The sequence below is a fragment of the Microcoleus sp. FACHB-68 genome (genome assembly GCF_014695715.1).
In the GTDB taxonomy this organism is placed as follows: domain Bacteria; phylum Cyanobacteriota; class Cyanobacteriia; order Cyanobacteriales; family Oscillatoriaceae; genus FACHB-68.
In genome coordinates this window covers 57,672-115,342 of the sequence record NZ_JACJOT010000017.1, presented here as the reverse complement: position 1 = coordinate 115,342, position 57,671 = coordinate 57,672, and the positions used below count along the sequence as shown (strand labels likewise).

Here is a 57,671-nt window from a genome sequence, read left to right as displayed (position 1 = left end):
CTTGATTGGCTTAGGTGTGTTTATTGTCCTCGACAGTGCTTCGCTCACTCCGATAGCGTTGGCAGCTAGTAGCTTGTGTTTGGCTGGACTGGTCAAACTGTATGCCATGAGTGGGCTGTTGCTGGAAGCAAAAGAAAATTGAGTCGGGCGGCAATATTTTTCTAAAAAGACGTTGTAATCGTGAAAAGGAGAAACATCATGAAACTCTTCAAAATGGCTTTGGTAGCCCTAGTCCTTCTAGTCAATCTGGTGATTGTCCAACCTTCCTGGGCTAACCCGAACTTGACCAAAACTCCTGACTACGCTGAGGTTAATCAAGCGATTGATAACCTTTTGCAGGCAAAGGACAACCCGAATCAATCTGAGTATGCTCCAGAGGAAATTGAGCGACAACTGGGCGGATTGAAACTGCAAAAGTACATCTTGGAGACAGCAAACGATTGGGGGCAGTGCAGCAATGAGACAGGAAAAACCTTGGCTGTCTACGCTCATAAACCTAAGAAAGCCACCCAGGAAAGCAGCCTTTACTTCCTTGGAAATGGTCAAATCACAGATGATGATTGGAACTGTGATGGCGTTTACCTGCCAAGTGGAGCCAAAGTTGCTGGTTTAACTTCTGTGGACGAACCAGAACTTTCGGAACCGCTAGCGCTCAAAGTCGTGAGTGGAACTCAGCTAGTGGCTAAGACGAATCCAGACACGGGCGCTGTTGAGTTCAATATTGAGCCGGCCAAAGTTTTCAAAGCCGGTGAGGGAAACTGGTCAATTCCAACTTTGTCACAAGCTGATATTGATGCGAAGCTTCCTAACGCACCAATTGATGACTAAACCCACACTTGTTTAGCTGTTGAGTGCCAAGTTGCTTCTCTACTTGTCAAATGACTGACAGTTTAGATTAACAAGACTTTCAAAAAACTCTCTTTGGGATTCGAGATACTCCCGAAGAGAGTTTTTTTAAGTAGTTGCTAAGTTCAAAAAGAGTAAGGTTCTGTTATGTTCAAGGATATTAGAACTGTTACTTTTTTCCTATCTCTACTGAAGATGCTGAGGATAACAGTATGTATGCGGGACAAATAGTTTGGCACTCGACCACAGCGCCCATTATTCAGGTATAACAGGACTCATTGGGCTAAGAGGGGCTGCGAATGCAAAATAGATCACCCCAGCTCCCAGAAGGATTACAGCAAGACTGAGCAGGATCACCCAGCGGTCTGCCGGCTCATAAGTATCTTCCTCGATGTCGCGGCGAACGGCAAAATAGTGGCCGGTTGAGAGCAACACCGTCATTAGACCGACTAAAGAAAACACTAAACCCAACTTCCAGCCATTGCCGGGACCAGGCACAGGGGGCGGATCGAAAGTGCGAAGGCGCACAATGACGACGCCAAAACCCATCAGGGCAATTGCAGTCCGCATCCATGCCAGGTAAGTGCGCTCGTTTGCCTGATGTTCCCGCACCCGCGACGGATTCAGTCGCCTTGGCTTATCTGCATCTACTTTGGTGGATTTAAACAGTAAATGCATCGATTACATCCTTATTTCTAACTTTAAATGTAAAAATTAAATAAGCTAGAAAGCCTTTATAAGCAATTCAATCTATTGGCTTATGATGGCTAATTTTACTAAAAAAACCATCCTAAAAATAACTTTTAATATTTTTATAACTTTTTTTTGTAATGTAGCTAGTTGTTTCTAATAATTTTTTATTATTTCACTCTAAAATTTAGAGACAACTAGCTATTTGGAAATATTAAAAATTAGAATGAGTCGAGAGCGAACTCTCGACTTAAGCTACTCAGATCTTGCCGGCAACCTGAATTTGGTCAAAAATTGCCCCCTCGGCAAAGAACTTATTTTGCACATCATCCCAACCACCCAAATCTTGTACAGTGAAGAGAGTTTCAAGTTGGGGATAGTTTTGAGCCACTTCTGCAACCACGCTGGGGTTGACGGGACGATATCCTAACTTCGCAAATTCTTGTTGAGCTTCACTTGTGTAAAGATAATCGATAAATGCTTGTGCAACTTTTCTGGTGCCGTGCTTGTCAACATTTTTGTCTACAAGGGCGACAGGGTTATCAATGGAAATGTTAATATCGGGGACTACATAAGGTAGTTTTTGACCGTTTTGCTCCGCATAAATTACCTCGTCTTCGTAGTTGAGTAAAACGTCTCCCTTACCTTGCTTGAAAAATAGTTCGCTAGCCTGACGCGCATTGTTGGCTAGTACGGGGACGTTTTTATACACGTTGGTCGTAAACTCTAATGCTTGAGCCTCGTCACCCCCTTTTTGGGTTACTGAACCCCATAAAGCTAAGAAATTCCAAATAGCAATGCCCGATGTTTTGGGGTTAGCTGTAATGATACTCAGGCCCTCTTGTGCCAAGTCTTCCCAACTGTTAATGCCTTTAGGATTATCAGGACGGGTGACAATCGCGACGACAGAACGGGTAACAATGCCACTTCTAGGAGATTTTCTTTCCCAACCCGGTTCAATTAAACCGGCTTGCTGTATTTTATGGGTGTCAAGAGCGAGTGAGAGATGTACAATATCTGCTTCTTTGGAGCCATCAATCACTGCATTAGATTGAGAACCAGATCCCCCATAACTCTGCTCGATTGTGACATTTTGGTTATGTTCTTTCTGCCACTTTTCTACAAATTTTGGTACGATTTGCTCGTAAGCTGCTTGAGTGACTGAGTAGGAAACCAGGGATAGCTTTATATCCTTTTGGGGTGCTGAGGTTGCATTGCTTCCAGAGCAGGCAGCAACAGCGACGCTCAAGCTAGCTCCTAGCAAAAATAAGGAGACAAAACCCCACACAGAACGTTTGTTTGACCATCTTGTTATTAATCGCAGGCACGAGTGCTTAATCGTCTGCAAAGCTTTTTGAATTTTGAATTTTGTATTTTGAATTTCCATAACTTCACCCCAAAACTTTTAGAACCAGAATTAGCCATTCTTAATCCGGAACCACAATATTTTGTAAGCCTATTTCGGCTGGAGGATACTGCGGATTCATCGCCTCTAACGTGTCCGCAATCACACGAGCAACGACTAAATTGCGATACCACTTATTATTAGCCGGCACTATGTACCAAGGGGCATAGGCAGTCGAGCAATTATTAATCATGTCCTGGAAAGCCGCTTCATAGTGATCCCAGAACTGTCGCTCTTTCAAATCGTTGCTTGAAAACTTCCAATGCTTATCTGGATCTTTTATTCGGCTTTCTAAGCGTCGTTTTTGCTCATCTTTGGAAATATGAAGAAAAAACTTGATGACTGCAATATTGTTAAGAGTGAGCATATGCTCAAACTCATTAATCAAGTGATAGCGCTCTCGCCAAACGTTCTCGGCTACCAACTGCTTGACTCGTACAACCAGCACGTCTTCGTAATGCGAGCGGTTGAAGATTGAGATCATCCCGCGCTGTGGTGCCCGCTGGTGGTAGCGCCACAAAAAGTCGTGATTTACTTCCTCGTCACTAGGCTTTTTGAATGACCACACTTGGCAACCTTGCGGATTAAGTCCGCCAAATACGTGTTTGATGGTGCCATCTTTGCCGCCGGTGTCCATCGCTTGTAGGACAATCAGCAAGCTGCGCTTGTGTTCGGCATATAACCGTTCTTGTAAATTCTGCAAGCGCTGCCGCTGGGTTTCGAGTTGCTTTTCAACGTGCTTCTTTTTCTTGTACTGTTCGGTAGCATTTGGATCGAGATTAGCCAAGCTGATGGGTTGTCCGGGGTAAACCCGGTAGCGAGGATAATCTGGTTCAGGCGGTGGTTCGTCTACAACAATTTTTTCAGGTGCCATCTCCTCGGCAAATTCACTCGTCGCTTTTTCTGCCGCTTGTTCAGTTTTAGAAGATTCTGCTTGTTTTATACTGCCGGTGGCAGCAGAACTCTTATCGTTTGAATTACTTGACTGGCTCATTTTGGCTCCAGATTTGAAGAAATTGGTTGATTTTAAGACCTGTTGGTGAGGAATCCAACATAGGTCTTGCAAGACTTAACCAAATTTACCGCTGATGTAGGCTTTAGCTTCTTTAGTATTAGGAGAAGCGAAAATTTGCTCGGTAGGACTGAACTCAACTAATTTTCCCCGGCGCTTGCCGGTATCATCAGTTACTGTGTTGAAAAATGCAGTTAAGTCTGATATCCGTGAGGCTTGCTGCATATTGTGAGTCACCATAATCATGGTGTATTGTTCTTTTAGCTCTCGGCACAGTTCTTCAACCTGCTGAGTAGAAATTGGATCGAGCGCAGAACAGGGTTCATCCATCAACAACACATCTGGCTTCATGGCGATTGCACGGGCGATGCAAAGCCGCTGCTGCTGTCCTCCAGATAAAGCTGTACCCTTTTCTTTCAACTTGTCCTTCACCTCATCCCAAAGTGCAGCTCGCCGGAGCGATTGCTCCACCAGTTCGTCCATATTGCCCTTATAACCATTAGCACGCGGCCCAAAGGAAATGTTTTCGTAGATTGACTTTGGAAAAGGATTTGGTCTCTGAAATACCATCCCAACTTGACGCCGGATTTTCACCGGATTAATCTTGTCATCATAAATGTTTTTACCCTGGTAATTAATCTTGCCTTCTACTCTGGCTCCAGGTATTAAATCATTCATCCGATTGAAGCATCGCAAGAAGGTGCTTTTACCACATCCTGAAGGGCCAATAAAAGCTACAATTTGTCTTTCAGGAATTTCCATGTTGACCGCCTGTAAGGCCAAAAAATCCCCGTAATAAACTTGAACACCTTGAGCCTTAAAAACTGAATTAGTTGGCTTATTTTGAGTAGTGTGAGTGGAGGGCATATCGCGGATTTCCTAATGTCGGTTACAGTGAAGTTACAGAAGTGAAATTTAAGTTTTTTGAAAAACTTAAAAACTCTCTAGTCTCGGTTTAGAAAAAGTTTGAACTCAGAGGTTCATTTAAATCTTGAGAAACGTTGTCGTAGGTAAATTGCTCCGCCATTCAAAACCAAAATCAAGAGCAGTAGAACAATGATTGACGCCGCTGCTGCGTTAGAAAAACCAGGCTCTGGGCGAGTAATATAGGTGTAAATTTGGATGGGCAAGGCCATAAAGCGCTGAAACAAACCAGGATTAAAAGTGAGAAAACTCACAGCTCCAACGACAATTAGAGAAGCCGCATCGCCAATGGCGCGGGAAACTGAAATAATTACCCCTGTCAAAATCCCTGGGACGGCATAAGGTAAAACATGATTCCACACAGTCTGCCACTTCGTTGTGCCTAAACCGTAGGAAGCTTGCCGTAAAGAATCGGGAACCGCTCGAATTGCCTCTCTGGCGGTCACAATAATTACTGGTAAAGACAGCAGAGACAGCGTGAACGCTCCAGAAAGCAAAGCCGGCCCAAAATTCAAAAGATAATTGAAAACGCCTAACCCTAGCAGGCCATAGACAATTGAAGGGACTCCAGCTAAATTGCTAACGTTAATCTCAATTACATCAGTCCACCAAGCTTTGGGTGCATATTCTTCGAGATACAAAGCTGCTCCTACGCCGATAGGTACAGCAATTAACATAACTAATCCCCCTAGAAGAATGCTGCCAAAAATAGCAGGGCGTATGCCACCTTGATCCGCAAATCGAGAGGGAGTTCCCGTGAGAAATCCAGGCGTTAACAGCCGGCCTAACCCATCTTTGAGGACATCAAAAACTAGGACGGCAAGAACCACTAATCCGATAGATAAACCTATCAAAAATATGATTTCAAAAATTTTGCCGACCCTTTCTCTTTGTTCTACATTGGGACTGAACTCTTCAGAAGGTCTTTGGGAGTTGTTACGAGAAATAGAACTTGCCATCTTTATTAGTCGTATTTTTCTTTGTAGCGATTAGAAATCCAATGACTGACAACATTTAAAAATAGAGTCAGCAAAAACAGAACAGCTCCAACAGCATATAAGGTGTTGTAATTAGCACTGCCACGAGGGCTATCTCCCCCGGAAATTTGAGCCATATAAGCAGTCATTGTTTCTACTGATTGAAAGGGATTAAGGCTTATTCGTGGCTCTTGTCCGGCGGCAATTAAGACAGTCATCGTTTCACCCACAGCTCTAGAAATGCCCAGAATAATCGAAGCAGCAATTCCAGAAAGGGCAGCAGGAAGGACAACTTTGATGATAGTTTCCAATTTAGTTACGCCGATGGCGTAAGCTCCTTCCCGCAAAGAGCGAGGCACCGATTGTATGGCATCTAAGCTGATAGAGCCAACTGTAGGGCTAATCATAATTCCCATCATCAGCCCAGCGCTCAATGCGTTAAAAATTTCTAAGGGAAGAAACAGCCGCAGAACCGGCGTCACGAATAAAAGCGCAAAGTAGCCGTAGACAACAGTAGGAACTCCCGCCAGCAGTTCAACTGCTGGGCGTAAAATAGCTGCCGCCTTGGGTGAAGCATATTCAGCTAAATAGATAGCGGAACATAAACCCAGAGGAATGGCAACAAGCATGGCAATCGCTGTAGTCAGGAACGTTCCATTGATTAAAGGCCAAATTCCAAAATGCTTCTGTGCAAATAAAGGTGTCCACTTGGTATCTAAAAAGAATTGAGCCAATGAAACTTCTTTAAAAAAATCAAAGGTCACTCTAAAGATAATAAAAACAATTCCAAACGTAGTGAATACCGAAATTAAGGCGCAACCGAATAAAAGCGCTTCAATGATTTTTTCCTGAATATCATCAGAAGCATGTTTTTCCAGGGAACCTATCGATTCCCGATTGAACTGATCACTAAAATTCGTATTTTGCATAGTAAGTAGAAGACGCGATTGATGTCTGTGTGCGTGATTGAGAGCGCAATCAAGTTTAAAAAGGTATTTGAAAATGAACACTCTACTCAACGCTTACCTAGTTCATGCTTGTTTTGAAACAAGCGGGGCAACAGTGGAATTTTTTTCTTGACTGTTCCTCTTAAAGAAGATTTGCGATGGGTTCACCAGGTTTTGCATCTTTGAATTTAGAACCTGTTTCACCAGAGGCAAGTTTTTCTTTGAGCTTGGGATAAGCCTCATCGGGAAGCGATACATAACCAACTTGCTCGATCCATTTCCAAGAATTCTCAATATAAAACTCAACAAACGCTCTAACTTGTGGTTTGGTATCTAGAGACACCTTGCTGACATAGATAAAGAGGGGACGAGATAAAGGTAGATAAGTATTTCTCACAACATTATCTAGAGGAACTGGCTTTTCACAGTTTCCTTTTGGACTTTCCACTCCAACCAAGTTCAGCTTGTCTTGGTTTTCCATGTAGTAAGATATACCAACGTATCCTAAAGCGTTCCCATCTCCCCCAATTCCTTGCACAAGGACGTTTTGATTGTGACTGGGAGTGTAGTCTGTGCGGCTATTTTTGGCTTTGCCGGTGACAGCTTGTGTGAAATAGTCAAATGTTCCAGTATCAGAAGCGGGGGCATAAAGCTTTAGCTTCTGGTCGGGAAAATTTGGATTAACTTGATTCCAATTCGTTACTTTGCTATCTGATTTGGAGTTCCAAATTTTGTTAAGTTCTTCAATAGTCAAGCATTTTGCAAAATTATTCTGACGATTAACGATAACCGCAATTCCGTCTAAAGCAATAGGCAGCTCTACAAAATCGATTCCCTTTTTTTTGCATCTTTCGATTTCTTCATCTTTAATAGAACGTGAAGCTCCAACAATATCAATTTCTCCAGCACAAAACTTGCTCACGCCCCCGCCAGTACCACTTGAAGCCACACTAACCTGAGCGTCAGGTTTAAATTTTTGAAATTCTTCAGCGACTGATTGATGGATCGGAAAACCTACTGCTCCACCATCAATACTCACTTGATTTAGCTTCTGTTCAGCTCTACTGCAAGCAGTGAGTCCATAGCTAAAAATGAGCGGGAATACTAGCAAAGCCCGAGAATTTAATAAGGCTTTGGAAAGGGAGCTAATAGAAAAAGGGATGCGGTCAAACATAGACAATACCCTGAACTTTCAAAGTTTGTTGTTTGGTATATTTTTATGAAGTTTTTTCAGCATCTATTAAAACCCTAAACATCGAGAGCCAGAGTTTTAACTGTTTGCAAACTCTTGAAATAGCGATAGTTGACTAACTATTTACCAAGAATTTAGGAAGCTTGAGCTTTTATACTCCGGTTTATCCATCAATTTACCGGAGTTTATATAATATACACCTAAAATAAGTGGGGTAATCCCCCTGAAGGTATATTTTTGTTGAGTTAATTAAAGTCTGTTAAAAATCTGAGTTTTAAGTCGATCTACTTAGTGCAGTTCTCAATTAGAGGAGGTACGGCAGCAAGGGTTAGTCAACCAAAATGCAGTAACCATTGACCAACCGGCAAAGCAAATTACCGGCACCGAGCTATTTTTGCAATTAGCTGAAAGTCTCATCGGCGGCAGGGTGCCGGCATAACTGCGCCCTGTGCCCAATTGTGAACAAATGTAAACTCAAAAGAGGAATTCTTGAATGGTAAGCTGAACAGTGGCATTCAAGAAAAAATTAAGGTGAAGTTTAGATGACTGGGTCAACCCAGATTCCCTATCTGCTAAGGGCCGCTCGTGGAGAAGTGTTAGACCGTCCGCCCGTGTGGATGATGCGGCAAGCCGGTCGCTATATGAAAGTCTATCGCGATTTGCGGGAGAAGTACCCCTCTTTTCGGGAACGTTCCGAAAATCCCGAACTAGCGATTGAAATTTCAATGCAACCGTTCCGGGCATTTCAGCCAGATGGTGTGATTCTGTTTTCCGATATCCTCACACCCCTGCCGGGAATGGGCATTCCCTTCGACATCATCGAAAGCAAAGGGCCGATCATTGATCCGCCCATCCGCAGCTTAGAGCAAATCGAGAAAGTCCACCCCCTCGACCCGGCAGAATCTCTCCCTTTTATCCGGGAAATTTTGCAGACATTGCGGCAAGAAGTCGGTGACAAAGCAACCGTACTCGGCTTTGTGGGTGCGCCGTGGACATTGGCAGCTTATGCGATCGAGGGTAAGTCATCAAAAGACTACACGATCATTAAAAGCATGGCTTTTTCTGAGCCGGCAATGCTGCATCAATTGCTTGGAAAAATCGCCGATTCTATTGCCGCCTACGTCCGCTACCAGATTGACTGCGGGGCGCAAGTTGTGCAAATGTTCGACTCTTGGGCCGGCCAACTTAGCCCCCAAGATTACGAAACCTTTGCCATGCCTTACCAGCAACGAGTGGTGCAACAGGTTAAAGCCACTCACCCCGATACGCCAATGATCCTTTACATTAATGGCAGTGCCGGCTTACTAGAGAGGATGGCACAATCGGGTGTGGATATTGTCAGCGTAGACTGGACAGTTGATATGGCAGAAGCGCGGCAGCGTCTCGGTTCCAATATTGGAGTGCAAGGAAATATCGATCCCTGCGTTCTCTTTGGTTCCCAAGACTTTATCCGCGAACGCATTCTCGACACCATTCGCAAAGCCGGCAATCGTGGCCATATTTTAAATCTTGGTCACGGCATCTTACCAGGCACTCCCGAAGAAAACGCCGCCTTCTTCTTTGAAACAGCTAAACAGGCGGACAAATTACTGGCTGTCCATGCCTGATATCAGGCATTGATGTAGAAGAAAGTGAAGAGAGGGAACTAGGAACTAGGGGTTAGTTAAAGGTGAAGAGTTAAACTCCTCCATCATTGGCTAGCCACTCCCACTTTTCACTTTTCGCTTAATAAAACCTTTTTAGTGATTGCTTTTTATTAATTGATTCTATGGCTCCCAAGCGGATTTTAGTCACTGGCGCGAGTGGCTGTATTGGTCACTACATTAGTGAAGCACTGATTCAGCAGACAAATCACGAGCTTTATCTGCTCGTCAGAAACCCAGAAAAACTTCAAATTAATTACGAAACCCGTGCCGGTGTCACCGTGATCAAAGCGGATATGCTGGACATTGACCACTACGCCAACCTGCTCAAAACCATAGATTGTGCCATTCTAGCCGCCACCGCTTGGGGCGGTTCTCAGGCAGTATTTGATGTCAATGTTGGCAAAACGCTTCGGTTAATGAACTTGCTCGATCCCGATGTTTGCGAGCAAATTATCTACTTTTCCACCGCCAGTGTTTTAGATCGTAATAACGAATTACTCAAAGAAGCCAACGAACTGGGAACCGACTACATCCGTTCCAAGTATGAATGCCTACGCCAGTTGTCTCGCTTGCCCATCAATAAGCGCATTACAGCGCTATTTCCCACCTTAGTTTTAGGAGGAGATAGCAACAAACCCTACTCTCACCTTTCCGCCGGCTTGCCAGATGTGGTGAAATGGATTAATTTGATTCGCTTTTTCAAAGCAGATGCCAGTTTCCACTTCATTCATGGTCAAGACATCGCTCAGGTTGTCCTGCACCTGATCCACCATCCCCCTAAACCCGATGAACCGCGATATTTAGTCTTGGGAAATGAGCGAGTCACTGTTAATCAAGCGATTGAAGATGCTTGTGCCTATCTCAATACAAAAATTCCATTCCGCGTCACCCTTTCTCCTTGGCTTGCGGATCTGTTAATTGCCATATTTCGCATTCAGATGGCTGCCTGGGATCGCTTCTGCGTAAACTACCGGCATTTCACTTATCTAAATCCAGTGAGTCCAGATACCTTTGGCTTACCCACTTATTGCCGCACCTTCACCGATGTTCTCAAAATCAGTCGAGTTGGTGAGCCACCCCGAATCGTTAATGAAGAAACGTTTAATACAGAACAAAGTGCTGAGGAGCGCGAAAGTAAACGAGCCTGAACGGCTGCTCAACATTAAAGTTGCATAACCGTCCAAGAAAAGTATTTGCCGGGATAAGGATAGAGAACTTTTGTCGCTTGGAGAAAGTTGCATTCAACCATCCTCAAATCCCCTGATCCCGGCTACTATCAAAACTGAGAGTTGCTAAGCATTTAAGTTGCCAATAATCAAGCAAATTAAATGTATTTTAGCTTACCCCTCTTTCGCTGCCATTGCCAGAATTAAGTCAATCATGCGGTTAGAATAACCCCACTCATTGTCGTACCAAGCAACGACCTTGAAGAAATTGGAGTTTAACTCAATCCCAGCGCCGGCATCGAAAATACTGGAACGCGGATCAGTAGTAAAGTCAGAGGAAACAACATCATCTTCGGTGTAACCCAAGATTCCCTTCAGTTCCCCTTCCGAAGCTTTCTTCATCGCCTCACAGATTTCTTTGTAACTGGTAGCTTTTTCAGTTTTAAAGGTGAGATCGACCACCGAGACATCGGGAGTCGGAACGCGAAGTGCCATGCCGGTTAACTTACCTTTGAGTTCAGGTAACACCAGCGTCACAGCTTTCGCGGCACCTGTTGAAGCCGGGATGATATTCTGAACTGCGCCGCGTCCGCCTCGGAAATCTTTCTTACTTGGCCCATCCACCGTTGGCTGGGTGGCCGTCATGGCGTGAACGGTAGTCATCAAACCTTCAACCAAACCAAAGTTATCATTAATGACCTTGGCAATCGGTGCGAGACAGTTGGTGGTGCAGCTGGCATTGGAAACGACCGTATGCTTGCTGGGGTCATATTTGTCGTGGTTGACACCAACTAACAAAGTGGGGACTTGTTCTGCGGTTTCCTTTTCTTTGGCTTTAACCGGCGCAGAAATCACCACCCGTTTTGCACCGGCTTTCAAATGCTTTGATGCCCCTTCATAATCGGTAAATAAGCCGGTGGACTCAACCACATAATCTGCACCATATTTACCCCAAGGCAACTCCTCTGGATTTCTCACCGACACACACGGGATAAACTTGCCGTTAACCACAATGCCATCTTCTTTCGCTTCAACCGTTCCCTTATAAGGGCCGTGGGTCGAGTCGTACTTTAGCAAATAAGCCAGACAGTCTGGTGGGACAAGGTCATTAATACAGCAAAACTCAATTTCTGGATGGTCGAGACCGGCACGAAAAACCAGCCGGCCAATTCGACCAAATCCATTGATGCCTACTTTTACGGTTGCCATGAAAAAAGCTCCTTTTGGTATTTTCTTAGAAAGTCTATCTATCAACGACTGCCGCTAACCCCGTTCCAAAGTATGAATGATGTGTACTTTTTCCCATTGCTAGTGCCGGCAAACTCTTGGCGACTATCGTTGAAACTCAGCATTCCCCCAATGTGGCGACGCACAACCGGCTTTTCTTGGCACGGCTTGGGGCTTACTGCTCGATCTGATACTTGAGGAATCATACCGTCCCTGATTTGGCTAAAACAAAGCCCTGGTGCTGGGAAAGCCAGCCAGGGCAAAGCTTGTATGAAGTTTGGCGGGTGGAGAAAACTTTAGAAAAGCTTTAGAAGGAGAAATCTAAAATTTTTCACACTTCCATCAGCGCACACGCCTCGGCGGAGGCAGCCGACTCGACAATATCCAGGCAAGCTTTCTTATATTGTTTAAAGTTTTCCACAAACAACTCTGCTAAGGCAGTTGCTTGCCGGTCATAAGTTGCCCCATCACTCCAGGTATTTCTGGGATCTAAAATCTCGCTGGGAACCCCTGGAACCGTTGCCGGCACCCATATCTTAAAGATTGGGTGGGGGTGGAACTGGACGCGATCCAGATGTCCGTTCAGCGCTGCGGACACCATTGCGCGTGTGTATTTAATCGGGATACGCTTGCCCACGCCGTAAGGCCCACCTGACCAGCCGGTGTTGATTAAATATACCGCTGCACCGTGTTTATCCAGTCTTTCGCCAAGCATTTGAGCGTAAACTGCCGCCGACAGTGGTAAAAATGGTTTGCCAAAACACGCTGAGAACGTTGCTTGAGGTTCTGTGACTCCGCGTTCAGTACCGGCTAGTTTGCTGGTATAACCGGACATGAAATGGTACATCGCCTGTTCTTTCGTCAGCTTGGCAATCGGCGGCAACACCCCAAACGCATCTGCTGTCAAGAAAATCACGGTTTTGGGATGACCGCCCATGCCGGGGATCAGACAGTTGGGAATATACTCGACCGGATAAGCAACTCTGGTATTTTCCGTTAAGCTGCCGTCATCATAGTCCGGTGTGCGCGTGTGGGGATCGATGACGACGTTTTCCATGATCGCCCCAAATCGAATCGCATCCCAAATCTGAGGCTCATTTTCTTGGGAAAGTTTAATGGTTTTGGCATAGCAGCCGCCTTCAAAGTTGAAAACGCCGTCATTTGACCAGCCATGCTCATCGTCTCCAATCAGATGCAGGTTGGGATCGGCTGAGAGGGTGGTTTTGCCGGTGCCTGAAAGGCCGAAGAATAACGCTGTGTGACCCTCTGAATCCATATTGGCAGAACAGTGCATGGGCAGCACGTCGCGCTTTGTCATGAAGTAGTTCATCAAGGAGAATACCGACTTTTTGATCTCACCGGCATACTTGGAACCCCCGATCAGGACTAGCTTTTTGGCAAAGTGAATGACGATGAAGGCTTCTGAGTTAATGCCATCCTCTTCGGGATCTCCATGCAAGCCGGGAACTGCAATCACGGTGAAGTCAGCGTGATGCTGTTCGAGTTCTTCAGGAGTCGGTCTGAGGAACATCTGGTGAGCGAATAAATTTTGCGAGGCTAGCTCGTTAATAATTCTGACACCGACGCGGTATTTCGGATCTGCACCCACGTAGCCATCGAAAACATAGAGATCGCGTCCTTGGACGTAGGACAGCACACGCCGGTATAGCCGGCCAAAATTATCTTCGGAGATGGGAACGTTGAGCTTGTTCCAGTGAATTTCATCCCGGCTGCTTGGCTCAACGACGATAAATTTATCGTTGGGGGAACGACCTGTATATTTGCCGGTGTTGACGCAAAACGCCCCATTGCCGGCTAAAACGCCTTCCCCACGCGCCAATGCGTGTTCTACCAACTTCGACACCGGCAGGTTTCGATACACATGGCCGAGGTTTTTTATTCCTAAAGCTTCTAAACCCCACATCCCGCTATCTTTTTCAGCGTTAGAATTCAAACCGGCCTGATATCCGTTGTTGCCGGCATTACTATGATTGTTCATATTTAGATACTCCAGTTTGTAGATTTGATTGCCTCGCTCAGTAAGATCACTGAAAAACACAGCGATCAAAACCAAGATCGAGACGGTCATTTAAGCGATATATAAAGCAATTTTGAACGTTGCAAATTGCTCTAAATGCAGTCTGCACCTTCAGCACTAAGCTTGCTCCGGACTGGGTGAATGATGACACAAATTAGTCGCCAATCTAAGCATCTTTACTTCTAGGCTTGCTCAAGATCAGGATGGGGATCAAACCTTTCTATAAGCAAATGGCTTATAAAAACAACTACTTTTTCCTTTCAGTTAAAAAAAGCAGATTCGAGATTGGCGTAATTGTGTAAACTTTATTCCCTCTGTTTTGGGGCTTTGCCTATTAAGTTCTTATTAATATTGTATTGAATGTCACAAAGAAAAGTGGGTAATATTAAGTTTTATGAAGTCAATTTTTTCTTTCAAAAAAGTCTTTACATTTATCTCAAAGGTTTTATATAAACTTCACAGTTATATCGCTCAAATTGATCGGTTGCAGAGAACGGGTGACAGGTTAGGGGAACTCAACTTGGCGCACCCTATTGAACGCTCAAAACAATCACCACCCTTGGGTAGATGCGAGGGGGAGGCGGATGGATGAGAAAGTGGGGGCAATCTCTAGGGGTTAGCAAAGCTTTTAGAACAGGTGGGCAATATAGATATAGATAAAGATGTCTTGAAAAAAACAGCCTCAAGCCGAAACTAAAAGGTAGGCTGGTTGCAGGTACGGAATGAACACCCTTCGCATGAAGAACCGACCCGTAAGCTTGAGGTAGTAAAACAGGAGTGAGCGATGCAAACGCCTATCAAGCCAACCACCGATTTTGCCCATGACGTTCTCCGCTACGAACGTCAACCCCTTGATGCCATCTTCGCACCGCAAACCGTTGCGGTAATCGGTGCAACTGAAAAACCGGGAAGTGTTGGGCGCACTATCCTGTGGAACTTGATCGGCAACCCGTTTGGGGGGACTGTTTTCCCCGTCAATCCCAAACGTCATAGTGTCCTGGGAATTAAAGCTTATCCAACGATTGCAGAAGTGCCGGAAGCCGTCGATCTGGCGGTTGTCGTTACACCAGCATCCACTGTACCGGGCGTGATTAAAGAGTGTGTGGATGCCGGCGTTAAAGGCGCAATTATTGTTTCTGCCGGCTTCCGAGAAATTGGCCCTAAAGGCATCGAACTCGAACAGCAAATCCTCAAAGAAGCACGGCGGGGACGGATGCGGATTATTGGCCCAAATTGTCTGGGCGTCATGAGTCCGCTAACCGGCTTAAACGCCACCTTCGCCAGTGTGATGGCGCGTCCCGGCAATGTTGGGTTTATCTCTCAAAGTGGCGCACTCTGCACCGCGATCCTCGACTGGAGTTTCCGCGAGAATGTGGGGTTCAGTGCTTTTATGTCCATTGGTTCCATGCTGGATGTCGGTTGGGGGGATTTAATTTATTACCTCGGCGACGATCTGCGGACGCAAAGCATTGTTATATATATGGAGTCTATCGGGGATGCGCGAGCATTTCTCTCGGCAGCGCGGGAAGTGGCGCTGACTAAACCGATTATTGTGATTAAATCTGGGCGCACAGATGCGGCGGCAAAGGCAGCAGCGTCTCATACAGGTGCGCTTGCCGGCAGTGATGAGGTACTTGATGCCGCCTTCCGGCGCAGTGGCGTTTTGCGAGTCAACACCATTGACGATCTTTTCAATATGGCAGAAGTGCTGGCAAAGCAACCGCGTCCCAAAGGCAAGCGTTTAACCATTCTCACCAATGCCGGTGGGCCGGGAGTCCTGGCAACCGATGCTTTAATTGGGGAAGGTGGGGAACTGGCACAATTATCCCCAGAAACCATAACTGCGCTGAATGAGTTTCTGCCGACGCATTGGAGTCACGGCAACCCGATTGATATTTTGGGGGATGCGGAACCAGAACGATACGCCAAAGCGATTGCAATTGCAGCACAAGATCCTAACAGCGACGGCTTGCTAACCATTCTCACACCGCAAGCCATGAGCGATCCGACTCAGACGGCTGAACAGCTCAAGCTGGTTACACCGGAACTCAACGGGAAGCCAATTTTAGCAAGTTGGATGGGAGGTGCTGACGTGGCTGCCGGCGAAGCAATTCTCAACCGCGCCAATATTTTTACATTGCCTTATCCCGATTCAGCGGCTCATATCTTTAACTATATGTGGCGCTACACCTACAATTTGCGGGGTTTGTACGAGACGCCGGAGATGTCAAGAGATTGTGGGGAAAAGGGTTGCGATCTTCAGACGGCGGATAATATCATCCACAGCGCACGCAAAGCCGGCAGAACGATTCTCACCGAGTATGAATCGAAGCAACTACTCGCTACCTACGGAATTCCCACAGTAGACACGCGCATTGCCAAGAGTGAAGACGAAGCCGTGCAACTGGCGGAAGAAATTGGCTATCCAGTGGTTCTGAAGCTCTATTCGGAAACAATAACCCATAAAACGGATGTCGGCGGCGTGCGGCTGCTGTTGCAAGACGAGGAAACCGTTAGAGGCGCATATCGGGGAATTCAATCTTCGGTAACTGAGAAAGTGGGTGCTGAGCATTTCCACGGCGTTACGGTTCAGCCGATGCTCAAACTCGAAGGCTACGAAATCATTATCGGCAGCAGTCTTGATCCCCAATTTGGGCCGGTTTTGTTATTTGGCACCGGCGGACAATTGGTGGAAGTGTTTAAAGATCGTGCACTAGCGCTACCGCCACTTAACACCACCCTGGCGCGGCGGATGATGGAACAAACGAAAATTTACACAGCTTTAAAAGGAGTGCGGGGACGCCAGCCGGTTGATTTGGCGGCGCTGGAACAGTTAATGGTGCGATTCAGCCAGCTTGTGGTTGAACAGCCTTGGATTAAGGAAATTGATATTAATCCGCTGCTGGCAACTCCCCACGATCCACACACGAAGGGATCAGGATTGATCGCCTTGGATGCGCGGGTTGTGCTGCACGATCCAGAGTTAACGGAAGACCAACTTCCGATGCCGGCAATTCGCCCCTATCCGACGCAATATGTGGCACCCTGGACAATGAAAGATGGGATGCCGGTGATCATTCGTCCGATTCGTCCGGAAGATGAGCCACTGGTGGTTAAATTCCATGAAACCCTCAGTGATCGCAGTGTTTATTTCCGGTATTTCCACCTTTTGAAGTTGAGCCGGCGCGTCTCCCACGAACGACTGACACGCATTTGCTTTATCGACTACGACCGGGAAATGGCACTGGTTGCTGAGTATACTAACCCGCAGACGGGCGAAAGCGAGATTCTTGGTTTTGGACGCTTAAGCAAATTGCACGGCGCGAATGAGGCTGAGTTTGGTTTACTGGTTAGTGACAAGTACCAACATCGGGGTTTAGGTACTGAATTACTGAGCCGGTTGCTACAGGTGGGACGTGATGAGAAACTTAGCCGCATCTGTGCTGATATCTTGCCAGAAAATCTGGAAATGCAGCGCGTCAGTGAAAAACTTGGTTTCCGCCTCAATCGTGCCGCAGATGTGGTGCAGGCGGAGATCGATCTCTAAGTTACTTCTAAGATATCCGGGGAAGAGCACACAAATAAGGGATGAGGGCAATCAATACTTTTCTCCCCTCTCCCACTTTTCCCTCAAAGCTTCCCGAAAAAGTTTAGGGCCTAGTCAACAATGACTAGACCCTTGGGATTGCGAAAGTTTGATTGTTCAACGAGCTAGTTTTCCGAAAAGAACAGTCTACTTACTAGGGTTTACACTTCGCAGCTTCAACTTCAACAGTTCCGCACAGTCACATCTTTCCAGACATTAGGTTTGGCTTATTCCCTTTATCAAAAGGGTTCCGCCACTTCTTTTGCTATGCTCGCTGGGCTTCTGCTGCATCAAGGCTTTCGACAGGAGATACCGCGTCGTTCGCCACACACTTGTTTTTGATTTGTTTCATCTACCTGTTTGGTATCTATCCTTAAGTTATCACCGCATTTCCTAACTGCCAAGGGCTATTTACTTAAGTTTAGGAGTGTTTACAAAAGGCAACTTTTAGTCAACCTAACTTAAATCTTTACCGGCAGAATTTCCGCTCAATTCCCCACAGGGCAAGGAAATTTAAACCGGCCTCTAGCCTACCAAGGCGATCTCAACGTGGTTGACAATCAGTTAACGGGCAAGTACAGGTTGAACCCAAATTTATCGCCTCAACCCGCCCAACTAGGAAACTATCATCGAACATCCCATGCCCCATGCCCCTACCTTTAGGTTGGCGAAGCCTTGACCCATGCCCAATTCCCAATGCCCCATCCCCCATGCCCAATTCCCCAACTCAAAACTAGCTGTGTTCAACAGTGAATGTAACAATAGATAAAACGTTGACCCCTTATTTGTTGCGTTTGAACTTTTATGCCTTCCTCTCCCCAGAACCTCACCGGCAGCGAAATAAGACAGAAATTCCTCGACTTCTTTGCCGAACGGGGGCACCAAGTGCTGCCAAGTGCCTCCCTGGTGCCGGAAGATCCGACTGTACTGCTGACGATCGCCGGAATGCTGCCGTTTAAGCCGATTTTTCTGGGGCAGCGAACGCCGGAATTTCCCCGCGCGACGACTTCGCAAAAGTGTATCCGCACGAATGATATTGAGAATGTGGGACGCACGGCAAGACACCACACTTTCTTTGAGATGTTGGGCAATTTCAGCTTTGGGGATTACTTCAAAGAGCAAGCAATCTCTTGGGGTTGGGAACTGTCTACAAAAGTGTTTGGGTTGCCGGCAGAACGTCTTGTCGTCAGCGTGTTTCGGGAAGATGACGAAGCGTTTGCTCTGTGGCGCGATAAAATTGGCGTCCCAGAAGCTCGAATTAAACGGATGGGAGAGGAGGATAATTTCTGGACATCTGGCCCAACCGGCCCTTGTGGCCCTTGTTCGGAAATATATTACGACTTCCACCCAGAACGCGGTGATGACGGTATTGATTTAGAAGACGATAGCCGGTTTATCGAGTTTTATAACTTGGTGTTCATGCAATATAACCGCGATGTAGAAGGCAATCTGACGCCGCTGCAAAGCCAGAATATTGACACCGGCATGGGACTGGAACGGATGGCGCAAATCCTCCAGAAAGTCCCGAATAATTACGAAACCGACCTGATTTTTCCGATTATTCAAACGGCTGCTGAAATTGCCGGTATTGACTACAGCACAGCAGACGAGAAAACCAAAGTTTCTTTAAAAGTGATTGGGGATCACGTCCGTTCAGTGGTTCACATGATTGCCGATGAAATTCGCGCCTCTAATATTGGGCGGGGTTATGTGCTGCGCCGGCTCATTCGTCGCGTCGTGCGTCATGGGCGGTTGATTGGCATTGAAGGTGAATTTACCCCAAAAATTGCAGAAACAGCTATTCAGCTTTCTGAAACTGCTTATCCTAATGTTCGCAAACGGGCAGATGCAATCAAAGCAGAATTGCAACGGGAAGAAACTCGCTTCCTCAAAACTTTGGAACGCGGCGAAAAATTGCTGGCAGATATTCTGGCAAAACAGCCTAAACAAATTTCTGGGGTCGATGCCTTTACCCTTTATGACACCTATGGGTTCCCCTTAGAACTGACGCAAGAAATTGCTGAAGAACAAGGCATTACCGTTGATGCTGCCGGCTTTGAAGTGGAAATGAAGAAGCAGGTAGAACGGGCAAAAGAAGCCCACGAAACCATCGATTTAACGGTGCAAGGTTCCTTAGATAAGCTGGCAGAACACATACAAGCGACGGAGTTTGTCGGTTACGCACAGCCGGTTGCTGAGGCGGATGTGACTGCAATTTTAGTCAGCGGTAAATCTGTTGATGAAGCAGAAGCCGGCACCTTGGTACAAGTCGTTTTAGATCAGACGCCATTCTATGCCGAATCCGGCGGACAAATTGGCGATCTCGGCTACCTTAGCGGCGATGAAGTGCTGGTTCGCATTGAAGATGTTAAAAAAGAATCCGATTTCTTTGTGCATTTTGGACGCGTTGAACGGGGTGTATTACGAGTTGGCGATCCCGTGACAGCACAAATTGATCGGGCTTGCCGGCGTCGGGTTCAGGCAAATCATACAGCAACGCATTTGTTGCAAGCGGCGCTGAAAAAGATTGTTGATGAATCGATTTCTCAAGCCGGCTCTTTGGTAGACTTTGACCGGCTACGATTTGATTTCAATTGTCCGCGTTCCTTAACAGCAGATGAACTGCAACAAATCGAGGAGCAAATTAACACTTGGATCGCCGAAGCTCACCGCGCTCAAGTAACAGTTATGCCACTCGCTGAAGCCAAAGCCAAAGGAGCAACCGCCATGTTTGGCGAAAAGTATGGCGATGAGGTGCGCGTGGTTGATTATTCAGGCGTTTCGATGGAACTTTGCGGCGGCACTCATGTGAGCAATACGGCTGAAATTGGGGTGTTTAAAATTATCTCAGAAGCCGGTGTTGCATCCGGTGTGCGACGAATTGAAGCGGTTGCCGGCCCTGCTATTTTAGAATATCTAAATGTGCGGGATAAGGTTGTTAAGGATTTGAGTGATCGCTTCAAGGTTAAACCTGAAGAAATCCCGGATCGGATTACCGGCTTGCAAACGGAACTGAAAAACACCCAGAAGCAATTGGAAGCCGCTAAAGGAGAATTAGCGATTGCAAAATCTGATCAATTGTTAGCCAAAGCTGAGTCGGTTGGTGAGTTTAAATTTATTGTCGCTCAGCTAGATGATGTTGACGCCGAAGCGCTGAAAACAGCGGCAGAAAGGTTGCAGCAAAAACTCGGTGCCGGTGGCGCTGTCGTGTTAGGTTCCGTCCCCGAATCTGACAAAGTCAGTTTAGTCTCAGCCTTTGGTGCCGATGTCAATAAAAAAGGCTTACAAGCCGGCAAATTTATCGGCACAATTGCCAAAATTTGCGGTGGCGGCGGTGGAGGACGTCCGAATTTGGCACAAGCCGGTGGACGCGATCCGAGCCAATTAAAGGCAGCCTTAGAAAGCGCTCGTACTCAATTGCTTGAAGGTTTGCAATAGTCTTATAGGGTGGGCAATTTCTCTCAGTGATGATCTACCACAGATTGCCCACCCTATAAGAATTAAAATATTAATTTTTCTATTTTAACAAAATCAACCCCTTGCAAAAATTTTAAAAGTAAATTATAACTGCATTCAACCGTCAAACTCATCTGCCTTTATCTGCGTTAAAAACAACTAAATATTGCCAAAAGCTCAAAATTCAGTTTAACCAAAACATCAGGAGTTAAAAATATGAAATGCCCAGCTTGCGGTAAAAGTTTAAGCCAAAAAGTAGCAGGAAATATTACAGTGGATGCCTGCGAAGGCGGGTGCGGCGGAATTTGGTTCGATAACTTTGAACTAAAAAAAGTTGATGAGCCAGATGAGAACGCCGGCGAAATTCTTTTAGCGATTGATAGAACGAAAGCGATTGAAGTTGATCAAAATAAGAAGCGACACTGCCCTCGCTGTGAAACTATTATAATGATGCGACATTTTTTCAGTGTAAAACGGCAAGTATTAGTTGATGAATGTCCAAAATGCGGGGGATTTTGGTTAGATGCCGGTGAATTGGCGGCTATCCGACAACAATTTAGTTCAGAAGAAGTCAAAGAAGCTGTTGCGGAGGAATATTTATCCGATATCTTTGATAGCTATTTGGCAACAAGGCTAATGCGACGCCAAAGTTAATGTCTTAGCTGATTTTTCGTTACAAAACAACGCTTGGTCATTAAAATTAATTAAAAGGAGTAGATTATGCCGAGATTTGAACGCTTTACTATCCATATGCAGATTAACCGGATGTTTGCCGAAGGGCAGTCATTTTTTGCCACGATGAAGGTGCAAGATTGGCTGCGGGAACGGAATCATGAACCGGCAGACTACGAGATTATTTTTCATCAAAAGCCGGCACCTCCGGGTTCAAAGGAAGTGATAGCAGTTGATATCGAATTGCGGCGTAAAGATGGGCAGCCGGTGGATGAATGGTTGCAAAAAGAATTAAATAGTCATGCCTAAACCGGCTACAGGTTTAGATTGTTTTTCCCTATTGTGAGCCGGCTAAGCACTTATGAAAGTTCGCGGAATCAAAAAATCAAATCTTGGCTGGATTATTGCCTTTTTTGGCTTTTTCGCCATCCTGCTTTTAATCATGCTGCTTGCGGACTTAGGAAGGCTACCTCTGCCACTATTTCAGCAGGAGCCTTTTGACAAGGTTGGGCATTTTTGCTTGTACGGGATTGCTTCTTTTCTCAGCCATCGTGCGATAAACCGGCGCATGATGGCGATTTTTAATTATCCAATTCCGCTAGGGCCATTTATCTTTAGTTTGTTTACAGCTTTTGAAGAGACGCTGCAAGCAACTTTACCCAATCGCAGTGCGAGTTTTTTAGATTTCGCTGCCAGCATGGCCGGCATTATTGTTTTTTATTGGGTTGGAGAAGTTTGGGATCGGAAAAGGCAGAAATAGAGGGGAATGGGGCATTGGGAATGGGGCATGGGGCATTGGGCATGGGGCAAGGCTTCGCCAACCTAAAGGTAGGGGCATGGGGTATTGGGCATTGGATGACGAGACTGTTCTTGCGCTCAAAACTCCCCTAGCCCCTAGCCCCATGCCTCTAGTTTTTTTTATCGTATGGAGACGACAACTGCCTGACTTTCGTTGGCGGTATCATCAACGGCGGATAGGGCATAAGTGCCGCGCTCAACTTTAAAAGCTGTGATGTTCGAGGGTATGACTCGCAGCAGTTTCCAAGTATTACCGGCCTTGGTATAAAGTGTCCAAGAACGAATATCATTGGCAGCCGGCTTGTCCCATGTCACGTAGTTAGAAGTCACCGTTATTCCACTTGGAGGTGCCGGCGGTTCGTTATCTAACCAAGACATAGCGGGAGGCAATGCCGGCGAAGGATAAAGCGCAGATCGGAAAGCTTCATTGACACCGAACCGATTTTCTTTGAATACCTTCATGCTGAAAAAGATATTCCCTAAAGAAAGTTGCGGTGCCATCTTGCGGGTAATTTCAACTTGTCGTTTAAACTCAGAAATTGTCCAGCTACCGCCATTCAATTGGCTGAGATAATTACCGGCATAAATGTGGCGGCGTTTGGGGTTATGTTGCGTCCACCATGTCAGCAATGCTGGATAACTTTGCTGGGGTGGATCGATGCGCCAGTAAAGTTGTGGGGCTAAATAATCCACCCAACCTTCTTCTAACCATTTCTTAGCGTCGGCATACAGTTCATTGTACTGGTCGAGTCCAACAATACCGGCAGGCTGTCCGGGCCGGTAAATTCCAAAGGGACTGATGCCAAATTTAACGTGCGGTTTCTCGGCGCGAATTCCCGTAGAAAGACGCTGCATCAATTGATTGACATTGTCTCTGCGCCAGTCAGCAAGAGAAAAGGTGCCACCGGCTGCTTTGTAAGCGCCGTAAGTTCTAGAGTCGGGGAAGGAAATGCCGTCTTTCGGATAGGGATAGAAATAATCATCGAGGTGAATGCCATCCACGTCATAGCGACGCACAACGTCCATGATTACGTCATAAGTCCGATCCTGAACCGGCTTCGCACCTGGGTCCATCCACAGCAAATCCCCATACTGGTAAGCGTATTGTGGGTAAACTCTTGCCATGTGATTACCGGCAAGCGAGAATTTGTCGGGTGTCTTGGCGCGGTAGGGGTTAAACCAGGCGTGAAGTTCGATATTGCGCTTGTGGCTTTCTGCAATCGCAAACTCTAGCGGGTCATAATAGGGTGCCGGCGCTTTCCCTTGGGTGCCGGTTAGCCAATAACTCCAAGGTTCTATTTGAGAGGCGTATAAAGCATCTCCTGCCGGCCTGACTTGCAAAACTAAAGCATTCAGGTTTAACGCCTGCATCCGGTTCAGGATCGACAGCAATTCTGCTTTCTGCTGTTCCACCGGCATTCCGGGTTTTGAAGGCCAATCAATATTGGCCACCGTTGCTGCCCACACGCCGCGAAACTCTCGCGTATGGCCAACCGTAACCATCTCAGAAGGTGTTTCAGATTGTTGGACAACGCGCCTGGGTGGGTAAGCGGCGTAAACCTGAGTCACACTCAGTCCGAACAGTAGGGACAAAACAAATATTAATAACTTGCTTTTTTGCCGGATTGCTTTACCGGCAGATGGAGGGGACTCGGCAGCGCGTGAGCTTTTCTGCTCTTTCGCCCTGAAATTACTAACCGCAAGCCGTAGCCGGCTTAGCACTCGAACAATAATAGCCATCAAATTCATGTTATTTTTGCGCCTGGATTTATATACCCCTAAACAGCAATGCTAATGATAGCAAGGCAATCGATATCTGGAAAGTTCCTGTACATCGGTTGATTATTCCTTACGACTCCCTAACAGGCTGTCTCTTAATACTGTTTGTCATTTTCTAAGCTTGCTCCAGACCAACCGGAAAAATAACAGCGTTCTTGCTTCTTTTAAATTACCCTTCATTCGGTTAAAAATCGCCTCTCGCTGATCATGAATATTTTTGACAATCCCTCATCATGTCCTGGCCGGCATCCAGCGGATTTACTCAAAAGTTTCTCTCAGTTTATCTTCAATCTGTTCTACTAGGCGCTGAGTTACCTCGCGCACACCCAATACAGAATTCTCGCCTTGGATTTGCGGGATTTCGCAACAGTCCTGATCTTTTCTGCCTAAGAGAAAATAAGTATTCATTTCTCCTTTGCCTTTCACTGAGATTGTTCCCCGTTCTTCAAATAAATAGCACTCATGCAAGAGTTGGTAGGTGGAATCAGACACTTGAATTCGCCCCGCTAAACCGTGTGATTCCATACGGCTAGCGATATTCACCGTGTCCCCCCACAGATCATAAATAAATTTTTTGATGCCAATAACTCCTGCCACCACAGGCCCGCTATGAATTCCGATCCGGATGCTGAATGCTTGATTGTTTTCCTGATTAAATTGGGCCAGTGCCGCTTGCATCTCAAGGGCCATTGCTGCGATTGCTTGAGCATGATCCCCCCGCCGGTTTGGCAGTCCGCCCACCACCATATAAGCATTCCCAATCGTCTTAATTTTCTCCAAACCATGCTGTTCGCTCAGCCGGTCAAAAGCTGAGAAAATTTGATTCAGCAAGTCTACCAATTCAATCGGTGACAGATAAGAAGCGATTTGTGTGAAGCCTACGATATCTGCAAACAGAACTGTCACTTCGGCAAAGTTTTCCGCAATGGTACTTGGCCCCTGTTTCAGGCGCTCGGCAATGGGTGCTGGTAATATATTGAGCAATAGGCGTTCAGTTTGTTCCCTTTCTTGGCGCAGTTCCGATTCCGCCTGCAATCGCTCGGTGATGTCTCGGAAAATTGCACGAGTGGCCACCGGCTTTCCTTCTACAAATGTACAGTTGACGTTTCCTTCTACTGAAATTTTTTTTCCCTTTTTGCTAAGAAATGCAGCTTGAACTCGTTCTATTTTTTCTCCAGACATCACTCTTTGAAATATCTGTAAACATTGGTTCTTACAATCGGGATGAATAATGTCAAATACGGTTAATTCTGAAATTTCTGCTTGGCTATATCCCAAGGTTTCTTGCCAAGCTCGATTGACATAAATAAAATGACCGCCGGCAGTAACGGATTGAATTAAGTCGTTGGCATTTTCAAACAATTCTCGATATCGTTCTTCACTTTCAGAAAGCGCAGCTTCTGCTCGTTTGCGCTTGATAAACTGACCCATTTGACTGCCAATCGCAGCCATTGTCTGTAATAAGTCTTCATCGGGTTGTTGCACTTCGCGGCTAAAGAATGCCATCACGCCTAGGACTTCAGCGTTGCTGAGGATGGGGAAACCAAACCCTCCATGCAATCCAGATCGGGCGGCAAGTTGTGATCGCAAGAAGTTAACATCCTTAGCGACATCGCTCATCCAGTGTGGGGAACGATTTGCCCACACACAACCGGGTAAACCAACGCCAAAGGCAAATGTCGTTTGTTTGGATACTTCGATAAATTCTGCGCTGACGGCTGCCGGTCTTGACCAAATTCCGACACATCGCAATAATTGTGAACGCACACCATTCAAATGAGAAGTGAGAATTTTTTCTTCAGGCTTCATTCTCATTTCTTCATTTTCTACCATCCAAAGTTCCCCAACTGTCCATCCTACGCTTTCACAAATTGCTAGCAAAATTTTTGGGGTAGCCTGCTCTAATGTCGCGGATTCCGATAAAATTCGGGCTGTGGCATACTGCGCCCCCCAGCGTTGTTGGGTGCGTTGACGTTCCGTAATATCACGACCGATATAAAGGAAATCTTTTAAATTTTCGATATCGGTTTGGAGGCCCGAACAAGAAAATTCCACAAAAATTTTTTGACCGGCTTTGGTATGACAAACAACTTCTATATCTTTCAGAAGTTCACCATTTGATAAAAGCTGCTCCTGAAAAACTAAGTTTAAGAAATTTCGATCAGCAATTAATCTTGAAATTTGTTGACCTATTAATTCTTCTTCACTATATTTGAATAAATTTTGAGCAGCTTTATTAACGGTTTTTATCGTGCCAGAAAATGTGGTCACTATCAAGGCATCGGCCATTGATGTAATAATTTGTTTATTATATATTTTTGAATGAGAGAGGGCGCTGAGTAAAAGATTTGATTCATTTGTACTTTGTACTAAGCTTTGCTCTAAAAGCATTTTATCTGTGACATCTTCAAAAAAAATAATTAACTTCTTTTCAAGACTTTCTTCATCGGCTGTATATTCATTGACATAAAAATCGAGATAAAAAGGGGAAGTAAATTCGGAAAATCGTCCAATACCTTTTAGCTCGAAGCTTTCTTGCTGTGCTTCCAAGACGGCATTTAAAATATCTTCAGTTCCTATCAATTCAGGAAAGCCGGTGCGGACATCCTTTCCCGGTTTCACTTCATCAGGGCGATCCGCAAATCTTTCGACACCCGAAGATATATCTAGAATAATCCAGTCCGGGCTTATAATTAGATACTCCAGGTGACGCGGGACTAAGAGTTTTTTGAAATGCTTATTCATATCAACTCTCTTAAGTTAAATTTATTGGGTTGATTTTTCGCATTATGTTAGTCTAAAAAATGACAGTTATTCCAGGGAATCATGACTCTAAACGTCGTGCCGGCTCCAACTTCACTCGCTACCATAATTCTGCCCCCGTGTAATTCTACAGACTTGTGGACAATTGCCAATCCCAAGCCGGTGCCGGAAATATTGCGAGCATTTTTGGCCCGATGAAATAATTCAAACAATCGTTTTTGATCTTCTAAAGGAATACCGATTCCTTGATCTTGAATCTCAAAAATTACCTCTTGATCTTGACATCTGACGTGCAAAACAACTGGCTTTCCCGGCGGTGAAAACTTGAGTGCGTTAGAAAGCAAGTTAGTGAGAATATGGCGCAGGAGTTTTTCATCCATGCAAGCATTAATACTTTCGCACTCATTCACGAAGGTAAGGGAGTGCTTGTTGCCGGTACTGAGCTGCATCTCTTCCACCAGATCGCCACAAAATTTTCCTAAGTCAATGAAGTTGGGATCGAATTCTAGTTTGCCGGCTTCCGATTTACCAATAATCAGCACATCATCTAACAAATTTGTCATTTGTTTGACGGCTTTTTGAATCATCTGAAAATATTGCTGAGTCTTCTTTTCACATTTTTTAGGACTGTAATAGTAATCTTCTAGTAATTCTACAGAAGTTAGGATAATCGTGAGGGGAGTCCGAAACTCATGGGATGCCATTGAGACAAAATTAGATTTTATTTCATTGAGTTCTTTTTCTTTTTCTAGAGCGTGAAGAGTTTCCGCTTCAGCACGCTTACGTTCGGTGATATCCCGACCGATATAAACAAAATCTCGCACGCCTTGTATATCTGTCTGAATGACTGAACAGGAAAAAGCAACGGAAATTTTTTCGCCGGCTTTCGTATAACAATCGACTTCTACATTTTGCAACAATTCAGATTGAGAGCGTAACTCTGAGTGTTCGATGACTGGAGAGAGAAGTTTTTTCTCAGGTATAATCAACGAAATTGGCTTGCCAATTAATTCTTCTTCGCTGTATTGAAATAACTGTTGGGTTGATTGATTGATCGTTTTGATTTGGCCGGAAGAAGTTGTCACTAATAAAGCATCGGCCATTGATTTAAGGATTTTATCTATATAATCTTTTGAACTCACCAGCGCACTGAGTAACAAACTAGCTTCATTTGCTCTTTGAACTAATGTTTGTTTCAGAACCATCATTTCTGTAACATCTTCAAAGAACACAACTAATTGATTTTCTAGCGTTTCATCATTTTGAAACTCGCTCACAAAAAGATCGATATATAAAGGAGATTCCCGCTCTGAAGACCGAGCAATGCCCTTGAATTCTAAGCCGGCCTGTTTGCCTTGTAAGACTTCTGCTAAAATATGTTCAACTCCGATCAGTTCGGGAAAGCCGGCGCGGACATCATTGCCAACAATCACTTCATTGGGGCGATCAGCAAATCGTTTCACGCTGGCCGAAGTTTCTAAAATAATCAAATCTTGATTCATTGTTAGATACTCCATACGGCGCGGGCCTAATAATTTTTTTAAAAGTGTATTCATATCGGCGCTTATTTGTAAAAATTATTGTTGTTTGCTCAAAAATGGAAGGTTTGCTAAAAAACGATTTTTTATGAAATGTGATTGTTTCAGAGATATCTCTAATTCAAAATTACCCTAAAAAAGATGTTTGGTGAAAAAGGTAACAACAATTCATGTTCTCAGATCTTCACTTAAAAACTCCCTGACAGTAGCCGGCATTAAGCAACCACAACGCAAATTTTAAGGATGCTGCTGTCACGACTTTCCAGTTTCTTTCTGCCTAGTAACCGCAATAGCAAACGATAAAATCAGCTCATTCAAAATATATAACTTAATTGATTAATAGCTTTACAAGAATAAGATGCCGACTTTTGGTGAATACTGATGACCAAACTTGCCGCTTCCCAAGCAACTAAACAGATTGGATTTGCCCAAAGGTATAAGCCGGCATAATTTGTGTAAGATGGCAGACATGATTTTGCCTTTTGCATCCTGTATAATTGGCTTAAATTCCAGATATTTATTTAATCATAAGAGAAAAATGTATTAATGTATGGTAATATCAAATTTTAAATTATTTAGATTTAATGTGCCTGGGAAATAGAAGTTTAAGCAAGGTGCCACTCAATCGTGAGACTACCAGAGGTCAGGTAGCAAGAGCAGCAGAGTGAGAACGAGATCGATGGTAGCGTAGCTCACAGAACCGTTTAAACTTAACATAATTAAACATCATAGACCCTTCTCAATCCTTCCCGTTAAAATTTTGCAGATTAACGTTAAGAAATCTCGTCGATTCAACAGCTTTCGGCGCATTTCGCTACGATGAAGCCATGAGATTGGGGTGGCAAACTGTTAGGCACGGCTGTAAATAGTGATGAAAAAAATTTTAGTTATAGAAGATGAGCGTTCCATACGCAAGAATCTGCTGGCACTCTTGACGGCTGAAGAGTTCCAGGTCATAGGAGCTGAAAATGGCAGTATCGGTGTGCAGTTGGCCGGCGCAGAATGCCCCGATTTAATTTTGTGCGACATTATGATGCCAGAACTCGACGGCTATGGCGTGCTGGCTGCATTGCAACAAAATCCTGCCACTGCCATGATTCCGGTTATTTGCCTGACGGCTAGAGGAGATCGCGCTGCACAGCGCCGGACAATGGAACTAGGAGCCAATGATTTTCTGACAAAGCCCTTCACCAGAAGCGAACTTCTCGGTGCCATTAAAACGCAGTTGAGCAAGCAAGAAATGCTCAAGCAGCAGCAGAATACCGCCCTTCAGCAAGCGATCTCCCAGCTCAATGACTTAGTTTATTACGATAGCCTGACAAATCTTCCTAATCGACTTTTATTACGTGAGCGATTTCATCACACTCTTAATCTTCAACTTTACCCCAATCAAATCATTGCGGTTGCAGTGCTCAGTCTGGATCAGCTCGACCGTTTTAGCCACAGTTTGGGAACCGACTATACAGACTTATTACTACAAGAAATTAGCGAACGGGTTGTTCCTTATGTGAGCGAAATTGGTACAGTGGCACGATTAAACAGCCAGCAACTCGCTTTAATTTTGCCGCCAGTGGAAGATCAACAAAAAGCAACACAGATGGTTCAAACAATTATTGATGAATTATCTCAACCCTTTACGTTGCTCGGATATAAAATTTTTATCACCAGCAGTATTGGCATGGCACTGTATCCAAATGATGGTGAAGACCTCGATAGTCTGTTAAAAAATGCCAAAGCTGCCATGCATGAGGCGCAAGAACAAAGTGGTAATTGCTATCAGCTTTACACAGCAGCAATGCAGGAGAAATCTTATGATCGCTTGATGCTAGAACTCGACGTGCACCATGCTTTAGAACGATCTGAGTTTCAAATGCATTATCAGCCCCAAGTTGACCTCCAAAGCGGAAAAATTGTCGCTGCCGAAGCATTGATCCGGTGGCACCACCCAAAACGAGGTTCAATCCCGCCGGCAGAATTTATTCCCCTAGCCGAAGCAACCGGCTTAATTGTCCCCATTGATGAATGGGTGCTACAGACGGTTTGCCGGCAAGCAAAAGACTGGCAAGACGCGGGATTTTCCTTATCCGTTGCAGCCAACTTGTCGGGCGTTCAATTCAATCAACCAGGTTTAAGTGATCGGGTTGCTCAAATCTTAGAGGCGTCAGGGCTAGATCCTCGCTTTTTAGAGTTAGAACTAACAGAAAGTGCGGTGGTGCAGAACCCAAAAAAAGCGATTGCTACATTAAAAGAACTTAAAGCTTTAGGCATTCATTTGTCCTTAGATGATTTTGGCACCGGCTACTCTTCTTTAAGTTATTTACAACAATTTCCGTTTGATACTTTAAAAATTGACCGTTTCTTTGTGCGCGAACTCAGTCACGAAGACAAAAATTCCGCCATTATCGTCGGCATTATTAAACTAGCGCATAGCTTGAATTTGAAAGTGGTTGCCGAGGGAGTTGAGACCAAAGCTCAACAGGAATTACTGCGCCACTATCGCTGTGATTTCATGCAAGGCTATGGATTTAGCCCGCCGGTGCCGGCCACAGCCTTAGAAAAAATGCTGGAAGAACAAGCCCGCAATCTGCAATCAACAGACATTGGTTAATTGCCGGCTCGTTCGTCGGTTGAGTTGAGTCACCTACCAAACTTGTCACTCTCAAATCCTTCGGTTAACCAGAGGAAACCTCAACTAAATCACGGGTTAACTTAACCAATAACACTTTATATTTTAAATCTAGACTTTCTTTCGGCTAAGCTAAGGCGCATCTCATTCGCTATTTTAAGCGAAAGCTCAAAATCTTAAATTCATTTCCTTCTATCGCCCTGAATTGCATTAGAAAAATTAAATGCCTAGCAGCTTAAATACCTTGACTAGGGCGCAGCCGTGCTACATCAGATGTATTATCCCGATGGGAAGGCAGTAATGATTTGGATTGCTGCAGCGGAATTTCAATAATAAACTCTGCACCCTCCCTGGGTTGAGAAATGCAAGTTAAAGTACCGCCATGCTTTTCCACCACAATCTGATAGCTGATGGATAAACCCATTCCAGTGCCTTTCCCAACTGGTTTAGTTGTGAAAAAAGGGTCAAACAATTTCCGCTGAACTTCCTTTGTCATCCCTAATCCATTATCCGCAATTCGGATCACCACCGAGCTATGATTCTTCACTTCTGTATGAATTCGGATCACCGGCAAGAGGCACTCAGCCGCGTCTATCGCTTCTAACGGATGGGTTTTCGCTTCTTCTAGCGCATCAATTGCATTGCTAATAATATTTAAAAATACCTGGTTTAGCTGGCCGGCATAACACTCAACCAAGGGCAAATCTCCATACTGTTTGGTAACTTGAATACCCGAATAACTATCACTCGTTTGCAAACGATGCTGCAAAATTAATAAAGTATTATCAAGTCCCTCGTGCAGGTCAACTTTCTTCTTTTCAGCTTCGTCTAGGCGGGAGAAATTACGCAGTGACAGCACAATTTTGCGAATTCGTTCCGCACCCATTTTCATCGAAGACAAAATTTTGGGCACATCCTTTGCCAGAAATTGAAAATCAATCGCTTCAATTTCCTCCTGAAGCTCTGTAACCGGGTTGGGGTAGTGTTTTTGATAGAGCTGGACTAACTTTAGTAAATCTTGGAGATAGTGGCCGGCATGGGCGAGATTACCATCAATAAATGTAACCGGGTTATTAATTTCATGAGCAATGCCGGCCACCATTTGCCCCAAACCAGACATTTTTTCACTTTGAATCAGTTGCATCTGGGTGTGTTGCAACTCTTGCATCGCGTGATTAAGTTGTTGGTTTGCCCGACTCAATTCTTGAGTTAATTGATACTGGCGCAAACCGGCTCTTACCCGTGCCAACAATTCATTCGGATCGATCGGTTTAGAAAGAAACTCATCCGCCCCAGCATCGAGTCCCTCGACTCGGTGAGCCACAGACTCACGGGAGGTGAGTAAGATAAAAAAAGTAGTAGCCAAAATGGGATCTGCCTTAATCTGCCGGCACACCTCCACCCCATCCATCAACGGCATGATCCAATCGCAAATAATTAGAGCCGGTTGTAACTGCTTTGCTTGTAGCAGTCCTTCGGCACCATCCTTCGCCACCGTGACATCATACCCCTCTAGGTGAAGGTCTCTCTTGAGAAATAACCGAGTTGCCGCATCGTCTTCGATGACAAGAATTTTTGACATAAAAAGTTAATCACCAGACACAGCAAAGGATAGCAAGAAATGGTATTTTGCACCCAGGCAGTTATAATCTGCTGTTTTTAGCCTTACACAATCGCCGCACCCCAGTCGCTCTCAACTCGCATCGAACACTTCAAAAATGGGAAAGTTTCAGACAGAAAAAATTCACGTTCCTAGATAAAGTTAATCACGCCATTTTTAACAAGCTGGCCAGTTAGCGATCAAAGCTTTTACCTGCTGTAGAATCGCTTCTAACTGAGCAACTAACTCCGCCAATCCTTCCAGGTGATTTTCTTGAGCCTGACTCTCTAGTTGAGCTGCTAGAGCCGGCATCTTGCGGATCGCAACCATCCCGCTTGCACCTTTGAGCTGGTGAGCACGCCGGCAAAGGGTGGCGATATCACGAGTTTCAGCAGCTTGCTTAATTTCTTCCACATAAGTGGGAGCATCTTCCATAAAGGTTTCTAGCAATTCCAACTCAAATGACGCATCTCCCCTGCTAAGTTCGTGCAGTCGCTCTAGATCCACCGGCACTTCAAGAGGAGGTGCAGACACAGGGTTGTCAGAAGAGAGAACCGACGTTATTTCCTCCTCATGCTGTTCTTTTATGGGTTTATAGCGATTGAGAATAGCCGCCAAGGATTTGAGATCGATGGGTTTGCTGATGTAGTCATCCATGCCGGCTGCCAAACACTTTTCTCGATCTCCTTTTAAGGCATTAGCTGTCAGGGCAATCACAATCGTGTGGCGAGATTCACCTTCCCGGAGGCGAAGCGCTTGTGTCGTTTTATAGCCATCAAGAACCGGCATCTGACAATCCATTAACACAATGTCGTAATCTGTTTGGGCCAGCCGATCAAGGGCTTGCTGCCCATCGCTGACACAATCAGCCTGATAACCCAGTACCTTGAGTTGACTCAGGGCAACCTTTTGGTTAATCGGGGTATCTTCCACCAGCAGAATTTTCAGGGTTGCCGGGGGTTGTGCTGGCGTTTCTGGTGGCTCTAGATCGTGGGCATGATTGGTGGGTGCTGGCGGCTTGACAGAAGCGCCGGTGGACGTGATTGCCGGCTGTGGATTGTCCTGTGTTGGTTGTTTAAGCGCCAATGGCGGAACACGTGCCGGCTGGTGCCTGCCGGCAGCAATCGCCCCATCTGTTGAGGGATAGACTTTAGTATTCATCACTTGCCTCAAGCAATTTAACAGCTTGGACGCTTTCACCGGCTTGATTAAATAGCAAGAGAACCCCAGATCCAGCAGGCGAATGGCTTGCTCTCGCTGGTGCATTGAAGCGATCGAAATCCACTTGGTTTGAACGAGGGCAGGATCGAAGCGGATCAGTTGTCCGAACACTTCCCCATTGATCCCCAGGATATCCAAGCTAATCAAAGCCACATCATAGGGTTGACCACTGGCTACAGCTTGGCGTAGGCTCGTCAGAGCAGTGATGCCGGTTTCGGCTTCACTCACCTCAATGCCAAAAGAGTTGGCATAAGAGCGCAATATTTGGCGATTGGTGGAGTTATTATCCACGATTAACATCCGGCAATTTTGGATTTTAATTTCTGGATGCTGCCGTGGCTGTGAAATTCCGCCGACGGCTTGTTTTTCTAAGGTGGTGGTGAACCAGAAAGTTGAACCTCGCCCCTCTACACTTTCAACGCCAATCTCACCTCCCATCAGCTCTACCAGCTGCTTGCAGATAACCAACCCTAAGCCGGTGCCGCCATATTTGCGCGTGGTGGAGGCGTCCACTTGGGAAAACGATTGGAAGAGTTTGTCTAAGTCTGCCGGTGCGATACCGATGCCGGTGTCCCTGACGGTAAATCGCAGTTTTACGGCTTCTGGAGAGGAAGTCAAGGTTTCTTCATTTCCCGGTTCTTTGCCGCACGTCTGGACATGAATCACCACTTCTCCTTGTGAGGTGAATTTAATCGCGTTGCCGGCCAAATTGATCAACACCTGACGCAGCCGGCTGGCATCTCCTGATAAGGCTGCCGGCACATCACTTTCCACTAAAGTAAACAGTTCCAATCCTTTGGCGTTAGCCTGTGCTGCTAGTAAATCTGTGACTTCTTCCACACAGGTATTCAAGTCAAAGTCCAGGGTTTCCAGCCGCATTTCACCGGCTTCGAGCTTGGAGAAGTCGAGAATATCATTAATCAGGGTCAGCAAATTTTGGCCGCTGACGCGCAGGGTTCGCACAAAGTCTTGCTGTTCCGCATTGAGTGGCGTTGACAAAAGCAAATCGGTCATCCCCAGCACACCATTCATCGGTGTGCGGATTTCGTGACTCATGTTGGCCAGGAATTGCGATTTCATCCGCGAGGCTTCCAGGGCGGCTTCTCGCGCTTCGACCAATTCATTAATCACTTGAGTGACGATGACAACTCCCCCAACTTTTCCCTCTGAGCTATACCAAGGTTGAACAGCCCAGCGCAGATACATTTTAGAGCCGTCTAACTGCTCAAACATTTCCTCTGGTTTGGAAATGACCTCCCCTTGCAGCGCCCGCTGGTGGATATGTTTTCGAGGCAATGATAGATAGGGCAAAACTTCATAGGCGGAACGCCCGATCAAAGCTTGCTCCTGTAGCTGGTAATCTGTCACCCACTGATTGCTGTGAGCGAGATAGCGCATCTCGGTATCAAACATTGCCATTGCCACCGGCGCATTGGTAATAATTTGCCGCAGCTGCTGACGCTCTTGCTCTAGGGCTTGTTCTATTAGCTTGCGGTCGGTAATGTCGTTGAGGGTGCCTGAAACGCCGAGCACTGTGCCGTCTGATGCCAAATTCAAGCGTTTTTGAACCTCAATCCAGCGGTAGCCACCCTTTTTTGTTAAGTAACGAATTTCGTGCCGGATGACTTCTTTTTTATGGTTAATTAGGCTTTCAAAATGCCCTAAATTTACTTGGCGGTCATCGGGATAAATGAATTCTAGAAAGTTTTTGCCTAGGCTTTCTTCAACAGTGAAGCCGGTGATTTCTGTCCAGGCTGGGTTGAGAAATGTCCACAAGCCATTTGCGTCTTTTTTGAAAATGACTTCATGTAAGCTGTTAACAACAGAACGATATTTGTTCTCGCTTTCTAAAAGTGCAGCTTCTGCTAGCTTGCGGTCAGTAATATCGCGCTGAACGGTGGCAAAACACATGGGTTCGCCGGTTTCTAAGTGCTTGACAATAAACACGGTCATTTGGGTGTCGATGAGCTGGCCGGTTTTAAAGTGGCGCAGTTTGCCTTCTCCCTCCCAGTGACCATTTTTTTCAATGGTGGGGAACAACGTCTGTTGATATTGCACCCAAGTGTCTTGAGAAACATAGTCGGATATTTTAGGAACCAAGGTTTGTTGGTCACTGTCGAGTCCTACCAGCTGACGCCCCGCTTCATTGAGATAAAAGACTTCGCTTTCTAATGTGGCCATGCCAATGAAGTCGCTGCTATTTTCGACAAGGGCAACAAATTTTTGCCGTTCCTCTTCTGCTCGTTTGCGCTCACCGGCTTCCATCGCCAGAGATGCCATGTAGGCCAAGTAATTCGCGAAGTTTTGCTCTTCTAGCGCCCAACGGCGGGCGGTTCCGATGTGTTCGTGACAAAGCACTCCGACTGTTCGCCCACCCATGCGAATGGGTACATCTAACATGGATGCAATTCCCAAGGGTTTGAGATAGCACTCTGAAAACTCCTGAGTCCGGGGATCGGTGTGAGCGTCATCCGCAGCAATTGTGCGGTCTGCTTTAATCGCTTGGAAATAATTGGGAAAGTCTGTGGCAGCGAGTTCTAGGCCACTGGAATGCTGATTTTGGGTCAGTTCATACAGATCAGCGCAGTTAATTTTGGAGTGGTCATCGTTGTAGAACCAGACACTGACCCGCTCTAACTCAAGCGTCTGAGCTGCGATTTGGGTAATCTCTTGCAAGGCTGCTTCCAGATCGCCGGTGTACAGGGGTTGGCACTTGGCGAGCGCCATCAGTCCTGCTTGCTGGCTTCTGAGCCGAATTTCGCTTTCTCGCAGTGCTTGTTCTGCCTGCTTGCGAGCGGTGATATCAAAAACGGAGGACCGGCACATTAAATAGTTGCCGGCGCTATCTCTAACTGCTGTTGAACTCAAGAGGATGGGCAGTATTGTGCCATCTTTACGAATGATGTCGAACTCAAGATCGCTGAGCCAGCCTTGCGCGTGGTAGCAGGGAAGATTTTCCTTTAAAGTTTGCACACTCTCTGCTGTCAGGATATCAGCAAATTTCATTTTTCCGATCAGTTCATCTCGCGTATAGCCAAACCAATTAAGTTCGGTATCGTTGATTCGGATGAATATCCCATCTAGGTCGAGAGAGTGATAACCGCAGGGGGCGTAGTTATACAAATCCTGAAGTTCATCTGCGTATCTTTGCAGTTCCGCCTCTGCTTGTTTGCGCTCAGTAATTTCATACTGAAGAAATTCATTGGTTTCGATTAACTCGGCGGTACGTTCTTGGACTCGAATTTCTAATTGATCGTGGGATTTCCGTAGTGCTTCTTGGGCTTGCTGGCGTTCGAGTTCTGCTGCGGCGCGGGCGGCAAAAACCGTGATCAGCAATGTGGCCTGCGGATCTTCCTTGAGTGGCCGGTCATGGATAATGCACAGGTTGCCAATCACTTTTTGCGATCTGTCTAATAGGGGAACTCCCAAGTAACCGGCTGCACCCATTGGAACGAGTGCCGGCGCTTGTGGGAAACGTTCCTGCAAATAATCGGGAAAGTGACAGAGCTGTTCCTGTTTGATCACGACTTCACAGGGAGTGCCGGCTAGGTTGTACTCGAAGTTGTTTCCCAGTTGATCGCCGGCCCAAAAGGCGAGGGATTGCAATTTTTCAATCGGGTCTCCTTTGGCTTCTGAGACGAGGGCATAGCGAACGTCGAGTGCGGCTGCCAGATGGCGCACCAGTGCGGGAAAAAATTCTTCTCCGGTGACGGAGGCTGTGCCGGCAACGATGTTTTGTAGGACTTCTTCGGCTCGCTGGCGTTCGCTAATTTCTGCTTGTAATGCTGCGTTGGTTGTCGCGAGTTCTGCGGTGCGTTCTTGCACTCGAATTTCTAATTCATCGTGAGCTTGGCGCAGTGCTTCTTCTGTTTGCTGCCGTGCCCAAACTTCGCTAAGTAATTGTTCGTTGGTTGCTTTTAATTCGGCGGTGCGTTCATCGACTCGGCGTTCTAATTCTTCATTGGTTTGTTGCAGGATGGCTTCGGCTTGCTTGCGTTCGGTAATGTCGGTGATGATGCCTTCAATTCGGATGCCGTTGCCTTTGGCATCTTTAATTAACTGACCTCGATCGTAAACCCAACGCACTTCTGAGTCGCGACGAATGATGCGGTATTCTATTTCGGCGCTGCCGGTTTTTACAATTGTGGAAACATAGTTAGAAACTCGCTCACGGTCTTCTGGGTGAATCACTTCAAGCCAGAGTCGGCGATTGTTATAAAATTCCCCAACAGGCCGGTTGTAAAGTGTCTCTGTAGCTGGGTTTAGGTAAAGCAGTTCAAAGGTTGTTGCTGAAATTGACCACACCACATCTTGAAGCGAGTTCATTAGGCTGCTGAAGCGCAATTTACTCTCTCGCAAGGCTGTTTCTATCTTCTGGCGCTCGGCAATTTGGGTTTCTAGTTGCTGGATGGTTTGCCTTAATTCGAGGGTTCGTTCGCTAACTCGCTGGGCGAGTGCTGCGTTCATTTTGGCTATGGCGGCTTCGGTGCGCTTGCGCTCGGTGATATCTCGACCGATATAGACAAAATCTTCTAGGTTATCTAAGCCGGTTTGGATGGCTGAGCCAGAAAAGGCGATGAAAATTTCTTCTCCGGTTTTGGTTTGGCAAATGACTTCGACATTTTGCAAAAATTCCCCTCTAGATAGGGCTGTTGCCGGCTGTAAAAAATCTCTGACTGATGTTATTTTATTCTCGCTTTGCCCTTCAGCCATAATCATCGCAAGCGGCTGATCTATTAAGTCTTTTTCTTGATAGCCAAACAAATCTAAAGTCGCTTTATTAACTGTTTTTATAATTGCGTTTTTATTTACAACAAATAAAGCATCAGACGTGGCTAATAAAATTTTTTCAAGATAAGATTTGGCGGCTGATAGTTGGCTTAATAAAAGATAAGATTCGTTTTCTCGCTGAACTAAGGTTTGTTTTAAAACCATCCTTTCAGTCGAGTTTTCCATGAGGACGAGCAATCGATTTTTTAAAAGTTTTTCGTCTTCATCTCTAATGACGTAAACATCTATATATAAGGGAGAACTCGCTTCAACAGAGCGATCAATGCCTTTGAGTTCAAAAAGCTCCTGTTGCCCTTGAAGGAGGGCAATTAGATAATCTTCGATGCCAATGAGTTCGGGAAAGCCGGCGCGAACATCGTTTCCGAGGATGGCTTCATAGGGACGATCAGAAAAGTGTCTGGCTCCATCAGATATTTCTATGATGTTGAAGTGTTCATCTACTACCATGTATTCCATCTGGTTGATGGACGAGGGTTTATGGAAAATCTGATTTAAAACTTGGTATTTCATGAAGGCTTGGAGATTTAGCGCTAGTTAAAAATCAAAGTTTAGTTACACCGGCTCTACCATTTTGTAAGCTAATTTCTGAAAGATTTCATCTACGTCTTTGCCGATTTTTGCCGAAGTTGTATGGATGCTTAGTATTTGCTCGTGAGAGAGATCCTCGACAAGCTCAAAAAGCTTTGCCAGTTTTTCTTCATCAATGAGGTCGGATTTATTTAAAGCGATAATGATAGAGCTTTTGGGGTTAACAGATGTAAAGAGCTGAAGATGCTCTGGAATTCGCTCAATGGTTTCTTGCCGGCTCACATCTGCAACGATCACCGCACCACTGGCTCCTTGTAAGTAACTTGGGGCAATCGCCTTAAATTTAGTATGCCCTTCTAAGTCCCATATTAACAGCTGTAAATCTAGCTTTTCCTGCTCCTTCGCCCCAATCAGTTCAATATTTTTTCGAGAAATTTTAACACCAACTGTTGAAAGGTACTGATCGCTAAACTGGCGATCAACAAATCGGCGAATTAAGCTAGTTTTTCCAACGCCAAAATCGCCGACCAGGCACATTTTTTTTGATATCATTGACATATTTAGTTAACTGACGGATTATAGGTTGACATAATTGCTCAGCCTGCCAGAATTACTGAGTGTTGGTTCTTGCCGGTGTTGCCGGTTCAAATACCACACATCTGCTTAACAGTAACGGTTGATTGGACTCCACACCCGCAGGAGGTTTTGCTTTCCCAATCGCTTGTAGTCGCTTGGGATCGACACCTTGACTCACAAGCGCGTCTCGCACAGCTATCGCCCGTTGTCGCGCTAACTGCTGATTTGTGGTTTGATTGCCCAGGGCATCGCTATGACCTATTATCCTAAGGTTTTTCTCAGGGTATTGCTGTAAAAAACTTTTAATCTGGATAATAGTTTTGAGATAGGCAGGGCTGAGTGCGGCAGATCCAGGCTCAAAGTAGATTCGGCTGGTAATCTGGAGCGGATTGAACTGTATCGTGCTGATAACAGATTGAACCCCCGGAATTTGTTTGAGGGCTTGGACGATTTTCTGGGTGTCTGTTTTTTCCCTAACCGTTCCCTCTACGGTGACTTTACGTTCGGCATATTTTGTTGAAATAGACACGCCCTTTATCTGATTTAAAACATCGGTTGCCCGTTTTACTTCCGCTGCGACTAATACGGGATCAGGAGGTACATCAACGGCAATAATTTGATTATCTAAACTCAGGGTTGGGACTGCGGCTTTGGCAATTTTAGCAGCTTTTTCTCGGAGTTCTTGATTAGGCAAGTTTCCGGTCAATTTCAAAGTTTTTCCCTCAGCATCAACGCTCAAACGATAAACAGCTAATTCGGGCGCGGAGGCTAAGGCAGAACCGGCTTTGGCTTCAATGCCCCGTTCAATTTTATTGCGGTAGGAATAAAATCCCCAAGGCACTAAAATTAGGCTTAAAGCAAGTAAACCAATTCCTAAAAGGGCGCGGGGTTGTTTCGCCGGCAGCTTCTCTGCTGCAGAGTTCATTAATGTTTCTAATAACGCCGGTACTGGCTCTGGTATGGTTGCCGGATCGCCATTAAAAAATTCGATAGGCTGACCGTATTCTAAAATGATAACGCTCAAGGTTTTTCGGATGCTTTCAATAAACTTTTTGGAGGGATCTCCTTTAACGACTACCGCTAAATAGCAGTATCCTGCCACTTCCAAAATAATTTTAGAATCCCCATATTCAATTTCATTGAGTTCCGAAATTTCTCCCGACTGAACAATACATTCATTCACAAAGCTGCGGATAGCCGTTAACATCCCCGCCACCATTTCAGATTCTAATCTTTGATTTCCAGAATGCTGAACATCTGAAATAATTAGTCCTGATGTTTTGTGAATCAAGAAAATGGCCGGCACGCTAAACGGCATGGCTTCCCGGAGGATTAATTCTGCCTCAGAGACTCCCTGAACTTTGGCGCGGATTTTGCGCTGAACTCCTTCTACACTCAAGGCGCTTGAGGCTTTTTCATTGATAGAGCGAATCGCTTCTCCCAGATATCGCGTAATGGTATTACCAATAACGGGATAAAGCGCATCTACCATGACATCTCGTTCAAGCCGAATTTGTTCTTTAATCGCTCTCCCCATTTCCGGTGCTAACGCTTCGGCAATTGCGTCTCGATCTAGCCGAATTTGCTCTTTAATTGCAAAGGCGATTTCTGGAGCAATCGCATTCGCCATTTCTTGGGGAGAGTTCTTAATTTGTTGAGAAATTGCTCCCGGTAACAAATCAGCAATTGCCGCACTCATTGCAAGCTTATTTTGTTGGGTTCTATTTTTAATAACTTCATCAATAATTGGGACGATTGCCTGAATGACTTCTTCTTTAGAGTCAGAAATTTTGAGGCTGAGAATGTGAGCGATCCAAGGCAGCAAAAGCTTCATTAACTGTTCAGGATCGTAAAGCTGATGTTCGATATTTTCTAGCTTATATTGAATGTTTGAAAGCTGGCTATGAACTCCAGGCAATTCTGATTCAGTCAGCAGCTTTTTAAAATCTTCTATTTCTGTGAGTTGAGAGCCAAATAGAAGATTTTGCAAACTTTCAACAGGATTAACCGGCTCTTTTGATTCTTGTCCCGTTGACAGGGATTCTTCAGCATTATTTTCAAGCTGCTGGCGCTGATTTATCCGATTTTGCCATTTCTCAAGTGTCGCGTCTAAAGCGGCAAAATTCGGTGACACCGGCGCTGAAGATTCGGCAGCATTTTCATCCTCTCGGTTAGCATCTAAATCTCCAACGTCTGGTTGTGCCGGCGCTGCGGATTTTGTTGGTTCTTCTTGCCTCTGTGCCGGCAGCAGCCATTTTTTTAAGTCGGCTATGGTGGTACTTAAATCTGCGATATCTGCCGGTGCCGGCGCTGAGAATCTTGTGGGATTTAAATCGGCAATCTCTGTCTGTGCCGGCGCTGAGAATTCGGCAAGATTTTTGTCTTCTGGGTTGCTATCTAAATTCTCTTGCTCTGCCTGTGCCGGCGTTTCTTGTTTTGATGCCGGTAGCAGCAACCAACTTTTTAATTCTTCGATACTGCCATTTAAATCTGCTACATCTGACTGATGCGAACCTGATATTTCTGGTGAATTATCTAGCAGTGGAGGCTGAGAGGTGACATTTGTCAAGCGCTCAGCTTCCGCAACTTTACCGTTGGAATCATTTTGGGATGAAAGGGTTTCAGCAACGGGTTTTTCATCTGAATCAATGATGTTCAGTTCCATCAAAAGATCCAGCAAAACTTCAAGCTGAGCTGCTGAATCCTCTTGTAACTGAACAGATTCAGAAACAAACCCCTCTGGCTGTTCCCTGCTTCCTGGATTTTCTTCCGATAAAGCCATGATCTGCTAATCTATAAAATCAAGCTACTTTTAGCAATGACTTAGAATAAGTATCTGGATTTTCTATTGGTTATGGGTGGGTTCAATCAACCGCACATCCGTATACATATTCGTATCGGCAGCTTCCTTAAGCTCAGGAACAAACTCTGTTCCTTTTAGCCGCATCCCCAGCTCAAACAAAACTTCAGCCATGTCGTCTCTAGAAACCTTGACATCTCGCAGCAAAGATAGACGTTTGTCTAGCTCATCGAAAACCTGATTTCTCAGATTGCGAACTTCGTCTTGAAGCCTATCTCTGGTTTGTGAAAGATCGTCACGCATAGAACTTGTTTGTTTGTCAACCGATTCATCAAGCGCTTCCAAGTGATTTGAAAACTTGCGATTAATCCGGTCGATTTGCTGGCGAAGATCGGCGCTTTCTTCTTGGGTGCTTAAATTAACCGATTTGAGTTTTTTCTCGAAAGAATCAACAGCCGCTCGAACTTCTGTAGAAAGAACACTTTTTACCTGCTCAGCATAATCGTGCATTTCTTGCTGGAGCAGAGATAATTCAGTCTCTATCTTTTCAAAGCGATTGTTATATTCCCGCAGTTGAGCGCCGAAGATGATATCGCGAATTTGATCGATATTTCCCAGCCTTTCACGCATTTCCTCTTTTGTGATTTCTGCCATGTTTACCTCTGTTAATTGCAAAAAATCTCGCTCAATTCTATTGTGTCACGTTTCTGTTTGGTTGTTAAAGCTCGGTTTGGGAAGCGGAGAGAGGGATACGGCATCAGCAGGTTACTTTTGTTAACGAGCACTAGAAACTTGACATTGACTCGCCTTTTGGGTGGGTAAGGCGGTGCCGGCAATCGTGATTTAAGCGCTGAGGGGACTGAGACAGGGCTACAATAGGAGCAAATCGTTGCGAGAGAAGCAATCTGTAACGCCCATGACCACAGCTGCATCGGTTAAAACTCAGTACGAAGCGATTATCGGGCTGGAAACCCATTGTCAGCTTAGTACCAAAACTAAGATTTTTTCCAGTTCCTCGACGGAATTTGGAGCACCTCCCAACACGAATATTGATCCGATTTGCATGGGAATGCCAGGGGTGTTGCCTGTACTGAATCAGAAGGTGCTGGAATATGCCGTGAAAACCGGCTTGGCGCTTAACTGCGAAATTGCTAAGTACAGCAAATTTGACCGCAAGCAGTATTTTTACCCAGATTTGCCGAAGAACTATCAGATATCTCAGTATGACTTGCCGATTGCAGAGCATGGCTGGTTGGAGATTGAGCTGGTGGATGAGGAAGGCAATGGCAGACGCAAGCGCATTGGCATTACGCGCCTGCACATGGAGGAGGATGCCGGCAAGTTGGTGCACGCCGGCAGTGATCGTCTGTCGGGTTCGACTTACTCGCTGGTAGATTACAATCGTGCCGGTATTCCTTTAGTTGAAATTGTCTCAGAACCGGATATTCGTTCTGGGCAAGAGGCGGCTGAATACGCTCAAGAATTGCAGCGGATTGTGCGCTATCTTGGCGTCAGCGATGGCAATATGCAAGAAGGTTCGCTGCGCTGTGATGTCAATATCTCTGTTCGTCCGGTTGGACAAGAGAAGTTTGGCACGAAGGTGGAGATTAAAAATATGAACTCCTTCAGTGCAATTGCGCGGGCGATTGATTATGAAATTGAGCGGCAAATTGCTGCCGTGGAAGCCGGTGAGCGAATTTATCAAGAAACGCGGCTTTGGGAAGAAGGCAGTCAGCGCACGATCAGTATGCGCTTGAAGGAAGGTTCTAGCGATTATCGCTATTTCCCAGAACCGGATTTATCTCCGATTGAAGTGTCGGCGAAACAGTTAGAGCAGTGGAAATCTGAGTTGCCTCAGTTGCCGGCGCACAAACGCCACCACTACGAAACTGAATTAGGGCTTTCTGCTTATGATGCGCGGGTGCTGACGGAGGACCGGCAAGTGGCAGAATATTTTGAGCAGGCGGTGGATGCCGGTGCGAATGCCAAGCAAGCGGCTAACTGGATTATGGGGGATATTGCGGCTTACCTGAAAACGGAAAAGCTCAGCATTACAGAAATTCCCCTCAAGCCGGCAAGTTTAGGCGAACTGATTTCCCTGATCGAAGCCGGCACGATTAGCGGCAAGATGGCGAAGGATCTGCTGCCAGAGTTGCTAACAAACGGTGGATCTGCCAAGGAATTGGTAGAAAGCAAGGGAATGAGCCAAATTTCCGACACCGGCGCTTTGGAAACCATGATTGATGAAGTGCTGGCGGCGAATCCCAAGGAACTGGAACAATATCGTGCCGGTAAAACGAAGCTGCTGGGCTTTTTTGTCGGACAGGTGATGAAACAAACCGGGGGACGCGCCGATCCCAAGCTCACCAACCAACTGCTAGCTCGTAAGTTGAACGCTTAGCAACTGAAAAACTTAGTCCCCAGATCGGAAAAGGTGGTTCATGACCACCTTTTTTTGTAGTTTCTTTACAAATTTGTTTGAGGGGTTTGACCCCTCATCCCTAAGATGCTATCTTGTGATAAGTAGATGCACCCTGATGGCAGGGAGAGTCCCCCAAGGCTCTCCCTTTTTTTTGTTTTTGGGCATGGGGCATGGGGCATGGGGGAAGGGGAGTGCTCAGTGCTGAGTCCTGAGTGCTGAGTGGGGGAGTGGGGGAGAGTTTTGCTAAGCCGGCAAAAGGATTTTTTTAGTCGCCTAATTTATTGAAACTTGAAATTTTATATCTGGCGAAGAGTTTTTTGTGGATGGCTGCATATTTTTTTTGAGGACGCGCTGCCGGTAAGATAGTTCCACTCACACATTCAATTCCCACTCGCCTGATATAATCGCCTCTCAGTCGGGCTAATAGGGTTGGGAGGAAATATGGCACAGTGGCAGGAAATTAGCGGTGGGGTAACGGCACCAAGAGGGTATCGGGCAGCAGGAATTGCAGCCGGCTTAAAGCCTTCGGGTGCGCCGGATTTGGCGTTAATTGTGTCTGAGGGAGATGCGATTGCGGCTGGGGTGTTTACGACTTCTCAAGTGCGGGCGGCGTGTGTGGATTACTGCCGGCAACGTTTGCAAGCCAAAGCCAGTGCTAGAGCGATTTTATGTAATGCCGGTCAAGCCAATGCTGCCACCGGCGAACAAGGTTGGCTGGATGCGATAGAAAGTGCAATGCTGTTGGCACAAGAACTGAATATTGCCTCCGACACGATTTTGCTGGCATCCACCGGCGTTATCGGGCAACGAATTAAAATGGACGGCTTGCGGGCGGGAATTCCCAACTTAGTAGCGGCAGCTTCGGCAGATGGGGGCGATGCTGCGGCGAAGGCGATCTGCACCACCGATTTAGTGCCGAAATCAATCGCCTTCGAGATGCAGTTTGGAGATCGCACAGTCCGGATGGGTGGAATGTGCAAAGGATCGGGCATGATTCATCCCAACATGGCAACAATGTTGGCGTTTATTACTTGCGATGCCGCTGTTTCGTCTCATCTTTGGCACGATATGTTAAGCCGCGCCGCAGATAAAAGTTTTAATCAAATTACCGTTGATGGTGATACGAGTACCAATGACACGTTAATCGCTTTCGCAAACGGACAATCTCGGACGCCGGCGATTACAGAACCTGGTGCGGAGGCGGACAAATTAGAGGCAATGCTGACTGCAATTTGTCAGTATTTAGCTAAGGCAATTGCACGGGATGGAGAGGGGGCAACCTGCTTAGTTGAAGTGCAAGTTTCCGGAGCAAAAGATGAAGCGGCAGCGCGTCAAATTGCTAAAACCATTGTCGGTTCCTCTTTGGTGAAGTCGGCAATTTTTGGACGTGATCCAAATTGGGGACGAATTGCAGCGGCGGCAGGACGTGCCGGCGTGCCATTTGAGCAAGAAAATCTCCGCATTCAGTTAGGAGATTTCTTATTAATGGAAAACGGTCAACCTCTGCCATTTGATCGGGCTGCCGCGAGTAATTATATGAAACAGGCGGCTGCGGGAGCGTATTTGAAAGAAGATACGGTTTTAATTTCCGTGAGTGTGGGAAATGGAGCCGGTTCTGGGACAGCTTGGGGATGTGATTTAAGTTATGACTATGTGAAGATTAACGCCGAATATACGACTTAAGAGGAAATCGAATAGCAATTTTCAATTGCTGGCACAACGCTACGCTATCGCGGCTACACAAACCTAGTCTGCCGGCGCGGACTAAGTCAATCTCTTAAGCCGGCAGACTTGGTTTTGTCAGCCTAGCCGCGATTTCAAATAACTCGATTATGATTTTCCTTACGCTGCGATCTAGACGTTTGTTAGACAAACAAAATTGCGTTGTCGGCTTGGTGTAGTGAGCAAGCCTGAAGTGCAAACTATCTGACGCTAATCAGTTGGATAACTGCTCATTGAAATTAAATAAATGGGCCGAAGAGAGAGCCGGCAATAGTCTTGCTCTGCCGGTGCAACCTATTGAAGAACAGTTATAAAACTGGGGAATCTATTAGAAAACGGCTGAAAAGTCCGAAATAACCGGCTTAAAAAGTTTTCTCTTCAACCGGCTTTATCGGATATTCATGATCTTTAAAGATCCTTTTTGCACTCGCAAACTTCTTTCTAGGAATTCGACTTTGCCGGCGCGGTTAAGCCGGAGGGACGGGAAGAAAAGTTCTTTCTCTTTAACAACCAGCCGGCACCTAAAAGACCAAGCGCAAAAACCGTATTCGGTTCCGGTACGGAACGCATTGCGTACTTCACGGTTCCCGATCCCCCTAGTCCGGGATCACCTAACAACTCGTCCCAACCGAACCTGTAGCCAAAGCTTGAAGAACCGTTAAAGGATTTTGTCCCAGCCGTCAGTGTCCACCAACCAGCCTCAGCATCGTTGCCGAACGACTCGAAAGTGGAGAATCCCAAACCAACCAGCTCACCCCCTCGCGGAATCAGCTGCAAGTCTCCAGACTCATCCTCAACGATTTCACCGCCGTCGAATACTAAAGGAAAGTAGTGAGGAAACACCCGCCTGTCGTAGCGAAGGTCACGCTCTGTATAGGTTCTATTCTGCCCTTGTTGTTGTAACGCTGTATTTACAAAGTCAAAATTGAATTCGGTAACATCAAAAAAAGGCTCTTGTAGTTCGCCGGCTTCGGAAGTTGCTGTGTCATCGTAGCTGAAAAAGCCATTGTACTCGTTGCCACTTAACGGGCCACTTGTTATATCTACGGTGAAATCATAGGTGATGGTGGCAGCACCGGCAGGAGTAACTTCGAGAGCAAATAAACTTAAAGCGGTGCCGACAGTTGCAATTGCTAATTTTTCGTAGAGGTTCGTAAACATTTTTTTACTTTAGGGTGTAGGTTGATTGTCTTGGGATCTATTGACGGCTCAGGGTTTTTACGCTAGCGAGAGAGTTTAACTTAATTTTCTCAGTGGCTGCCCGTATATTTACGGAAGTTTCATTAAAACTTCACAAACTTTGGGGCTAAATGTAAAGTTTGTGCAAACAAGCTCTGCTATTTGAGCGGGTGCAGCGGAAAATTTCAATGGAAATAGGGATTGCCGGCTAGAAAAACCCGTTTTGTTGCAAATTGTTATTTGGACGATTCAAGAAGTGCCGGTGAAAGCAAATTTCTAACGGGTCATGTGGAAAAATGAGGCGAAGTTATAGCCGGTGCCATAGCTGAACAGTTTTTTAGAATTTTATTGAATCAATGTATTTAAAAGTCTTCCAATCAACCGTATTGGCGCTGACTTACCTGGGGTTAGGATTAGGATACATCCCCAGCCTACGCCTGAACCGCACCGGCATTGCTTTAATCGGAGCCGGCTTTACAGTTGCTTTGGGTGCTTTAAACCTCAAAGAAGCGTGGGTTGCCATCGATCCCGGCATCATCATCTTCTTATTAAGCATGATGATTGTGAATGCCGGTCTGGCTGCATCGGGTTTTTTTCAACTAGCTTTAGTCTTCCTGACGCGGCACACCGGCAGTCCTTTTGCGCTATTAGTCGCACTTACTTTCTCCAGCGGTTTCCTGTCTGCTTTATTCCTCAATGACACGATTGCGATTCTCCTAACGCCGCTCACTTTGACACTGACGAGATCGCTCGGACTTAACCCAATTCCCTATCTTCTCGCATTAGCCGGCGCAACAAACCTGGGTTCCGTGGCAACCATCAGTGGAAACCCGCAAAACCTGGTAATCGGTTCTTTTTCTGGCATCAGTTATTTAGCTTTTGCCAAAGCGCTCACGCCTGTAGCGCTGCTCAGTTTGCTTGTTCAAATCGGTTGGTTATGGTGGCTTTATCCGGAAGTGCGTTCACTTAAACCTTACCAGCACCCTTTGCCGGCAAGAAACCGACTCTTTAAACCTTTATTGCTGAAAAGCTTATTAGTGACTGTAGGACTTTTGGCAGCATTCCTTGCCGGCTTCCCCTTAGCTGAATCTGCCTGGGTTGCCGCCAGTTTGTTACTGCTTAGCCGGCGGGTAAAGACGCAGCGGCTTTTAAGTACGGTAGACTGGAACCTCTTAGTGATGTTTGCCGGTTTATTTATCATCACAGAGGCAACACAGCGACTCGGTTTATTAGATGGCTTTACGGGTTTTGTTGATACACCGGCAGGTTTGCTTGGCGTAACAGTGTTGCTGTCGAACCTGATTTCCAATGTGCCGGCGGTGCTAGTTTTGCAACCGCTTATCCCCCAGCAGGATACCTCAGCTTGGTTGTTGCTGGCAGCCGGATCGACGCTTGCCGGCAATCTAACTTTGTTGGGATCGGTGGCGAATCTGATTGTTGCTGAGGTTGGCAGCCGGCAAGGTTATCAGTTGTCCTTCCAAGAGCATTTGCGCTTTGGTGCGCCGCTAACTTTAGTAACGTTGATTTTGGCTTATTTTTGGCTAAGTTAAATCCTAACATTGTAAGTACAATCTTAAATTAGCTGCGATTAGGGGACGGTGAGCGATTTTTTTGGCAGCGAAGAATGGAGCGAGGCATAATAGTTGGGATGTAATGTCACAATTATTATTCTTTTTTAGTGATTGAGTTAGGTTTGCGTTAAGTGTTAAATTCTATAAAAGTTCATTAGGCGCATTTTGATGTGGAATTCAATTAAAGAGTTTGGTAAACGGTATTATGTATTATTATTTGCTTCTTTATTGATTTGCACAATTTTGTTTTATGGCTGTACCGTTGGTTTTTTGGATCAAACTGTTTGTAATCTCTGGCTAAGAGATTTTTTGCTAAATTTAAATGCAGAAATTATCGGAATATTATTAGTTTTATTTTTAGTAAATCGAACGGTAAGAGCAAACAAAGAAAATGAACGAAAGAAATTTAGAGAAATCGCATTTAGACCCTTAAAAAGAGTATTTTACAAGCAAATAATTTTATTGTTTAATATGTTTAAAGCTTCTGTGGAAGTTCACCCCTGTAAAACTTACGAAACTTTGGAAGATTTATTTGATGAAACCTACTTCTATGAATTGGGATTTTTAGACCTTCTGAAACCAGCTCCGATGTTAACCCCGCGTGGCGAAGAAATAGACTGGCTGGATTACCTTTTTACCGAGTGTACCAGTCTAAGTGTAGCTTTAGGAAAAGTTGTGGACAGATATTCCTATTATTTGGACTCAGAAATTGTTGATTTAATGGAAGAAGTGGCCGATGCCGGCTTTATTCGGTTTATTTCATCCATTCGAGAAGCGAAGCAATGGCATGAAATTAGTATTATTAGAGGAGATTTACTATCGGAGTGCCAAACCTTACTTAAGGAATATACAAGTTCAGTGATGAAACTGATAGATTTATATAATATGAGTGTCGAAACGGAAAGACAAATTAAAATAGATAAAAATCAATGGAGGGAATGGTGGGGTAGTAACGTTAGGCCGCGAATTGGAGATAGTCGCATCCAAAATGCTGAAAAATAAGTGTTGAAAAATAATCAAATTAGTTATAGGTAAAAATCCATAAACATTAATTTTTATCTAACTATCCAGTAATTGATATAGATAGGCCGGAGGGCAGCATAGCACTAACAGTTGATTGAAAGTTTAAAAATCAATTTTTCAAAAGATTTATAAACACCTCCATGCAAGCAAATAGGAAATAAGGTAACAAGTTGGTATGTCTATTATCGTAGCTAAAGACCTGAGCAAAGTCTACCCCGTGGCAGTGAAAGAACCTGGATTAAAAGGAACCCTGAACCACTTTTTGCGCCGCACTTACCGAATGATTGAGGCAGTTCGGAAAGTTTCATTTGAAATTGAAGCCGGCGAAGTGGTGGGATTTTTGGGGGCAAATGGTGCCGGTAAAACCACGACGCTGAAAATGCTCACCGGCTTAATTCATCCATCTGCCGGCACAGTGCACGTTGCCGGCATGGTTCCTTTTCAACGTGATGTGTCCTTTTTGCAACAAATTACCTTAGTTATGGGGCAAAAGCAGCAGTTGATCTGGGATCTGCCGGCACTTGACTCGCTAAAAATCAACGCAGCCGTCTATGGCATTCCTGATAAAGAATACCGCTTGCGGCTGGGAGAACTTACTGAAATGCTATCCCTGCAAGGCAAACTCAACCAGCCGGTGCGAAAACTCTCCCTTGGGGAACGAATGAAAGCAGAGTTAATGGCGGCACTGCTTCACCGGCCTCAAGTGTTATTCTTAGACGAACCAACACTGGGACTAGATGTAAATGCTCAAGTCAGTGTGCGACAATTCCTGCGCGAATATAACCAGCGTTATCAGGCAACGGTACTGCTGACGAGTCATTACATGGCAGATATCACAGCATTGTGCCGGCGTGTCTTGCTCATTCACGAGGGACAACTGGTTTATGATGGCAGTCTCGATGGACTTTTAGATCGTTTCGCGCCGTATCGAGAAGTGCAGGTTGAACTTGCTCATCCGCTGCCGGTGGAAACCATGCAGGCAACCTCAATGCTATCTTCCTACGGCGAATTGGAATCAGTCGAGGGGCAGTCAGTGCGTCTCCTCGTAAAGCGTGAAGAACTCACCGGCACTGTCGCCAGAATTTTAGCTGAATTAGAAGTGCTGGATTTAACTGTTACCGATCCACCGATTGAAGAAGTTATTGGCAGAGTTTTCCGCACCGGAAAAGTTACCTAATTTTTAATTCAAAACTTCCCTTCATCCCTCATCCCCTGCCTCATTTCCCATGAACAAAGTAATCAGAACTGCCAAAACTTTGCTAATTTCCAACTACGCCTATATGCTCGAATATCGAGCTGAATTATTTTTATGGGCGCTTTCTGGATCTTTGCCATTTATCCTAATGGGCATTTGGATGAAAGCTTCTCAAAGTGGTAACTTTGGGTTACAGCCGGTAGATTTCGCCCGCTATTTTCTCGCCGCCTTTATCGTTCGTCAAACAAATGTGGTTTGGGTGATTTGGGAGTTTGAGAAAGAAGTTGTGCAAGGTAAGCTTTCACCCCGACTTTTGCAACCGATTGATCCAGTTTGGCATCATGTCGCCGCTCATGTTTCTGAGCGCTTCGCCCGTCTACCGTTCATTATTGGGCTGATCTTACTGTTCTTTGCCCTCTACCCTCAATCATTTTGGATACCAAATCCGGGGCGGTTTTTACTGTTTTTACTCGTTATTGTTTTTGCCTTTATCTTGCGCTTTCTTATCCAGTATACCTTTGCTTTATTTGCTTTTTGGATAGAGAGAGCAACGGCAATTGAGCAATTCTGGTTTTTGTTTTACCTGTTTTTCTCCGGCATGATTGCTCCGTTAGAAATGTTTCCAGAGTCGGTGCGCCAAGTTGTGCAGTGGACGCCATTTCCCTATTTAATACATTTTCCCGCTGCAATACTGGTAGGGTTGCCGGTGGATGTCGTTGGCGGGTTGTTAGTGATGTTGGGTTGGACGATTATATTTTTTATCTGCAATCGCTGGTTATGGCGTCGAGGTTTGAAGCATTATTCGGGAATGGGTGCTTAAAAAATTGCCACAACTTTGCAAACTAAGGCTCAACAATTTGTTGATTTTCACCTTGAGTGCTTAACCAGGTTTCTAAATCTGTAATGGCAGCAAAATCTAACAGTAACTCACTCAATTCTTCCAATTGCTCCAAGGAGAGCCGGTGCAAAGACTCTTGTAACTCAGGAGAAACGGAACCAAACCGACGAGTTAGTGGGCGCACAATCATAGTTAACGCTTCCTGTTTTCGCCCTTGCGCTAGTATCTCGTGATACCAGGGAGATTCTGATAATATTGCCATATCCCACCTCATTATTTGTTGAACTAAACCGCTGTCTAATACAAACGTAGCAAAAAATGCCAGGAGCGTTTCTAACTGGTTCAGTTGCTCATCGGCGCGGAGGGTTTGCAAAGCGCGTCGCACGGTAGATTCCTCAGCACCCCCGCGCAACACCGGCACAAATGGCAGCAGGGTTTTAATAGATTGTTGAAAGGCGATTTCAACATCCACTTCCCAAAGATTGATCACGCGATAGTCTTGACGCGCCTGCAAGCCGGCAAACTCTGATTCATAACGAGTGGGAATTGCCACATTCCTCTCTTGCAAAATGTTAACCAATACCGGATAAGCCGGCAGATTATATTTTTCTTCTGCCAGTGCTGCATAAGCCCGCATCCGCTTAGGCATTTCTGGTTTATAACGCAATTGTAATTCGTTCAGTAGCAGAAATTCCCCATATTCGGGAGTGTAAGCTCGTACCAAGACATCACTCTCACGGCGAACCCACTGAAAGTCTGAACTAATGATATCTCGCACTTCCACATCGGGAAACTGTGTCACCCATTGCACCCAGCTTTCAGGCGCGAGGCTAATTAAACGTTTGCTGCCAATATCTGCCGGCTGAGTCATACAGGCGTTATGTTGCCATCCCCGATAGGGTGGCTAAAGGTTGTCTACACTAGCTTAGAGCGATACAGAGCGCTCGCGCAGGACAATCGGTTTACTGATACAGTGTTCCTCAGATATAGCGATCTTCTGTTAATTTGCAATACTTTTGAACCGAAAATGCAAAAACAAAATGGGGATCATTCCAAGGCTGCATAGCCAATCTATATTTAGTAACAATAGCTACAAAATAACATGGGAATTTTTTATATCTCTGATTAGGATAACTGAGATATAGGCGTTGAAAAATTTAATGACAGCCAAAAAGAACCTCGTTGTTATCGGCAATGGTATGGTCGGTCACAAATTCCTAGAGCTGATGGTCGCAAAAGGAGCGACACAGCAATGGAATATAATTACATTCTGCGAAGAACCTCGTGTTGCTTATGATCGCGTTAACCTCAGCGGCTTTTTCTCTGGGAAAACTGCGGGAGATTTAACGTTAGTTGAACCTGGGTTTTATCAAGAAAACGGAATTGAAATTCACATTGGCGATAAAGCAGTTGCGATTAACCGGGAACAAAAAACCGTCTCTTCAGCTAATGGGTTAGAAGTTCCCTACGATAAGATTGTTGTCGCCACCGGCTCTTATCCTTTTGTGCCGCCGATTAAAGGTAATGACGCGAAAGGTACATTTGTTTACCGGAAAATTGATGACCTGGAAGCGATGTCTGACTACGCCAAAAACTGCACAGTTGGCGTAGTCGTTGGGGGCGGTTTATTAGGGTTGGAATGTGCAAATGCCCTAAAAAACATGGGATTAAAAACCCATGTGGTTGAGTTTGCTCCCCGTTTGATGCCGGTGCAAATCGATGATGCCGGTGGTGCAATTCTTAGCAGCAAAATCGAAGCGTTAGAAGTATCGGTTCACACCAGCAAAGCCACAACAGAAATTGTCAATGAAAACGGCAAAGTTTCTAAAATGCTGTTTGCAGATGGCGGCGAATTAGAAACCGACATGATTGTGTTTTCTGCAGGCATTCGTCCTCGTGATGACATTGCCAGAAGCTGCGGAATTGCAGTGGGTGAGCGTGGCGGGATTATTATCAATGATTACTGTCAAACTTCCGATCCAGACATTTATGCGGTGGGAGAATGCGCCCTTTATCAAAATCGAATTTACGGATTAGTCGCCCCCGGCTATACGATGGCAGGCGTCGCAGCGGATATCCTGAGCAATACAGCGACGAGTACCTTTACCGGCGCGGATATGTCCACCAAACTCAAGTTATTGGGAGTGGATGTAGCAAGTTTCGGGGATGCCTTTGCCAAAACTGCCGGTGCTAAAGAAATCGCCATCACCGATAACGTTCAAGGTGTTTATAAAAAGCTGGTTTTAAATGCGGATGGCAGCCGGCTTTTAGGGGGAATTCTCATTGGAGATGCTTCCGCATACGGCACTTTGTTGCAATTTGTGCAAAACGGAATTGCCTTGCCTCCCTATCCCGAAGATTTATTAATGCCACCACGGGAAGGTAAGCCGGCATCTGCGGCAATGGGAGTCGATAGTTTGCCCGATTCGGCGCAAATTTGCTCCTGCAATAATGTTACCAAAGGGCAGATTTGCACTGCCATCCGCGAGGGCAACCTCACCGATGTGCCGACGGTGAAAAAATGCACAAAAGCCGGCACCGGCTGCGGCGGTTGCGTGCCATTGGTGACGGATATTCTCAAGTCTGAGATGAAGAAAGCCGGTTTGGTTGTCAAAAATCATCTCTGCGAACATTTTGCCTATTCCCGTCAAGAACTGTATCATTTGGTGCGAGTTCATAAAATTCAAACCTTTGATGAGTTAATTCAACAGCACGGCAGCGGTTTAGGATGTGAAATTTGTAAGCCGACTGTGTCTTCTATGCTTGCTTCTACTTGGAATGAGCATATTTTAAAAACTCCCCATGTGAGTTTGCAAGATACTAATGATTACTATCTTGCAAACATTCAGCGGGATGGAACCTATTCAGTTGTGCCACGAGTACCCGGTGGGGAAATTACGCCGGATCAGCTAATTGTTATCGGAAAAGTTGCCAAAGAATTTGGGCTTTACACAAAGATTACAGGCGGGCAGCGGATTGATTTATTCGGGGCGCGTGTGGATCAATTGCCCCAAATTTGGAAGCAGTTGATAGATGCCGGCTTTGAATCGGGACACGCTTATGGAAAAGCACTTCGTACCGTAAAATCTTGCGTGGGAAGTACCTGGTGCCGGTTTGGGGTACAGGATTCTACAAGTTTGGCGATTGAAGTCGAATTGCGCTATCGAGGTTTACGTGCCCCCCACAAATTAAAATCTGCCGTTTCTGGTTGCACCCGTGAATGTGCAGAAGCCCAAAGCAAAGATTTTGGCATTATTGCAACAGAAAACGGGTGGAATTTGTACGTGTGTGGCAATGGTGGTATGAAGCCACAACACGCCGTTTTACTAGCAGCGGATATTGACAAAGAAACGCTGATTAAGTATTTAGATCGGTTCTTAGTTTTCTACATCAGAACTGCTGATCGACTGGAACGCACTGCAACTTGGTTTAACAAGCTTGAAGGCGGGATTGAATACCTGAAGCAAGTAATTATTGAAGATTCCCTTGGCATTGGTGCTGAGTTGGAAGAACAGATGGAACACCTTGTCAGCACTTATCAGTGTGAGTGGAAGGCAACCATTGAAGATCCAGAAAAAGTACAGCGTTTCCGGCATTTCGTTAACACGGATGAGCCAGATCCGAGTCTGCAATATGTAGATGAACGGGGACAAAAACGCCCAGCGAAGGAACACGAGAAAACTTTGGTTGGTGCGACTGAATAAGTTGCCGGCATCGCACAAACATCGTTAACCAAAAATTATTAGGGAGAAAAGAAAATGGTTCAAGCTTTACCAGTTCGTGAGAAAGTTACACAATGGGTTGATGTCTGCCCAGTGTCAGCGATTACACCCAATACCGGAGTTTGTGCCCTAGTTGACGGTAAACAAGTCGCGGTTTTTCGGGTAGGAAATGCTTCGGAGATTTACGCACTCGGTAACTACGATCCGTTTAGCAAAGCCTATGTTTTATCACGCGGCATTGTCGGTGATCGTAAGGGTGTCAAAAAAGTTGCTTCACCGATTTACAAGCAGAATTTCAATTTAGCGACAGGGCAATGTTTAGATGATGAAACGGTGAAGGTGCCGGCATTCCCTGCGAGAGTTGTTGATGAGCGCGTGCAGGTAGCAATCGGTTAAAGTTGGGGTGATTTATCGTTGCCATAGATCCAGAAGCCCGGTTTCTTCAAGAAACTGGGTTTTTTTGTACCTATCTAAATCTACAAATGAGAACATCTCACTTGTGCAAATATACCCAGCGACGGTGCCGGCACCCAAGAATTTAGACAAGTTTTCCTCGCCGGCTCTCCTGATTTGGTGGACGACATTGTAAAGTAGATAAAGGCGTTGATGATGGAGAAGTAAGCCAGAAAATCAACAAATGGATATCGTCTATCGGCTGCAAGGCATAGAATTTGAATGGAACATCAACAAGGCACAAAGCAACATTGAAAAACATGGTGTTACATTTGAAGAAGCCGCAGAAGTTTTTTTCGACCCCTTCTACCAAGAGGGTGACGCAACCTCCAATGACGAACAGCGCGATTTCATCATTGGGTATTCCCGCGCTCAACGCCTCTTGCTAGTAGTTTATGTAGAACGTGGTGAGCGAAACCGGATAATTTCTGCACGTCCGACTACTCGTACAGAAAGGCAATTATATGAACAAGCCTGAAGAAGAAGTTAAATTACACCTAAGACCTCGTGAAGCAGAAACAGTATCGATTGAAATCCCAAAAGATACACTAGAATCACTTCAAAAAGTAGCGATCAGTCGCAATATGCCTTTTGAAGCCTTGCTTAAATTTTATATTGGGCAAGGCTTGCGACAAGATTTAGCAAAGTTATTTTCTGACCGGCTACTGGAATCAACCGAGCAAGTTCTCTCAAGGCACATTGATTCTGAACAGGAAATCTCAAATATCATGCAAGAAATTAA

At 45.5% G+C, this 57,671-nt stretch carries 41 protein-coding genes (2 of these 41 cut by a window edge); 20 read left to right on the top strand and 21 right to left on the bottom strand.

Features of this window, described 5'->3' with window-relative positions; translation table 11 throughout:
- Nucleotides 1-142, top strand: the 3' portion of a protein-coding gene (locus tag H6F73_RS22845; protein ID WP_190761070.1) for a cadmium resistance transporter. Its footprint begins 569 nt before the window's first position; 142 of the gene's 711 nt are visible here — the last part of the coding sequence; its start codon lies off the left edge, out of view; the stop codon is at nt 140-142.
- Between the two features lie 56 nt (nt 143-198).
- On the top strand, nt 199-828 hold the full coding sequence (locus tag H6F73_RS22840; RefSeq protein WP_147682505.1) for a hypothetical protein: 630 nt from the start codon (nt 199-201) through the stop codon (nt 826-828).
- Nucleotides 829-1,101: 273 nt separating this feature from the next.
- Here H6F73_RS22840 and H6F73_RS22835 read toward each other — a convergent pair whose 3' ends face one another.
- The 7 genes from H6F73_RS22835 to H6F73_RS22805 all read right to left on the bottom strand — a co-directional run bounded on the left by H6F73_RS22835 (nt 1,102) and on the right by H6F73_RS22805 (nt 7,975).
- On the bottom strand, nt 1,102-1,524 hold the full coding sequence (locus H6F73_RS22835) for a DUF202 domain-containing protein (protein ID WP_190761069.1): 423 nt from the start codon (nt 1,522-1,524) through the stop codon (nt 1,102-1,104).
- A gap of 271 nt (nt 1,525-1,795) precedes the next feature.
- Nucleotides 1,796-2,923: a sulfate ABC transporter substrate-binding protein gene (locus H6F73_RS22830; protein ID WP_190761068.1), complete on the bottom strand. Its 1,128-nt coding sequence runs from the start codon at nt 2,921-2,923 to the stop codon at nt 1,796-1,798.
- Nucleotides 2,924-2,963: 40 nt separating this feature from the next.
- A complete protein-coding gene (locus tag H6F73_RS22825; protein WP_190761067.1) occupies nt 2,964-3,935 on the bottom strand; it encodes a polyphosphate kinase 2 family protein in 972 nt (323 codons plus the stop codon).
- Between the two features lie 75 nt (nt 3,936-4,010).
- Nucleotides 4,011-4,820: a phosphate ABC transporter ATP-binding protein PstB gene (gene pstB / locus H6F73_RS22820; protein ID WP_190761066.1), complete on the bottom strand. Its 810-nt coding sequence runs from the start codon at nt 4,818-4,820 to the stop codon at nt 4,011-4,013.
- Between the two features lie 113 nt (nt 4,821-4,933).
- On the bottom strand, nt 4,934-5,836 hold the full coding sequence (gene pstA, locus H6F73_RS22815) for a phosphate ABC transporter permease PstA (protein ID WP_190761065.1): 903 nt from the start codon (nt 5,834-5,836) through the stop codon (nt 4,934-4,936).
- Nucleotides 5,837-5,841: 5 nt separating this feature from the next.
- Nucleotides 5,842-6,783 carry a phosphate ABC transporter permease subunit PstC gene (pstC, locus tag H6F73_RS22810; protein WP_190761064.1) on the bottom strand — a complete coding sequence of 314 codons (942 nt, stop codon included), beginning with the start codon at nt 6,781-6,783 and terminating at the stop codon, nt 5,842-5,844.
- A gap of 160 nt (nt 6,784-6,943) precedes the next feature.
- Nucleotides 6,944-7,975: a PstS family phosphate ABC transporter substrate-binding protein gene (locus tag H6F73_RS22805; RefSeq protein ID WP_190761063.1), complete on the bottom strand. Its 1,032-nt coding sequence runs from the start codon at nt 7,973-7,975 to the stop codon at nt 6,944-6,946.
- Nucleotides 7,976-8,535: 560 nt separating this feature from the next.
- Here H6F73_RS22805 and hemE point away from each other — a divergent pair.
- The gene (gene hemE, locus H6F73_RS22800; RefSeq protein ID WP_190761062.1) at nt 8,536-9,600 is read left to right on the top strand and encodes a uroporphyrinogen decarboxylase; all 1,065 of its coding nucleotides are present in this window, start codon (nt 8,536-8,538) and stop codon (nt 9,598-9,600) included.
- Between the two features lie 161 nt (nt 9,601-9,761).
- The gene (locus H6F73_RS22795; RefSeq protein WP_190761061.1) at nt 9,762-10,787 is read left to right on the top strand and encodes an NAD(P)-dependent oxidoreductase; all 1,026 of its coding nucleotides are present in this window, start codon (nt 9,762-9,764) and stop codon (nt 10,785-10,787) included.
- Between the two features lie 192 nt (nt 10,788-10,979).
- On the opposite strand, the gene gap is transcribed toward H6F73_RS22795, so the two are convergent.
- The 3 genes from gap to pckA form a co-directional block, all read right to left on the bottom strand.
- Nucleotides 10,980-12,014, bottom strand: coding sequence for a type I glyceraldehyde-3-phosphate dehydrogenase (gene gap, locus H6F73_RS22790; RefSeq protein ID WP_190761060.1), 1,035 nt, complete (start codon nt 12,012-12,014; stop codon nt 10,980-10,982).
- Between the two features lie 41 nt (nt 12,015-12,055).
- Complete coding sequence (locus H6F73_RS22785; RefSeq protein WP_190761059.1) at nt 12,056-12,238, bottom strand: hypothetical protein; 183 nt, start codon at nt 12,236-12,238, stop codon at nt 12,056-12,058.
- Between the two features lie 125 nt (nt 12,239-12,363).
- Nucleotides 12,364-14,031 carry a phosphoenolpyruvate carboxykinase (ATP) gene (gene pckA, locus H6F73_RS22780; protein WP_190761058.1) on the bottom strand — a complete coding sequence of 556 codons (1,668 nt, stop codon included), beginning with the start codon at nt 14,029-14,031 and terminating at the stop codon, nt 12,364-12,366.
- An 823-nt stretch (nt 14,032-14,854) separates the two neighbouring features.
- On the opposite strand from pckA, the gene H6F73_RS22775 reads away from it, so the two are divergent.
- Nucleotides 14,855-17,617, top strand: coding sequence for a bifunctional acetate--CoA ligase family protein/GNAT family N-acetyltransferase (locus H6F73_RS22775; RefSeq protein ID WP_190761057.1), 2,763 nt, complete (start codon nt 14,855-14,857; stop codon nt 17,615-17,617).
- Between the two features lie 654 nt (nt 17,618-18,271).
- Here the strand turns inward: H6F73_RS22775 and H6F73_RS27115 are convergent.
- Nucleotides 18,272-18,403, bottom strand: coding sequence for a hypothetical protein (locus tag H6F73_RS27115; RefSeq protein WP_277882642.1), 132 nt, complete (start codon nt 18,401-18,403; stop codon nt 18,272-18,274).
- A 57-nt stretch (nt 18,404-18,460) separates the two neighbouring features.
- Here H6F73_RS27115 and alaS point away from each other — a divergent pair, with 57 nt between their 5' ends.
- The 4 genes from alaS to H6F73_RS22755 all read left to right on the top strand — a co-directional run bounded on the left by alaS (nt 18,461) and on the right by H6F73_RS22755 (nt 22,544).
- Complete coding sequence (gene alaS, locus H6F73_RS22770; RefSeq protein WP_190761056.1) at nt 18,461-21,094, top strand: alanine--tRNA ligase; 2,634 nt, start codon at nt 18,461-18,463, stop codon at nt 21,092-21,094.
- A gap of 234 nt (nt 21,095-21,328) precedes the next feature.
- Complete coding sequence (locus H6F73_RS22765; protein WP_190761239.1) at nt 21,329-21,766, top strand: zf-TFIIB domain-containing protein; 438 nt, start codon at nt 21,329-21,331, stop codon at nt 21,764-21,766.
- Between the two features lie 66 nt (nt 21,767-21,832).
- Entirely contained in the window at nt 21,833-22,093 is a 261-nt protein-coding gene (locus H6F73_RS22760; protein ID WP_190665726.1) for a hypothetical protein, read from the top strand.
- Between the two features lie 52 nt (nt 22,094-22,145).
- A complete protein-coding gene (locus H6F73_RS22755) occupies nt 22,146-22,544 on the top strand; it encodes a VanZ family protein (RefSeq protein ID WP_190761055.1) in 399 nt (132 codons plus the stop codon).
- Between the two features lie 158 nt (nt 22,545-22,702).
- Here H6F73_RS22755 and H6F73_RS22745 read toward each other — a convergent pair whose 3' ends face one another.
- From H6F73_RS22745 to H6F73_RS22735, 3 genes are all read right to left on the bottom strand, one after another.
- Nucleotides 22,703-24,331 carry a family 10 glycosylhydrolase gene (locus H6F73_RS22745; RefSeq protein WP_190761053.1) on the bottom strand — a complete coding sequence of 543 codons (1,629 nt, stop codon included), beginning with the start codon at nt 24,329-24,331 and terminating at the stop codon, nt 22,703-22,705.
- Between the two features lie 288 nt (nt 24,332-24,619).
- Nucleotides 24,620-27,106 carry an adenylate/guanylate cyclase domain-containing protein gene (locus tag H6F73_RS22740; RefSeq protein ID WP_190761052.1) on the bottom strand — a complete coding sequence of 829 codons (2,487 nt, stop codon included), beginning with the start codon at nt 27,104-27,106 and terminating at the stop codon, nt 24,620-24,622.
- Nucleotides 27,107-27,153: 47 nt separating this feature from the next.
- A complete protein-coding gene (locus H6F73_RS22735) occupies nt 27,154-28,626 on the bottom strand; it encodes a PAS domain-containing sensor histidine kinase (protein ID WP_242072614.1) in 1,473 nt (490 codons plus the stop codon).
- Between the two features lie 907 nt (nt 28,627-29,533).
- On the opposite strand from H6F73_RS22735, the gene H6F73_RS22730 reads away from it, so the two are divergent.
- On the top strand, nt 29,534-31,270 hold the full coding sequence (locus H6F73_RS22730) for an EAL domain-containing response regulator (RefSeq protein WP_190761050.1): 1,737 nt from the start codon (nt 29,534-29,536) through the stop codon (nt 31,268-31,270).
- 253 nt (nt 31,271-31,523) lie between these two features.
- Here H6F73_RS22730 and H6F73_RS22725 read toward each other — a convergent pair whose 3' ends face one another.
- The 5 genes from H6F73_RS22725 to H6F73_RS22705 form a co-directional block, all read right to left on the bottom strand.
- The gene (locus H6F73_RS22725; protein ID WP_190761049.1) at nt 31,524-32,870 is read right to left on the bottom strand and encodes a response regulator; all 1,347 of its coding nucleotides are present in this window, start codon (nt 32,868-32,870) and stop codon (nt 31,524-31,526) included.
- A gap of 195 nt (nt 32,871-33,065) precedes the next feature.
- On the bottom strand, nt 33,066-39,410 hold the full coding sequence (locus tag H6F73_RS22720) for a PAS domain S-box protein (RefSeq protein WP_190761048.1): 6,345 nt from the start codon (nt 39,408-39,410) through the stop codon (nt 33,066-33,068).
- A gap of 42 nt (nt 39,411-39,452) precedes the next feature.
- Entirely contained in the window at nt 39,453-39,986 is a 534-nt protein-coding gene (locus tag H6F73_RS22715) for a Rab family GTPase (protein ID WP_190761047.1), read from the bottom strand.
- A gap of 52 nt (nt 39,987-40,038) precedes the next feature.
- On the bottom strand, nt 40,039-42,786 hold the full coding sequence (locus H6F73_RS22710; protein ID WP_190761046.1) for an OmpA family protein: 2,748 nt from the start codon (nt 42,784-42,786) through the stop codon (nt 40,039-40,041).
- A gap of 63 nt (nt 42,787-42,849) precedes the next feature.
- Complete coding sequence (locus tag H6F73_RS22705; protein ID WP_190761045.1) at nt 42,850-43,458, bottom strand: hypothetical protein; 609 nt, start codon at nt 43,456-43,458, stop codon at nt 42,850-42,852.
- A 262-nt stretch (nt 43,459-43,720) separates the two neighbouring features.
- Between H6F73_RS22705 and gatB the strand changes: the two genes are divergently transcribed.
- The gene (gatB, locus tag H6F73_RS22700) at nt 43,721-45,205 is read left to right on the top strand and encodes an Asp-tRNA(Asn)/Glu-tRNA(Gln) amidotransferase subunit GatB (protein WP_190761044.1); all 1,485 of its coding nucleotides are present in this window, start codon (nt 43,721-43,723) and stop codon (nt 45,203-45,205) included.
- A 462-nt stretch (nt 45,206-45,667) separates the two neighbouring features.
- Nucleotides 45,668-46,909 carry a bifunctional ornithine acetyltransferase/N-acetylglutamate synthase gene (argJ, locus tag H6F73_RS22695; protein WP_190761043.1) on the top strand — a complete coding sequence of 414 codons (1,242 nt, stop codon included), beginning with the start codon at nt 45,668-45,670 and terminating at the stop codon, nt 46,907-46,909.
- Between the two features lie 480 nt (nt 46,910-47,389).
- Here the strand turns inward: argJ and H6F73_RS22690 are convergent, their stop codons facing one another.
- Entirely contained in the window at nt 47,390-48,109 is a 720-nt protein-coding gene (locus H6F73_RS22690) for a PEP-CTERM sorting domain-containing protein (protein ID WP_190761042.1), read from the bottom strand.
- A 374-nt stretch (nt 48,110-48,483) separates the two neighbouring features.
- Here H6F73_RS22690 and H6F73_RS22685 point away from each other — a divergent pair, with 374 nt between their 5' ends.
- From H6F73_RS22685 to H6F73_RS22670, 4 genes are all read left to right on the top strand, one after another.
- The gene (locus H6F73_RS22685; RefSeq protein ID WP_190761041.1) at nt 48,484-49,677 is read left to right on the top strand and encodes an anion transporter; all 1,194 of its coding nucleotides are present in this window, start codon (nt 48,484-48,486) and stop codon (nt 49,675-49,677) included.
- Between the two features lie 189 nt (nt 49,678-49,866).
- Entirely contained in the window at nt 49,867-50,700 is an 834-nt protein-coding gene (locus tag H6F73_RS22680; RefSeq protein WP_190761040.1) for a hypothetical protein, read from the top strand.
- Nucleotides 50,701-50,896: 196 nt separating this feature from the next.
- Nucleotides 50,897-51,898 (top strand): ATP-binding cassette domain-containing protein, encoded by a 1,002-nt coding sequence (locus H6F73_RS22675; RefSeq protein WP_190761039.1) that lies wholly within the window; start codon nt 50,897-50,899, stop codon nt 51,896-51,898.
- Between the two features lie 49 nt (nt 51,899-51,947).
- Nucleotides 51,948-52,736, top strand: a complete 789-nt coding sequence (locus H6F73_RS22670; RefSeq protein ID WP_190761038.1) for an ABC-2 family transporter protein — start codon at nt 51,948-51,950, stop codon at nt 52,734-52,736.
- A gap of 22 nt (nt 52,737-52,758) precedes the next feature.
- Here the strand turns inward: H6F73_RS22670 and H6F73_RS22665 are convergent, their stop codons facing one another.
- Complete coding sequence (locus H6F73_RS22665) at nt 52,759-53,625, bottom strand: DUF4351 domain-containing protein (RefSeq protein WP_190761037.1); 867 nt, start codon at nt 53,623-53,625, stop codon at nt 52,759-52,761.
- A 289-nt stretch (nt 53,626-53,914) separates the two neighbouring features.
- Between H6F73_RS22665 and nirB the strand changes: the two genes are divergently transcribed.
- The 4 genes from nirB to H6F73_RS22645 all read left to right on the top strand — a co-directional run.
- Entirely contained in the window at nt 53,915-56,458 is a 2,544-nt protein-coding gene (gene nirB / locus H6F73_RS22660; RefSeq protein WP_190761036.1) for a nitrite reductase large subunit NirB, read from the top strand.
- Nucleotides 56,459-56,512: 54 nt separating this feature from the next.
- Entirely contained in the window at nt 56,513-56,872 is a 360-nt protein-coding gene (nirD, locus tag H6F73_RS22655) for a nitrite reductase small subunit NirD (RefSeq protein WP_190761035.1), read from the top strand.
- A gap of 241 nt (nt 56,873-57,113) precedes the next feature.
- Nucleotides 57,114-57,407: a BrnT family toxin gene (locus H6F73_RS22650; protein ID WP_190761034.1), complete on the top strand. Its 294-nt coding sequence runs from the start codon at nt 57,114-57,116 to the stop codon at nt 57,405-57,407.
- Nucleotides 57,394-57,671: the 5' portion of a hypothetical protein gene (locus tag H6F73_RS22645; RefSeq protein WP_190761033.1), read on the top strand. 19 nt of this gene lie beyond the right edge of the window; the window shows 278 of its 297 coding nt (coding positions 1-278); the start codon lies at nt 57,394-57,396; its stop codon lies off the right edge, out of view. Before H6F73_RS22650 ends, H6F73_RS22645 begins: the two co-directional genes overlap by 14 nt.

Excerpts from the sequence above, each read along its gene's own strand:
- H6F73_RS22795 (WP_190761061.1), top strand. The coding sequence starts at position 9,762 with ATGGCTCCCAAGCGGATTTTAGTCACTGGCGCGAGTGGCTGTATTGGT.
- H6F73_RS22715 (WP_190761047.1), bottom strand. The coding sequence starts at position 39,986 with ATGTCAATGATATCAAAAAAAATGTGCCTGGTCGGCGATTTTGGCGTT.
- H6F73_RS22765 (WP_190761239.1), top strand. The coding sequence starts at position 21,329 with ATGAAATGCCCAGCTTGCGGTAAAAGTTTAAGCCAAAAAGTAGCAGGA.
- H6F73_RS22670 (WP_190761038.1), top strand. The coding sequence starts at position 51,948 with ATGAACAAAGTAATCAGAACTGCCAAAACTTTGCTAATTTCCAACTAC.
- H6F73_RS22730 (WP_190761050.1), top strand. The coding sequence starts at position 29,534 with ATGAAAAAAATTTTAGTTATAGAAGATGAGCGTTCCATACGCAAGAAT.
- H6F73_RS22710 (WP_190761046.1), bottom strand. The coding sequence starts at position 42,786 with ATGGCTTTATCGGAAGAAAATCCAGGAAGCAGGGAACAGCCAGAGGGG.
- H6F73_RS22690 (WP_190761042.1), bottom strand. The coding sequence starts at position 48,109 with ATGTTTACGAACCTCTACGAAAAATTAGCAATTGCAACTGTCGGCACC.
- nirB (WP_190761036.1), top strand. The coding sequence starts at position 53,915 with ATGACAGCCAAAAAGAACCTCGTTGTTATCGGCAATGGTATGGTCGGT.
- H6F73_RS22835 (WP_190761069.1), bottom strand. The coding sequence starts at position 1,524 with ATGCATTTACTGTTTAAATCCACCAAAGTAGATGCAGATAAGCCAAGG.
- H6F73_RS22650 (WP_190761034.1), top strand. The coding sequence starts at position 57,114 with ATGGATATCGTCTATCGGCTGCAAGGCATAGAATTTGAATGGAACATC.
- H6F73_RS22805 (WP_190761063.1), bottom strand. The coding sequence starts at position 7,975 with ATGTTTGACCGCATCCCTTTTTCTATTAGCTCCCTTTCCAAAGCCTTA.
- argJ (WP_190761043.1), top strand. The coding sequence starts at position 45,668 with ATGGCACAGTGGCAGGAAATTAGCGGTGGGGTAACGGCACCAAGAGGG.
- gap (WP_190761060.1), bottom strand. The coding sequence starts at position 12,014 with ATGGCAACCGTAAAAGTAGGCATCAATGGATTTGGTCGAATTGGCCGG.
- H6F73_RS22665 (WP_190761037.1), bottom strand. The coding sequence starts at position 53,625 with ATGACTCAGCCGGCAGATATTGGCAGCAAACGTTTAATTAGCCTCGCG.
- H6F73_RS22705 (WP_190761045.1), bottom strand. The coding sequence starts at position 43,458 with ATGGCAGAAATCACAAAAGAGGAAATGCGTGAAAGGCTGGGAAATATC.
- H6F73_RS22840 (WP_147682505.1), top strand. The coding sequence starts at position 199 with ATGAAACTCTTCAAAATGGCTTTGGTAGCCCTAGTCCTTCTAGTCAAT.
- H6F73_RS22785 (WP_190761059.1), bottom strand. The coding sequence starts at position 12,238 with ATGATTCCTCAAGTATCAGATCGAGCAGTAAGCCCCAAGCCGTGCCAA.
- H6F73_RS22775 (WP_190761057.1), top strand. The coding sequence starts at position 14,855 with ATGCAAACGCCTATCAAGCCAACCACCGATTTTGCCCATGACGTTCTC.
- H6F73_RS22675 (WP_190761039.1), top strand. The coding sequence starts at position 50,897 with ATGTCTATTATCGTAGCTAAAGACCTGAGCAAAGTCTACCCCGTGGCA.
- pckA (WP_190761058.1), bottom strand. The coding sequence starts at position 14,031 with ATGAACAATCATAGTAATGCCGGCAACAACGGATATCAGGCCGGTTTG.
- H6F73_RS22825 (WP_190761067.1), bottom strand. The coding sequence starts at position 3,935 with ATGAGCCAGTCAAGTAATTCAAACGATAAGAGTTCTGCTGCCACCGGC.
- H6F73_RS22725 (WP_190761049.1), bottom strand. The coding sequence starts at position 32,870 with ATGTCAAAAATTCTTGTCATCGAAGACGATGCGGCAACTCGGTTATTT.
- gatB (WP_190761044.1), top strand. The coding sequence starts at position 43,721 with ATGACCACAGCTGCATCGGTTAAAACTCAGTACGAAGCGATTATCGGG.
- hemE (WP_190761062.1), top strand. The coding sequence starts at position 8,536 with ATGACTGGGTCAACCCAGATTCCCTATCTGCTAAGGGCCGCTCGTGGA.
- H6F73_RS22735 (WP_242072614.1), bottom strand. The coding sequence starts at position 28,626 with ATGAATCAAGATTTGATTATTTTAGAAACTTCGGCCAGCGTGAAACGA.
- H6F73_RS22680 (WP_190761040.1), top strand. The coding sequence starts at position 49,867 with ATGTGGAATTCAATTAAAGAGTTTGGTAAACGGTATTATGTATTATTA.
- H6F73_RS22760 (WP_190665726.1), top strand. The coding sequence starts at position 21,833 with ATGCCGAGATTTGAACGCTTTACTATCCATATGCAGATTAACCGGATG.
- alaS (WP_190761056.1), top strand. The coding sequence starts at position 18,461 with ATGCCTTCCTCTCCCCAGAACCTCACCGGCAGCGAAATAAGACAGAAA.
- H6F73_RS22745 (WP_190761053.1), bottom strand. The coding sequence starts at position 24,331 with ATGAATTTGATGGCTATTATTGTTCGAGTGCTAAGCCGGCTACGGCTT.
- nirD (WP_190761035.1), top strand. The coding sequence starts at position 56,513 with ATGGTTCAAGCTTTACCAGTTCGTGAGAAAGTTACACAATGGGTTGAT.
- pstA (WP_190761065.1), bottom strand. The coding sequence starts at position 5,836 with ATGGCAAGTTCTATTTCTCGTAACAACTCCCAAAGACCTTCTGAAGAG.
- H6F73_RS22740 (WP_190761052.1), bottom strand. The coding sequence starts at position 27,106 with ATGAATAAGCATTTCAAAAAACTCTTAGTCCCGCGTCACCTGGAGTAT.
- pstC (WP_190761064.1), bottom strand. The coding sequence starts at position 6,783 with ATGCAAAATACGAATTTTAGTGATCAGTTCAATCGGGAATCGATAGGT.
- H6F73_RS22830 (WP_190761068.1), bottom strand. The coding sequence starts at position 2,923 with ATGGAAATTCAAAATACAAAATTCAAAATTCAAAAAGCTTTGCAGACG.
- H6F73_RS22755 (WP_190761055.1), top strand. The coding sequence starts at position 22,146 with ATGAAAGTTCGCGGAATCAAAAAATCAAATCTTGGCTGGATTATTGCC.
- pstB (WP_190761066.1), bottom strand. The coding sequence starts at position 4,820 with ATGCCCTCCACTCACACTACTCAAAATAAGCCAACTAATTCAGTTTTT.
- H6F73_RS22685 (WP_190761041.1), top strand. The coding sequence starts at position 48,484 with ATGTATTTAAAAGTCTTCCAATCAACCGTATTGGCGCTGACTTACCTG.
- H6F73_RS22720 (WP_190761048.1), bottom strand. The coding sequence starts at position 39,410 with ATGAAATACCAAGTTTTAAATCAGATTTTCCATAAACCCTCGTCCATC.